Genomic DNA, 41,628 nt, shown 5'->3' on the forward strand with positions numbered 1-41,628 from the left:
CCCCGCCGCCTCCTCCTCCGCCGCCCCCGCCTCCACCACCTCCGCCTCCACCGACCGAAGCCGAATTAGCGGCCCAACGCGCGCGGGCAGAGCTGGCGCAGAACAAGTATCGGGTGTTCTTGAGTCGCGGCGGGCGGGACCAGGCGTTCGTGTCGCGCGGAACCGAGACGTTCACGGTCGGACGCGGCGACCCCTTGGTCGGCGGCGTGGTGCTCAAAGATCTGACTCCGGCGTACATCGTGCTCCACCACACCGACACCCAGCTCGAACTGACCGTTGCCCTGAGCGGCTCGTAAGCGCTCCGCAGTAAATCCCCCCTACCCCCCTTTTTCAAAGGGGGGACAACAACTGACTCCCCCGGTTTCTGATGGTGAATGTTCCTTCCCCTTCCCCCCCTTGCGGGGGAAGGCGGGATGGGGGGTACGCCTGCTGGTGGCCTGTGCCTCTTGGCGGTGCGGGCCGGGCCGCCTTGCCTTGCGCATTTTCGGACCTCTGCTACATTGAACCGCGTTACGCGCAGGAAGCGGCTCACGTTGATGGCACAGCCTCAACAAAAGCGTAAGAAGATCGGCGAAATGCTGATCGCCGAGGGGTTGCTCACGCAGGAGCAGCTTGAAACTGCCCTCGAGGAGCAACGTCGGCACGGCGGTCGCATCGGTGCGATCTTGAAGAGCCTCGGGTTCGTGACCGAGGAAGGCATCATCAAAACTCTGGGACGCCAAACCGGAATTCCGCACCAGGTCCTGTCCACCGTCATCATCGACTCCGACGTGGTCAAGCTCGTCCCGGAATTGATGGCGCGGCGCCACCAGGCGATCCCGCTTTACAAGAAGGGAAGAGTGCTGACCCTCGCAATGGTCGATCCCCTCAACGTGGTCGCCCTGGACGACGTCGGGCGCGCCACGGGGCTGGAGATCCAGCCGGTGGTGGCGACCGAGCAGGACGTGATGCGCGCGATCGAACGCCAATACGGCATGACGTCGACCATCCAGGAGGCGGTCAAGAACTTGGAGCCGCTGGAGGTGGAAGAGCCGTCCACGGCCGAGGCCGAACGGCTGGCCGAGGATACGCCGGTCGTCAAGTTCGTCACCACCGTCATCACACAAGCGGTCCATGAAGGCGCGAGCGACATCCATATCGAGCCCGACGCGGACGTGTTGCGGGTGCGTCACCGCGTGGACGGCGTGCTCGTGGAGGTGACCACGGCGCCCAAGGGCCTGCAGGGCGGGGTGCTCTCGCGCGTCAAGATCATGGCGGATCTGGATATCTCGGAACGACGCGTGCCGCAGGACGGCCGCATCCAAATGAAAGTGGGCGAGCGCGATATCGATCTCCGCGTGTCCACGTTGCCCACGATCTATGGCGAAAAGGTGGTGCTCCGGATCCTGGACAAGCGCCAAGGCATCGTCAAGCTTCCGGATCTGGGCTTCGCCCCGGGTGCGTTCGAAGTCGTGAAGCGCCTGGTGGCCAGACCCTACGGGCTCTTTCTGGTCACTGGCCCCACCGGGAGCGGGAAAACCACCACGCTGTGCGCGGCATTGAACACGATCAACACCATCGCCCGCAACATCGTGACGATCGAAGACCCGGTCGAATACCAGTTGAAGGTTGTGAATCAAGTCCAGGTCAACGCCAAGGCCGGGGTCACGTTTGCCAACGGTCTGCGGTCCATCCTGCGTCAGGACCCGGACGTGATCATGATCGGCGAAATCCGCGACCGCGAGACCGCCACCATCGCGATCCAGGCCGCGCTGACCGGCCACCTCGTCTTCTCCACGTTGCACACGAACGACGCGCCCAGCGCCGTGGCGCGGTTGATCGACATCGGGGTGGAACCCTACTTGATCGCGTCGTCGTTGATCGGCGTGGTGGCCCAACGGTTGGTCCGCAAAATTTGTCCCACCTGCCGCAAGCCCACCGTGGTGCCGGCCGACGCGTTCGCCGGGATCACCCCGGAAAGCGGGACGTTGTCGCCGGCCAAGGGGGCGGGTTGCTCGGGTTGCCGCAACACCGGGTACAGCGGCCGTATCGGCATTTTCGAATTGTTGACCGTGACCGACGCGTTGCGCGATCTGGTCATCAATCGCGCGCCCGCCACGCTACTCAAGAACACGGCGTTGCAAGGAGGGTTCGTGCCGTTGCGGCAGGCTGGATTGGCCAAAGCTGCGGCCGGGATCACCACGCTCGAAGAGGTCTACCGCGTCACGCAGGAAGCGGATGGCGAGTGACAATTTCCGGCAGATCTATGGAGCACACTTCTCAGTCGGCGCGACGTGTGTACACGCTCGATCAAAAACCTCTTTTTCTTCAAATCGATCAGAGGAATCTGGAAGGACGATCCATAGCACGTCCCTTGCAGAGCGCACCCGCCGATGGCTCTATATCGCTACAAAGCCCGTGATAAGTCGGGGAGTATGATGACCGGAGTCCTCGACTCATCGGGCCGCGACGCCGTTGCGACCCACCTCAGCCAGATCGGGTACCTCCCGGTCCGCATCGAAGAGGCGAGGGGGTGGGACTGGCGAGAGGCGATCAAAAATCTCGAAGAATCGCTCACCCAAGTCACGCCACAGGACAAGATCATCCTGACCAGGCAGATGGCCACGCTGATCGACGCGGGTCTGTCGTTCGTGGCGGTGTTCGACGCGCTGATCGAGCAGACGCCCAACCCCCGGCTCAAAAACATCCTCACTCAGGTCCGACGTGATGTGGAAGGCGGCATGCGATTCTCGGACTCACTCGCCAAACACCCCGCGGTGTTCGAAACGCTCTACGTCAGCATGGTGCGGGCGGGGGAAGAATCCGGAACTCTGGATGAGATGCTTAACCGCTTGGCGTCATTGGCCGAACATGATGCCGAAGTCCGCGCACGAATCAAATCCGCAACGCGTTATCCCAAGATCGTGATCCTAGCGCTAGTGATAGCGTTTGGAGTGATTGCAGGGTTTGTCATGCCCCGCTTCACCGCACTTTACTCACAGTTCAACGCGACGTTGCCGCTTCCCACCCGCATCATGATTGGCATCAGCCACACCGTCCAGTCCTACGGGCTCGTAATGCTAGCCGCGATCGTCGCCGTGTCCGTCGGCGTGTTGTATTACGTCCGATCGGAAACCGGCCGTCCGGTGTGGGATGCCTTCAAACTCAAGCTGCCGATCTTTGGGCCGATCTTTCTCAAGTCGGCACTCTCCAAGTTTGCTCGTGTGTTCGGCACGCTCAACCGCTGTGGATTGCCCGCGCTTCAGGCCTTGGAGATCGTGTCGAAAACCGTCAACAACGTGGCCATCGCTCGGGCGATCGACATGATCCAGGATGGCGCCCGGCAGGGAAAGGGTCTCGTCCAGCCGATGAAAGGCGCCAGGCTCTTTCCGGCCGGCGTACTCCAGATGGTGGCTATTGGAGAAGAAACTGGTCAGCTCGAACCAATGTTGATGAAAGTGTCCGAGTACTACGATCGAGAGGTCGACTACTCGCTGCGGACATTGGCCACGTCCATCGAGCCCATTCTGCTGACAGTCATCGGTGGGGTGGTGCTGTTCCTGGCGTTGGCCGTGATGATGCCGTGGTGGAATCTGATCAACGTGTATCGGGGCGGCGGGGGGTGACACATCGACCGATTCTCGGGACGGGTGTTCGATGCGGCGCTGGTGGTTACCCTCGCCGGGCTGCTTGCTGCGGGAATCTTCCTGTATTTCCCGCCGCTGCTGCGAGCGGCCAGGGAGTCGGCGCTTCAGATGACGCTCGCGAATGTGCGCACCGCGGTCACGCTGTTCCGCATCCGGGAGGGTCGTCTTCCCGGAGACGTGCGCGAGTTGCTCGACCGGGGATATGTAGTGGATGGGCCCCAGGGGCCCTTGTATGTCGGGACGTATCTCACCCATGAACAGCGGGACGTGGAGGGGTTCCCGCTCGATCCATTTGGACATCGGTTTGAGTACGACCCGGTCAAGGGTCGGGTGTGGTCCACAACGCACCGGTATCGGGAGTGGTAGCGGAGTCGTCACAGGAGAACGCTTCGCCACCGGAGGGCAATTCACTAATCGGAAAGGAGTGAACGATGCGGTTGATTCGGAGTGAAAGGGGCTTCACGTTGATCGAGTTAGTGATCGTGCTGGTGATTCTGGGCATCTTGGGTGCGGTAGCAATGCTGGGATACGTCGATCTGAGCGCCCAGGCGCGTGACGCGGCCATCGAAGGGACGTTCGGATCACATTCTTCTCAGCTGGCCATTGCCATCGGTTTGTGTCGAAGCCTCCCGGCCCAAGCCAGCGGGACCGGTGCTTGTAATGGCACAACCGACTTTGCGGGCGACTTCGAAACCACCGTCTACAACGCAGTCGGTGTCACCGGCAGCGAAATTGCGAGAAGCGCGTATGGGACCCCTGCTGCGGGACAATTCAATATCTGCTCGGGTTCAACAGGGAACGGGCGGTTTACGACGGTCACATACAACCCCGCAGCGACTCCACAGCTCGTAAGGGCGGCTATCGCGAACTGGGCCGGGGGATTGACCTGCGCAACGGCTTCGTAAGTCGTATCGGTTAGGTAGCGTGACGCGAGGAGGGAGGGGGTACGCCCCTCCCTCCTGCGTCTGGTGAGTCCAGACGAACGAGGAGGAGCTAAGAATGACACGGCGTCGAAATGAAAAGGGATTCACCCTGATTGAGTTGGTCGTTGTGCTGGTGATTCTGGCCATCCTGGGCGCCGTGGCTATGCTTGGCTACGTTGACCTCAGCACACAGTCGCGCGATGCCGCGCTGGAGGGGACTTTTGGTTCCCATGCATCCCAGTTGGCGATCGCGGTCGGGCTCTGTCGGAGTCTACCGGCCCAGGCGAGCGGTGCCGGCTCCTGCGACGGCGTTGCGGATTTCTCAGGTGATTTTGAAACAGCGGTCTACAATGCGGTGGGTGTAACGGGCAGTGAAATCTCAAGGGGCGCGTACGGATCGCCTGCGGCCGGCCAGTTCCAAGTCTGTAGTGGCTCGGCGGGTAACGGGCGCTTTATTACGGCGACCTACAACCCTGTAGCGACCCCGCAGCTCACGAGAACCGCGCCCGCGGCTTGGGCGGCTGGGGCGTGCGGGGCGGCGACCTAGCCGGACTGTCTGCTGACGCACTGAGGCGACGTGGAGAGGTTGTCTCCACGTCGCCTCATGGGCAGCGCCCTCGTATGGTCCGAAGTGCTCGATATCGTCTCCGACACTCGGGCATCGCGACAAGGTCCCGCGCACGGCTGACTGCCGAATGGAACCGTCTCGCAGACTTGGTGGGGAGGCTGCTCTGTTCGAGGCGGCGCGATGGTTTTACGCTCGTCGAACTAATTCTCATCATTCTGATCCTGGTCACTATTGCGGCCGCGGTCATTCCCACAATCGGTGACACCACGGGTATGCGAATGTCGGCTACCGCACGCAAGGTCCAGTCCGACATCGCGTATGCGCAATCTCTCGCCATGACGAGCGGTCAGCGGTATCGGGTGTATTTCAACCTGGCTCCAGCGCCAGCGGCGGGTTACGCCGTGGTTAACAACGCCGACGGAGACGCCAACTGGGGTGAAGCGGGCGAATTCGCCCGCGATCCCAATGGCGGCGATTCTCTATCCGTGACCCTGAATGCGGGCACGTATGCGGGAGTCACCATCTCTGCGGTGGGCTTTTCGGGCTCGTTTGTAGAATTCGATAGTTTGGGGAGGCCGTACGACAATCTCGGACTCCTGGCGGCGGCCAATACCGTCACCCTCGCCGGAGGCTCGGCGACCCAGACCGTTACCGTGACGCCGCAAACCGGGCGAGTGACAGTTCCATGAGCCGGAGAAGGCCCAACGCTCCAGACAGCGGAGTTCGCGGTTTCACGCTGATCGAAGTCACTATCACCATTCTTGTAATTGCGATTATCGGAACCGCTGTTCTCCTGCCGTTTGTCAGCAGTCTGAGCGGTAGTCCGAACCCTGTGGTCATGCAACAGGCGATCGACCTCGCCCAAGGGGAGTTGGAGCAGGTGATCGCCACGAAGCGTGCGAACGGATTCGCGGCCATTGTTTCCGGCTGTAGCGCGTTTCCCATGCCCGCAGGATTTACGTGCACTCGGACAGTCTGTTACGTGCCGGCCGCGAATCTCAATGACACGTCGACCTGCGCCGCGGCGACGGCCTACAAACGGGTAGCTGTCACAGTCAATCATGCTCTGGTGGGCGACGTGTCGGCCGTGTCGTTAGTGACGAACCCGTAGGCGGTGCATGACACTGAGGCATTCAAGGCGACTGGGTACCGTCGGGAAGCTGTTGATCGATTCTCTGTCCAACGCCTCCGTTCGCCGTGGCGAGCGCGGCTTCACCCTGATCGAGCTGATCATGACGATCGTGCTCGTTGGCATTATCGGGGGCATCATCGGGGCGTTGTTGCTGGGTGGGACCCAGGCGTTCGTAGCGGAGGACACCAAGGCTTCCCTAACGACCCAAGGACGCTTGGCCGTAGAGCGGATGGTTCGCGATATCCGTCTGGTGCGTAGCCGAACCGCGGGAGACATTCCCACCATGACCGCGGCCACGCTCAATTTTATCGACACGTCCGGGAACGCGATCGCGTACACCTCCGGGGGTGGGTCGATTACGCGTAACGGGGTTGTGCTCGCGGCTGCACCGACGGCCAACTTGGCCTTCTCGTATTTCCAACAGGACGGCACGCCGGCCGCCTCGGCCGCTCAAGTGTGGGTGATCCAGGTGGACCTCACGTTTGGAGGAACCAACGACAGCCAGGATTTTAGGGTGCGGATTCATCCGAGGAACTTCTAATGACGGGGTTGGTCCACGACGAACGGGGCGCATCGCTCGTGGCCGCGATATTTCTGTTGGTAGTCGTGGCGTTCTTGGGCACGACCGTGGTGTCGCTGATGAGCACTCAGACCATGACGTCGTTCGGGGAGACGCAATCGACGCAAGCCCTGTATGTGGCCGAAGGCGGTAGCGAGTTTACCCAACGGGCGCTGGCGCAAAACCTGAATTGGTACCGCAGCGCAACCGACCCGATCGTCACGCCGGCGACCGCGCTGGGTGCGGGCACGTTTGCCGTGAACACGAATCTGCCGGCCACTCTGTTGAGGCGGCGAGTCACGCCGGCGTCACTCGACATCTCCGTCTTCACCACAGCACGCTTCCCCGGCACTGGCTACATTCAGCTTGGGGACGACATTACGACCAACGCCGAGTTCGTCCGGTATACGGGGACCACCGCCACCACGTTCACGGGACTGACCCGAGACGACACGATAGGAGGGGTCAACGGGGGTGCTGTGGGGACCTTTCTTCGTGGCACGCGCGTCTACCCCGTGACGACTCTCGCGGCGAACCTGGCGCCCGTGGCCGCCGCCTGTACTCCCACACCGTCCGCGGCCACCATCCAGATCAACCCGCACTCGAAGTTTCTTGCCGCCGGAACAATCGTCGTCGAAACAGAAGAGATCACGTATACGGGTTCGAGTACGGCCGGAGGCGTGACTACGCTGACCGGTATCGTGCGGTGTGTCAATTCTCAGTCGAGCGGTACCCCCCACGGTCCCGGATATCCAGTCACCACGCTGCTAGTCGACGGCGTCACGCCGGACTACCAAACGTTTCTCTCGTCAACAGGAGCGGTCGGTGGTGCGCCTTTGGGTTCTGCGACTCGGGTGGTGCAGAAGACGGTTCAGCGGTAGAGGGCGAACATGTGGCGATGGCTGACATCGGGTGGCGTAGTTGTCCTAGTGCTGGGTCTTTGGGGGGGCTGCGCGGAGGCCGCTCGCAACTTCGTCGCAGCGCAGACTCCAGCGCCGAATGCACCGGTGACCATGGGTTCCACGGGAACCCTGACTTACCGCATCACCAACGCGAACACGGGAGGAAACACCGGCGAGCGGATCTACGAAGTCCGATTCCGAGTCGGGGGCGGAGGCAGGCGTGGCGGAGGTGCAAGCAGCACGTTTTCAGCAGCCACTGCTGCGCCCGCGGGGTGGACGCGCACCTCGTTCAGCACCACGTCGGTGACGTTTCGCGCCAACTCGTGGGCCAATGCGATTATCACAGGGTCGTACCTGGATTTCCCGATCGTCTTCAACTTCCGGCAGACCACAGCGGATACCACTGAACGCCTACGGGACATCCGTGCCAGGTATACGAATAGTGTGGGTGGACCGCCGTTTACCAACTTGGGGTCCGATACGGACAGCAACCAGGGCGGCTGGACGCTCAGATCGCTCGAAATCACCTCGCTCCAAATCACGGATACGAGCGGTGTTCCGATCACTGCCCTAAGCGCTGGTAGCAGTTTTCGCCTGGTCATGAGCGTGACGAATCGCTCGACAGCTACGATGACCGCGATCAGGTCAGGCCCGACCGACCCACCAGTAGCTTCAGTTTTGACTGGGACAGCCACGGTCGGGTGGACATCGACCGTAAATAGCCCCAATCCCTTGACCCTGGCTCCAGGGGCCAGTGGCACGATCACGTATACGTACACCACAGGCCTTGCGGATAGCGGGACGATCAACTTTGCCAACATCTACGCCCGCAACAATACCGGGAGCGGCACGTCTGCCCTCGCCACGTCGCCCACCCTTGCTATTGGTCGGTTCACCGCAGCGATCAACGTTTCGTCGGCGTGTCTCTACAGCGGCCAAAGTTTTACGGTCGACATGGTCCTCACCAATCGATATCCCTATGCCATCGATAACGTCACTCCCACACTCACGGTGTCTCTCGCCGGAGCGCCGCTGACCCTGACCTCCGGTCCAAATCCCACTCCGCCGAACGGACCTGTTCCGGCAAGTGGGGCGGCGACATACACGTTCACGTGGGTGTACCTCGTTACATCGGCCGCCAATGGTCAGACCTTCACCTTCGACGGGTCCGCAACCGGCACCGGCGTGGTCCTCGGAAGTCCGGTTCATACCACACCCACGTCCTCGTCGTTAGTAACAAAAGCCGGAGGGTACTCGATCAGCGCCAACCAGACCAACGGCACGAGTACCAACGAGGAGATCAGTTGGGCGTTTCAGAACAACGGCTGCGCCGCGACCAACAACGTGGCCATTGACCTTCCCGCAGGGTGGGTGTGGGCTGGAGGAGGCGAGGACAGCTATGCACTCGTTGACACAGGCGTCGGGACGTCTTCTGAGAACTGGAGCGCTTTGGGTCCCGACCCAGTGACGTTTACCGCCCAGACGGTTGCGGATCGCCTGTACGTGGGGGGACAAGGGGAGTACCGGCTCGCGTTTTCCAGCACACCGACCGCGACCGTTCCCACTGTGTATACGTTTAACGTGACGATCACGGACGCCACCGGGGCTCCGGCCGTTACGGTGCCCGCCTCGGTCACGCTGAATCCATTCAATACCGGTGGACTCAACGATGCCAACGGACTGATCTGGCAAGAACAATTCCGGTGACGTGCCCAAAGTTCCTTTCTTGACAGGTGGTTAGGGGGGGCTAGACTTGGCCGGCGGTGTAGAAAAACGGATTTATCAGTCGAGGGCCTTGTGAAGACCAGCGAACTGCTGAAGCACGTCGATATTCCGCGCCACAAGCTCTACTACCTCGAACAGAAGGGCTACGTGGCGCCCACAAGAATCCCAATGGGGGATTTGGAAGCTCGCGAGTACTCCAAAGCCGATGTGGAGCTGATCGCGGCGATCTGGAAGTACTTGAAAAAGGGCTTCAAGCACAAGATCGCTCACCAGAAAGCGCTCGAGGAACTCGGGCACGCACCGGCGGCACGCCGAGCCGCCTTGCGGGAGGCGGCGTGAAGTTTCTTCGCGGTCGACGCTCCATCGTGGGTTGCGATCTGGGGCGCAGTGCGGTCAAGCTCGTCCAGTTGCAGCGCACCGGCAGCGGGTGGTCCGTGGTGCAGGCGGAGTTACGCGAGTTGACGCCCGAGGCGCACGAGGGGGACCAGTGGCCCAGCCCGCAGGCCGTGCAATCGGCGGTCGAGTGTCGGTGGGCCAATGGGGAAGACGTGGCGGTCTGCCTGCAAAGCCGGCCTGCTATCGTGCGCCATCTTGATTTGCCGGACATTCCCAAACGGGAGCTCCGAGAAGCGCTGCAGTGGGAAGCCAAAAAAGCCGCGTCGCAGGCGGTTGAGGACCTGGTGGTGGACCATCTTCGCGGCCCGTCGGTGAAGTCTGACCAAGGCCGGACCATGCCGGTCACCATGGTGGTGGCCGAGCGCGAAGCGGTGGAGCAAGAGTTCCGCCGGTATCAACAGGCCGGGCTTCGCGTCAAGGTGATGGACATCAACGCATGCGCGTTCTATTACGCTGCGCATCGCCTGGGCCGGGATCAGACCGGAACCGGCTGCGTGGCGTTCGTGGATATCGGCGCCGGACGCATGGACATCAACATCGTCAAACACGGCACGTTGCGTTTCTCGCGGAGCGTGCCGCTCGGCGGCGAGATGTTGACGCAGGCTCTGGTCCGAACGTTCGGGACCGACCCCAATGAAGCAGAGACCATCAAGCGAGAGCAGGGCCTTTCCGGGAAGGCCAAGGCCCTCGAAGTGCTGGGACCCCACGTGGATCGATTGGTTGTCGAGATCCAGCGTTCGATCGACTATTACCGCGCGCAATCGCACGACGGTGCGCTGGAGGCGCTCTGGCTGGGTGGAGGCACGTCGCTGATGCCGGGCTTTGTCGAGTACGTGGCGCGATTTGTCGATACCAAGGTGGACCGGTTCAATCCGTTCGAGGGGATGGACTGTCGCGGCGTGCGCCTCGACCTCGAGGCGCTTGCGCCTCGGTTCATTGCCAGCGTCGGTCTGGCGATCGGAGGGCAGGCGTGACGCGGCGGATCAATCTGGTCGCCGACCTTCTGCTGGCGACCGAACCTCCGCCCTCGCCGTGGACCGTGCTCTCGGTGGCCGGGGCCGCGTTGGTGATCCCGTTGTTGGTGTGGGGCGTCCACGTCCGGGCCGCGACCCGCTTGGACCCGCAAGTAGCTGAGCTCAGGGCGGTGCGGGACCGGTTGACCACCGAAGGGAACCACGCGCGCCAGGTCATCGCGGACCTGGAGGCGCAAAACGCCCGCCGCATCCAAGAGCAGGCGCAGGCCGAGCAGATCAACTGGCTGGAGGCGTTCCGAGAGCTCACGCTGGTGGTTCCGCACGGGATGTGGCTGTCGGATCTGGGCGGGGAAACGGGCGCGCCGCAATCGGCGGGTTCCATACCCCAGGACGGGGACATCCCGATTCGCATCCGTGGTTTGGCGGTCTCGCAGGGCGTGGTGGCCGATCTCTTGGTGAATCTCGAAACGTCCACGCACTTTCGCGATCCCGTGGTGATGTACACGCAGCGGGAACAGGGCCGGGGAATCGCGCGGGTGGGATTTGAAATCCAGTGCGCGTTGCGACGGGCGTCGGTCGACGGGCGCCAGCCGGGCAGGGCCGCATGACGGATGGGTTTCGCCGCATCGTTGCGCTGAGGCTGACCAAGGTGGAACGCGTGGTCGGCGCGACGTCATTGGCCGGGGCCATCATCTTCGGGGGCCTGTTGCTCGACATGCCCACGGTCAAACGCGCCAAGGCCCTTGAGGTCGAACGAGCCGCGCTCAACGTCGAGGTGGCGGGGTTGACCGTGCAGATCGATCAGCTCGCCGCGCAGCGTCGAACAGTGCAGGCCGAAGCCGAGCGCCTTCAGTCGGCGCCGCCCGATCCACGCGCGTCGGCGTTGATGCGCGCGATCACCGCGATCGAGGAGCGGGGCGACGTGCAGTTCCTATCGGTCCGGCCGGTTCCGTCCGTGGGCGAGGGGACGGCGGTGGCGGTCGAGGTCAATGCCCCGCTTCGGATATTGGGAACGTACTTGGATGAATTGGAACGGTCCAGGTGGGCCCTCCGCATCCGGGATCTTCAACTGGCGAGAAACCCCGAGCGGGTGCCGCCGGTCTCCGCGAGGTTCGTCGTGGACACGGCGGTGCGGGTGAACGGATTCGGAAGCGTGGGTGCGCCGGGCAGGGTGGGAGTAGCCCCTGCGGACGCGGACGACGGGGTGCCATGAAGGAACCGCTTCTCCGCACTTTGGTCATGAGCATCGGTCTGGCTGCCTTGACAGGGCTCGCAGCGGAGGTGGTCGGTTCCCGGCCGGTCCTGGCCGCGGACGGGGCGGTGTGGGGCCAAGACCCCTTCGGAGCCCCGCCGGGCGCGGTTGACGAGCCCGGTGGGCAAGCGCACGAGCCCACGGCTCCGGCCGAGTTACAAGGGATCATCGCGGGACCAGGAGGAATGGTGGCGATCATCGATGACCGCATCGTCCGCATCGGAGATCGCGTGGGCGCCGAGCTCGTCGAGGAAATTACCCCGCGCATCGTGGTGTTGCGGCGCGGATTGCACGTCCGTCGGCTGGCGATTTCGGGCTTGCCGACGCACGGGCGCTAAGGAGAACGCATGAAGACAACCGGTCGATGGGTACGCACGTTCGTCTTCGCGGCGGCGGGAGCGGCGATGATCGCGGCGTGGGCCGCCCAAGGCGACGCGCAGGATCGCCGTGACATTCGCGTCGAACGATCCGCGGGGGATCGCTACTCGCTGGAACTTCGGGAGGCGGACATTCGGGACGTGCTCCGAGCCATCAGCCAAGAGCGCGGGATCAACGTGGTGATCGGCGAGGGAGTCACGGGCAAAGTGACGTTGAGTTTTCAGAGCGTGACGCTGTCGGATGCCATGGACGCGATCCTCAAGACCGGGGACTGGGCCAAGGTCGAGGAGGGGGACATTACTCGGATCGTGAAGTCACAGGAGGGCACCGGAGATCTCGTGACCCGAATGCTGCCCGTCCAGTACGCCAACGCCAAGGATCTTCACGAGGGCGTCAAGGACCTCCTCAGCAAAAAGGGAAGCGCCACGGTGGATGAACGAACCAACACCTTGATCGTGCGCGATGTCTCGGCCAGCGTGGAGTGGATCACCACGCTGGTCAGACAGTTGGACTCTCGGACGCCGCAGGTCCTCATTGAGGCGCGCATCGTGGAAGCCAGCACGAATTTCACCCGTGAGATCGGCGTGCAGTGGGGCGGCGCGTACACCACGCAATCCGGAAATCGGATCACCACGCTCCACGGGGGCGCGACCAAACAGTTGTCCACGGACACCTTTGCCGAGCCCCTGACAGGCGGCATCGGGCTCAGCGGGGGGCCGTTTGCGGTCAACCTTCCGGCTGCGGTCGGCCCGGGAAGAGGCGGGGCGCTGGGCATCTCGTTCGGCAACCTGGCGGACACCGTGCGCTTGGACTTGCAGTTGTCGGCGCTGGAGGATTCAGGCAGGGGCCGCATCCTATCCACCCCGCGGGTGTTAACCCTGGATAACAAGGAAGCCAAGATCTCGGCCGGGACCGAGATCCTTATCCCCACCACCACGATCGTAACCGCCGGCACAGACACCGGTGGAGGCGCCGCAGAGGCGCCGACAGGCGTGCAAACCATCGACGCCAAATTGGAGCTGGCTGTCACACCCCATATGACGCCGAACCGGGAAATCGTCATGCACGTCAAGGTCGACAAGAAGGATCCGGACTACACTCGGGAAGTCCAAGATATTCCCCCGCTCAACTCCCGCAGCGCTGAGACGCATCTTCTGGTGAAAAATGGGGAAACCGTGGTCATTGGCGGAATTGTCATCAACAGCACGTCGTTCGCGGAAAACGGGGTGCCCTGGCTGTCGAAGATCCCGATCCTGGGTTGGTTTTTCAAAAAACAGTCGACGGTGGAGAGCCAGAACGAATTGTTGGTCTTTATCACGCCGACAATCTATGAAGGACAGGCCTTGTAAAGGCCTTTCCCGTCCGTGTCGGTTGTGTGGCCTTGATTCCGCGTAGCCGTTTCCCTATCCTCTCGGCGTGGCCGAGCCGTTGCCTCAACCCGTCGCCGTGTTCATGACGTTCCCATCGCTAGAAGACGCCAATCGCGTCGCGACCGCGTTGGTGGACGAGCATTTGGCCGCATGTGTCAACCTCTTGCCCGGAGTGCGCTCGGTGTTCTTTTGGGAAGGTGCCCGAGAGGAAGCGACCGAGGTTCTGGCCGTGGCCAAAACCACCCAGCAGCGCTTCGGCGATCTCGCCGCCCGGGTCAAATCGCTCCATGGTTACTCGGTCCCGGAGGTCATTGCCCTGCCGATTGTCGAGGGGAACGAGTCCTACCTCCGGTGGCTGGCGGAGACCGTCTCGAAGTCCTAAATTTTCAAGTAATTTCAATAGATTATTCCGGTTTTCTTGACAGGCTAGAAACCCTGTGCTAGTCTCTGGCCCGAATTTTCACGGGAAGGCAGGAAGCGAGAAAGGGCACGCATGGACGAAAGGACCAAAGAATCCTACACCGTAATGATCCTGCCCAACCCGACGTCTAAAGCCTACCGGTTTAGCGTCAGCAAAAAACAAGTCAAGGTGGCGCTTTCGATCACCGCGGCGACGGCGATTCTGCTGCTGGTATTCGTGGTGCAGTATTTTTATATGGTCGGCAACATCTGGGAACTCACACTGCTGCGGAAAGAAACCGCGGTGCAGAAGTCGAAAATCGAGGCTTTTGCGCAATCCGTCGATAGTCTGAAGCAGGAAATGGATCGGCTCAAGGAGTTCGACGTCAAGCTGCGCATGATTACCGATTTGAATGTGCCGGCTGACGCTGGCAGGTTCCTCGGCGTCGGGGGGCAACCCGAGGCGGAAGCCGCTTCACTGGGGCCGGCGGTGGTTCAAGAGCCGATTCCGGCTGCGCTGACGTCGCCGCCGATCCAGAACCCTGCTCCGGGCGGCGAGGGCGGTACGGAAGACCCGATCCCGTCGATCGGATTGACCGAGATTCCCCGTGAACCGCATGCGGCAATTATCCGCGGCTTGGAAGAAGACCTCGCCACCTTACAGATCGTTGCCGCCAAGCAGCAACAAAGCTTTGAGGAACTCACCGAGGCGATTCAGCACCGGCGTGCGAAGTGGGCCTCGACCCCGTCGATCTGGCCGGTTCGCGGCTGGGTGACCTCCGGGTTTGGTCGTCGGCTGTCGCCCTTTACCGGCGAACCCGCCATGCACCGCGGGGTGGACATTTCCGTTCCGGAGGGCACGCCCATCGTGGCGCCGGCCAACGGGACCGTCGCCTCGGCGGGCTGGGACGGCGGGTTGGGCAACGCGATCAGAATCAACCACGGCTACGGGTACGAAACCATCTATGGGCACCTGAACAAGGTTCTGGTGCGTAAGGGCCAATGGGTCAAACGCGGTCAGACCATTGGGCTGGTCGGCAATACCGGTTTCAGCACCGGACCGCACCTTCATTACCAGGTGCAGGTCAATCTGGTTGCAACAAATCCGCTTCGCTACATTCTGAACTAACGTCCGCGCCGCAGGTCTCGGTTTGGCGCTGGTCCTGCGTCTCAGGTTGTACCCGCAATTCTCCCGTCTCCGTAATGGTCAAGGGACTCGTTGGAAAATCTTCCCGGGAAAGCGTGGAAATCATCCGAATGGCGGTGCCTTCGGGATCAGGTTCAGGAATTCCGGGTAAACGTTGCCGCATGGAGAACAGTCGGCCTGACAGGAAGGTGCCGTCGCGCGCAACAGTCACTCGTAATAGCGGCATCACGCCTCTGGCCCCTTTGATCGAGATGTTGCCGTACGTCCAGAAGTTTCCCAACGAGTAGGCGATCAGCCGTCCTCGGTAGAGCTCGACCGCTCTGGGAACGTGGGGGCCGTGCCCCAGCACCACGTCCGCACCGGCGTCCACCACCGCGTGGGCGAATTGCAGCACGTTGCCGCGATCCTCACCATAGTATTCTTCGGCCATGTCCGTGACCCGGGAAGCGGTCTCGCCTTCGGACCCTCCGTGAAACGAGACGATCACCACGTCGGCGCTGCGACCGGCCTCGGCCACGATCGAGCGGGCCGTCTCCAGATCCGAGACGTGAAACGATCGCCCCGAGAACCCAAACGGGACCACCGCGACCACGACGTCGCGGACCGCCAGTGCGGTGGGCGTGCGTTTGGGGACGGCGACAAGACCGGCCTGAGCCAACAACCCTTGGGTGAAGGCGTATCCGGGGAGACCGTAGTCGTCCGAATGATTGTTGTCGAGAGACAGGACGGTGAAGCCCGCGGCCTTGAGAAACGACGCCAAAAACGGAGGGAAGCCGAACTCATAACAGCGCCCGGCTTCACGAGACTCCGGGCGACACTTGGCCGGCATCATCCCGTCGACCACAAACGTGCCTTCCAGATTGCCGAACACGAGATCAGCCTCCGGGATCGTGCCGCGAATCCCTTCGGGGATGTCGCGGTCCGCGGGCGTCGGGACGAAGGGAATGGGGGTCATGGAGCCGGGCATGACGTCGCCCACCGCCACGATCGTGATCGGAACCGGGGAGGGGAGAACGGGCGCCGAATCGGGCAGCGTGGGGTTCGGGCCAACCGACGGGCTGGCGGGCGCCATTTCGGCGGGGAGCGGGTGAGGGGGCATGGGTTCCACGGATGGGGCGGCGCTGCACGCGATCACCGTCCACGCGGAGAACCCCACGCCAATCAGCCGAACGATCACTGATTCACTCAGTCGTGACGGGAGCGACACGATCATCTTACAGGAACTGAGGGCGTAGGCAACTATGTTATAATGTCGCCCGCGTCGGCACCAGTCCTCGAGATCTATCCATGTGGAGTATCATTCGAAAACTCGTCGGAAGCAAGAACGACCGTGAACTCAAGCGTATTGCGCCCGTTGTCGACCGCGTCAACGCGTTCGAACCCGCGGTTCGAACGCTGAGCGACGAGGCGCTGAGAGGCAAGACCGTCGAACTTCGCGCCCGCGTGGCGGCGGGAGAATCTCTGGACGCTCTGCTGCCGGAGGCCTTTGCGGTGGTGCGCGAAGCCTCATCCCGCGTGCTCGGGATGCGCCATTTCGACGTGCAGTTGATCGGGGGCATCGTCCTCCACGAGGGAAAGATCGCCGAGATGAAGACCGGCGAGGGGAAGACCCTCGTCGCCACGCTCCCGGTCTACCTCAACGCGCTCGCCGGCAAGGGCGTTCACGTAATCACCGTCAACGATTATTTGGCCAAACGCGACAGCCAGTGGATGGGGGAGATCTATCGCTTCCTCGGTCTCACCGTGGGCGTGATTCAACACGATCTCGACGACGCGGCGCGGCAGGTGGGGTACGCCGCGGACGTGACGTACGGGACCAACAACGAATTTGGGTTCGATTATTTGCGCGACAACATGAAGTTCGACCCCCGTCAGTTCGTCCAGCGTCCCCTCAACTTTGCGATCGTGGATGAGGTCGACAGCATCTTGATCGACGAAGCGAGGACGCCGTTGATCATTTCGGGACCGGCCGAAGATTCGACCGAGTTGTATTACAAGATCAACCGGGTCATCCCGTATCTCAAGGCCGAGGTCGACTTCACGATCGAGGAAAAGACCAAAACCGCGGCCCTGACGGAAGAAGGCAACGCGAAAATCGAGCGGTTCTTGGGCGTCGAGAACCTCTACGACCTCGGCAACATGTCGTTGGTCCACCACGTACATCAAGCGCTCCGCGCCCATTCGCTGTACAAACGCGACGTGGACTACGTCGTCAAAGAGGGCGAGGTCATCATCGTGGACGAGTTCACCGGCCGCTTGATGCCGGGTCGGCGTTGGAGCGACGGTCTGCACCAGGCGGTGGAGGCCAAAGAAGGCGTTAAGATCGCCAACGAGAACCAAACGCTCGCCACGATCACGTTTCAGAACTACTTCCGGATGTACAAGAAACTCAGCGGGATGACGGGAACAGCCGACACCGAGGCCGCCGAGTTCGCCAAGATCTACAACCTGGACGTAATGGTCATTCCGCCGAATCGAGCCATGATTCGGGCCGACTACGCGGATGTCGTCTATCGCACCGAGCGGGAAAAGTTCGCGGCGATCGTGGAAGAGGTCGTGGAGTGTCATCAGCGGGGCCAGCCGGTGTTGGTCGGTACGATTTCGATCGAAAAGTCCGAACGCCTTTCGGCCCTACTGAAAAAGCAGGGGGTCAAACACGCGGTTCTCAACGCCAAGTTCCACGAGAAAGAAGCGGAAATTATCGCGCAGGCGGGGCGAAAAGGGACGGTGACCATCGCCACCAACATGGCCGGCCGGGGCACCGACATCCTGCTCGGCGGAAACGCCGACTTCCTGTTCAAACAGGAGAGCAGCCGCGACGCCGACCTGTCGGCGCCGGAGCGCGAGGCGGAACGGACCCGCCTCCGTGAGCAGTTGCGAGCCGCGTGTGAAGCCGAAAAACAGGAGGTCGTGTCGCTCGGCGGGTTGCACATCATCGGCACCGAGCGACACGAGAGTCGGCGCATCGACAACCAGTTGCGCGGTCGTGCGGGCCGCCAGGGCGACCCGGGGTCCTCGCGGTTCTATCTGTCGCTCGAAGATGATCTCTTGCGGATTTTCGGATCCGAGCGGATCTCCGGCTTGATGCAGCGGCTGGGAATGGAAGAGGGGGTGCCCATCGAGCACCGGATGGTCACCCGCGCCATCGAAACCGCCCAGAAGAAAGTCGAAGCCCACCATTTCGACATTCGCAAACAACTGCTCGAGTACGACGACGTCATGAACAGACAGCGCGAAGTGATCTACGAACAACGCCGCCAGGTGCTGGGCGGGGAGCCGTTCGTGGACGACATCAACGAGATGGTGGACGACTTGGTGGCCGGGACCGTGGCGCAGTATTGTAATGAAGCGAGTTACGAAGAGGCCTGGGACCTCAAAGGACTGGCCGATGCGTTGGGCGCGCAGTTTTCGCTGCCGTTCGATCCGGCGTCGTGGAAGGACTCGGGCGTTGACGGGATCAAAGACGACGTCCTCACGCGGGTGCGGGAGGCCTACCGGCGCAAAGAGCAGGAGTTCGGTCCCACGGTGCTGCGCGAGTTGGAAAAGGCCGTGATGCTCCGGGTGATCGACACGCACTGGAAAGACCATCTTCTGACCATGGACTACCTCAAAGAGGGGATCGGGTTACGAGGGTACGGACAGAAGGATCCCTTGGTGGAGTATAAGCGGGAAGGGTACGATCTGTTTGTCGGACTGATCGAACGCATCAAAGTCGATGCCGTCGGGCACTTGTTTCGGATACAGGCGGTCCACCCCGATGTGGCGGCGGCCCCGCGGTCGCTCCCCCGTCAGGCCCCCACGATCCTGAGCGCGCCGGGTCCGGCGCCGACCAACTCTCCGACTCCCGCCGCCCGCGAACGCGAGCGCGTTGGGCGGAACGATCCCTGCCCCTGCGGAAGCGGCAAGAAATACAAAAAGTGTCACGGCGCCTGACGCGCGTGAAGCCCGCTCGGCCCCAGCTTGCCGCGGAGCTGAAGCGGGAGGTGGCCGTCCTTCGAGCGCGTCTCAAAGACAAGGGCCGGGAGCTGGCCTTCTTCATCAATACCGCCAAAGCGCTGACCTCCACCCTTGACCTCGACAAAGTCCTCGATGTGATTCTGGAGCGAGCCCGCCGACTCATTCCCTGCGAGCGGTGGGCGCTGTTCCTGGTCGACGAAATCGACGGTCGTCGGGAGCTCAGGCCCCACCGCGCGCTGCTTCGGGGCCGGGCTCGGGATGCCCGCGCGGTTCCGTGGGGGGTCGGACCCAGCGGCTGGGTCGCACAACACGCCAGGCCGCTGCTGATCCAAGATCCTCGCGTGGCGCTGCCGACCGGATTGCGAAACTTGAAACGTTCGGGCCCGAGGCTGCGGTCGCTGCTGGCGATTCCGATCGTCAACAAGCGCAAAACGCTCGGGGTGTTGGAGTTGGTCAACCGGTTGGACGGCCGTCCGTTCGACGTGGCCGACCGCGACATGCTGATGCAATTGATGGGTCAAGCCGCGATCGCGATCGAGCGCTCTCAGCTCTATCACCGCAAAGAGGAGTTGTCCATCCGGGACGACCTCACCAAGCTGTTCAACTTCCGGCACCTGGATCAGGTCCTGGACAATGAGATCCGGCGGTGCATCCGCTATGGGTCGGTGCTCTCGGTGATTTTCCTCGATCTGGACTATTTCAAGGTCGTCAACGACCGGTACGGCCACCTCATGGGGAGCCGGGTGTTGGTGGAGGTCGCGGAGCTGCTCATCCGAAATCTCCGCGACGTGGATATCATCTCGCGGTATGGCGGCGACGAGTTCGTGGTGGTGTTGCCCGAAACCGGGTTGCGGACCACCTTCGCGATCACCAAGCGGCTGCACCGCGCGTTCCATCGTCACGAGTTTCTGAGCGCGGAAGGCCTCAACGTCCACCTCACCGCGAGCTTCGGCATTGCGGGGTTTCCGGACCACGCCCGCAACAAGAAGGACCTGATTCGATTGGCGGACCAGGCGATGTACGAGGCCAAATACGGCGGCCGGGACCGCATTTGTGCGGCCACGCGTCGCGCCTCCGCGCTTCGCGCGCCCGGTTCCCTGTCGGGGAAGCGGCGCCCGATCAGAAGGGTTGCCCAGCCGTGAGATAGAAGTGGGGTTGCTGCTCCTCGGCCTTGAGCGCTTCGTCGACATTGACAGGCCAGGCCACGTCGAGCCTCGTGACGAGCGGATACAGGCCCAAGACCTCGTGGGTAAGGCGGAGGCCCAAACCCACATCGTACAGGAACTGGATGAAATTGCGGGGCTCACCCACGGTTCCCGCGTCGGCGAACACGGCGGCCTGAAGGCGGCGCAGCAGCGTCAGGCCCCAGACATTGGTTCCCATGTCGCGTACCAGCGGGTGTCGGTACTCCAGCGAGGCCAGGAGGACCGACTCGCCGGACACGCTGCCCGGTGAGTACCCCCGCATCCCACCCGAACCCGCCAGGTCGAACTGGCGGGCGTCATGAAATCCCCCCGCGGACTGGCCGATCGTCCCGCGCGCCGCGACTTCGTGTAAGGTGGCGAACGACCACTGATGTCGAGCGTCCAACTGGACCTTCAACGCGCTGGGGTACTCACCGCCCGACACGCGTTGGGCGAACGTGGTCGTCAGGGCGGAGTACGGGATCGCTCCGAAGAAAATCTGTTGGATCTCCTCGGAGTATACCAGCGGCGTTTCAGCGTTCGAAATGACGTGGGCGAGTTGAACCGATGTGACCGTTTCGGGCAGATCTCCCGGCGTGATCGGGATCAACCGCCGGCTCGCCTCCACCCCCACAGAAACGGATTGACGCGTCGTGTACGAGAAAACCGGTTGCTCGAAATCGTGGGTCGCCGCGATGCCGCCTTGCGTCTCGATGTCGTCTTTGGAGTAGCGAAGGCGCAGGATATTGTGCTCGTCGTACCGTCGCTGGAAGTACGCGCTGAGGTCGTAGCTGATGTTCTGGGTCTGAAAGTCGTAGCTGATCCCGGGCAATTTTTCGAGGATGAATTTGATGGCCGGTGGCGTCCGATTGTTGAACCGGTTCGGGTCGCTGGTCTTGTGGTCCGGGTCCAGTTCGATCACCTTGACCGGTGAACGGGTCACAAATGTTTCTTGGAACTCGGGTCCGTACGACAACCAGGTGGTGGTGAGCGGAGGGCCCTCGCCCAGCCTTAGGTTTACCGCGACCGGTTCGATGCCTTCTCCGGTCTTGGTCAGCGCCAAGGTCGTATGATGCCCGTCGGCACGGGTTTCGCGCTGGACCGACGCCACCGAGAAGTCGGTGGTGGGATTGGTCGTCAACCACTGGGAATAGAACCAGTCGAGGTCTCGGCCGGTCTCCTCTTGGGCCACCTCACGAAACGGGCGGGGGGCGCCGCCCACCACGCGTTCGGTGTACCGTTCCAGCACGGTATTCACCGCCTCGGTCCCGATCAGCGCCGACAGCTTGAAGAAGACGCTGGACCCGTCGGGTCGCCGATTGTTGAACACCGCGAAATCCTCTCGGGGCAAAATCGGGGTCGTTTCTTTGAAGTACACCTGACGGAGGGGGAGGCGGTTGGAGTACAGGATCTGGTCAACGATCGGAATGAACGCGACAGGCTTGAGCAGCCCCAGCAGGTTCGGCGGCCGCCGGAAGCGCTCCCGCAGGTAGGCCTGAGTGGTGGCATCGGCCAGGCCCTCGAGCACCCACGCTTCTTCGTCGGGAAGTCGGGCGCGCCAGAGCGCGAAATAGAGCCCCTTGGCCACTTCGGCCTCGTGGTACTTCTTCAGAGGGGCGAACACTTTGTAGGTGCGCGTCGCCAAGAAGATCACACCGGGGTCCGGTGACACCACTTCTTGATGAAGGTAGACCTCCGCCACGCGGATCTCATTGAGCGCGAGGTTGCCGAATTGCTCGCGAAAGAAGGTCAGGCCTCGACGGAGCGCCGCGAGTACGGGCGGGGTGTAGGCCCGATCGTGGGGAAGAAACGCGTAACGGATGCGGGTCGAGTCGTGTTGCTCCACCCGTTCCTGGTAGTAGGGGCTGAGGGCCAACGCCACGTTCACCGCGCGCGGCAGGTGGAGCCGCCAGCGGCGGTGCGGCGCGCCCGCATCGTCGTCGGCCATGTCCGCGCCCACCACCATGACGTCGCGCGGAGCCAGGATCTGCACGGAGTACTCCGCGGGGTCCGGCAATGTGTCGAGCGCCCAGTTCCCTTCGCGGAACGCGGGCACGTACGGGTACCAGCCGCCTTTCAGCGCGGTCACATTGTGGAAGTAGCCGAACACCCCGTATTTCTCAGGGATGAAGGTAATGAACGTGAGCTGGAGCTCGATGGAGCCGTTCGGCGGCACGGGGTGCGGGAGGATCGCGTGCGCCACAGTCTGGGGCGGATGGGCCGGCGGCGCGCCGATTTCGAACGCCACGGCGTCGCCGGTGTCGGCCTGGATGGCGGTCACGGCCATTGAGCCGGGATTAAACGCCCGCGGATAGATCCGTTCGAGAGCGTCTTTGTCCAGATCGCGGTTCGGTTCGCGGTAGATGTTGGGGTACAGCAAGAACGGGACGTCGCGCAGCGGGTTCTCGGACCGGTTCGTGATCAGGACCCGTGCGGTGCCGGAGAGGACATGGTCGGTGGGAGAAAAGCGCGCGCTGATGTCGTACCGGACCTGCAGCGACGCGGCGGGGAGGGGGCTGGCGACCCCGAGCAGCAGGACGGTCGCCACGGCGGCCGGCCCCCACGCGATCCAAACCATGCCGGGAGTATAGCAGGAGCCCAGCGAGCGGTCGATCCCCTAGGGGAATCGGGTGCGAAACTATGCAATGGGCGACGCTGCGCCTTGCGCGGCGTCAAAGCCTTCTGTTAGAGTGGTCGCCGAGATTCGCGATGACATCGTACGGAGCCGGAGTTTCCCTTCAAAGCGACGCGGCCGCAGCGGCCAAAGAAGCCTGCGCCCAGACGTCGCCTGATCCGGATGTTCCGGTGGATCTCGCCCTGGTGTTCGTCTCGCCGCACCACGCCGAGCGCTTCGGCGATGCGGCGTCGGTGGTTGCGGAGCACCTGAGGCCGCGAGTCCTGCTGGGGTGTACCGGAGAGGGCATCATCGGCGATGATCGGGAAATCGAGCGTCAGCCTGCGCTCGTGGTGTGGGCCGCGCGGCTTCCCGGCGTGACCCTGTCACCCTTTCATGCCACCTTCCATCAAACCGACGAGGGGATCGGGGTGTCCGGCTGGCCGGCCGACATGCCCAACGATCCGTCCACCGTGGTCGTGCTGTTGGCCGATCCGTTTTCGACCCCCGGCACCGAGTTCCTCGCCTTTCTCGACCAGCAATGCCCGGGCGCCCGAGCTGTTGGCGGGATGAGCAGCGGCGGCGGTGCGCCGGGCGAGAATCGATTGCTTCTGGGAGAGGCCGTGGTCTCCGAGGGAGTCGTGGGTGTGGCGCTCACCGGTGACGTGCCGATCGTGACCGTGGTGTCCCAGGGGTGTCGACCGGTGGGCGGGCGATTTCTGATCACCCGCTCAGAGGGCAACATTATCTATGAACTCGGGGGGCGGCCGGCGTTTGTCTGCCTGCAGGAGATGTACGCGTCGCTTCCGCCGGCCGAGCAGGAGATGGCTCGGCGGGGCTTACACATCGGCGTGACCATCAATGAAGCCAAATCGCAGTTCGACCGGGGAGACTTTCTGGTCCGCGGTTTGGTGGGCGCTGACCAACAGGAAGGCAGCTTGGCGATCGGGGACCTGGTCCACGAGGGCCAGACCGTGCAGTTTCACATCCGGGATCGCGAGACCGCGAGCGAAGACCTCAGCGCGCTGCTCGAAACGCAAGCGCACGCCCCGCAGCGGCTGATGCCCGAGGCTGCTCTGCTCTTCAGCTGCAACGGGCGGGGCCGCCGGTTGTTCGGACGGCCACACCACGACATCACCATGGTGCGCTCCCACCTCGGGGACGTCTCGATCGCGGGGTTCTTTGCCCAAGGCGAGGTGGGGCCAGTGGGCGGAAACAATTTCCTGCACGGATTTACCGCCAGCGTCGCGATCTTCGGTCGCCCGGTGGGCGGCTGACCTGACCCGCACGCCAGGCTCCCTCCTCCTCTCTACCACCGATACACGGTCGCGTATTTGTCTTCCAGGTAGTTCAGGAAATGATCGGGGTTGAGAGGTTCGCCGGTCACTCGCACCAAGAACTCTTCAGAAGAGTACATTCGGCCCCACCGGTGGAGGCGGTCGCGCAGCCACTCGCGGAGCGGATCGAGCCGCCCCTGTTCGATCAGGGTGGGCAGGTCCGCGATGTCCCGCAGGGCCTGTTGCCACAACTGGGCGGCGTAGAGATTGCCCAACGTGTAGGTGGGAAAGTACCCGAACGCACCGTGTGCCCAGTGGATGTCCTGGAGCACGCCTTCGCCGTCGTGGGTGGGGCTGACCCCCAGCGTGGCTTGCATGGCCGCGTTCCACGCCTCGGGGAGGTTGCGAGGCAGCAGGGTCCCGGCGATCAACGCCAGCTCCAACTCGAAACGCACGATGATGTGAAAGTTGTACGTCAATTCGTCCGCTTCGGTCCGGATCAACGACGGCCGGACCACGTTGATCGCGGCGTGGAACGCGTCCAGCGACACGGCCGACAGGGCGTCGGGAAACGTTTCCTTCAACAGTGGGAAGAAGTACCGCCAGAATTCCGGTGATCGCCCCACGCAGTTTTCCCACAGGCGCGACTGGCTTTCGTGAACCCCGAGCGACACCGCCTCTCCGAGCGGCGTGCCCCAGTACGTCGGGTCGAGCCCCTGGTCGTACAACCCGTGTCCGCCCTCGTGAAGACAACTGAAGAGACACGTGGCGAGATCGTCGGCCGCGACGCGGGTGGTGACGCGCACGTCGGTGGGATGAAAGCCGGTGGTGAAGGGGTGGGCCGATTGATCCAACCGGCCGCGGGTGAAGTCGTATCCCATCGCGTCGAGGACCACACGTCCGAACCGGATCTGGCGGGCCAGATCGTACGGCCCGGGCGGGAGCGGGGCGATGCGTACCGAGGCGCCTTCTACGCGACGGAGCAACGGTAAGAGCCGGGCCTTGAGGTCGGTGAACAGGGCGGCCACGCGCGCGGTTGTCATGCCCGGTTCGAACGCATCCAACAACGCGTCGTAAGGCGTGTCGGGATACCCGAGGAGCGCGGCTTCCTCGCGTTTGAGCGTGACGATCTGCTCCAGCAACGGGAGAAATCGGCTGAACCGCCGCGTCTCCCGCGCCTCCTGCCACGCGTCTTGCGCGAGCGCACAGGTCTTCTCGAGCAACGACACGAACGCGGTGGGGAGGCGCTTGGCCCGTCGATAATCGCGGAAGACCTCGCGCAACAGGGCCCGGGCCGCGGGCTCCGGCTCCGGGTCGAAGATCGCCCCGGTGTCCAGGTCCATCCAACGCGCGAGCAGGTCCTCGGTCGTCGATGAGACGAAGCGCTCGTGCGCCGCGCCCTGCAGCGCGGCCAGCGTGTCGGCTCGCGTCGCGGCGCCGCCGCGCGGCATATACGTTTCCTGGTCCCACGACAGCACCGCGGCGGCGCTGTGCACATGCGCGATTTCGATCAGATGCGCGGTGAGCGGTCGGAGGTCGGCCAGGGTCAGCACGAAGGTTTCGGCGTCAGCGGGTGAGCAGGGGGCGGAGAATCGGCCAGATGTGGTCCACGATGACCTGATACCCCTCGGCATTGGGGTGAATGCCGTCGCTCTGGTTGAGCGCGGAATTCGCGGCGACACCCTCGAGAAAAAACGGGATCAGCGACAGGCCGTAGCGGCGGGCGAGGTCGGGAAAGATCATCGCGAACGCGCCCGCGTAGTCGTCGCCGTAATTCGGAGGCATCCGCATGCCGGCCAGGACCACCGTCACTCCGGCCGCCTGAAGCCGTTCGATGATCTGGGCGAGATTCTCGCGGGTCCGCTCGAGCGAGAGGCCCCGCAGCCCGTCGTTGGCACCCAACGCCAGAATCACGATGCGGGGCTGCGCTTTCAGGACCCAATCGACGCGCCGGAGTCCGCCGGCCGTGGTGTCGCCGCTGACTCCGGCGTTGACCACCCGGTAGTCGAATCCCTGCTCGCGAAGGCGGCGCTCCAACCGGGCCGGGTACGCGTCGCTGACCGGCACCCCCAATCCTGCGGTCAGGCTGTCGCCGAACGCCACGAGCGTGGGGGGCGCGCCCACCCGTTCATCGGCCCGGGCTGTTCCCGCCGTGGCGTACAGCAGCGCCCCCAAGACCGCGGCGGCGCCCAACGCCGCGCGGTGGGCCGGAGAGTGATCGCGCAACCCGCGCATCGGCCCAGTGTATAATGGCCGGCGATGGGCTGCAACCCGCTTCGTTCCTCCGGATGATCACCCTCCGGGACGTGACGGTCCGTCTCCGTGCCGCCGGACGATCCGTGACCGTGTTGGACGAGGTCTCGATCGAGATTCCCGCCAACCAGGCTCTTGCCATCGTGGGGCCTTCGGGGAGCGGGAAGAGCACGCTCTTGGCCGTGATCGCGGGATTGGAGCGGCCGACGTCGGGGTTGGTCTCGGTCCGCGGCGTGGATCTCACGGCGCTCGACGAAACCGCGCTGGCGCACTTTCGGCTGAGTCAGGTCGGATTCGTTTTTCAGTCGTTCCACCTCATCCCCACCTTGACCGCGCAGGAGAACGTGGCCGTGCCCTTGGAACTGGCGGGTGATCCCGCCGCCCCGGACCGAGCCAGGGCGTTGCTCGACGCGGTCGGGTTGGCGGAGCGGGCGGATCACTACCCGGCCCAGCTGTCCGGCGGTGAGCAACAGCGCGTGGCGTTGGCCCGAGCGTGCGCGCGGCGTCCGCCGATCCTGCTGGCCGACGAGCCCACTGGAAATCTCGATGCCGAGAGCGGATCGCAGGTCATGGCGCTGCTTCGCGCGCTGCACCAGGAGCAAGGGGGGACGCTCGTCCTGGTCACCCACGATGCCGACCTGGCCGCGATCGCGGATCGGACCGTCACGCTCCGCAGCGGCCGGGTGACCGCGGACTCCGCCGGCCCGGACCGCGTATCGACCTGACCGTGGTCCCGCGCACGTTTGCGATCACCATGGCCCGCCGCAACCTGCGCGCGGGGTCTCGCCAGCACGCCCCGATCGTGGCGGCGATCGCGCTGGGCGTGGGCGCGGTGGTGGCGGTCGCGACGGCCACCGACCACGCCCGCCGCGCGATTGCGCGGGACGCCAAAAGCCTGCTGGCCGCCGACGTGGAAGTTCGTTCCACCCGCCTTCCGTCGGCAACCACTCAAGCCGCGGTCGACCGGCTGACCAGCGGGGGCGCCCGAGTCACCCGCGTCGCCGAGTTGATCGCGATGGCAGCCGCCTCGGGCCGGAGCGTGCTGGTAGAGTTGCGGGCGGTCGAAGACGCCTATCCCTTTTACGGCGAGGTGGAGACAGATCCCCCCCGTCCGCTGAGAGACTCGCTGGCCGGAGGGCCGGTGTTCGGCGCCGTGGTCCAGGAGGCCCTGCTGATCCGTCTCGGGTTGTCGCTGGGCGATCGGTTTCAGCTGGGCGACGCGGAGTTCGCGGTGGCCGCCACGTTGCGGGCCGCTCCGGACCACGCGGTCGGCGCGTTCAGCCTGGGGCCGCGGGTCCTCATCACCCGAGACGCCTTGGACCACACCGCGCTCGTGCGGCCGGGGAGCCGGGTGCGGTATCGCACCTTGGTGGCGCTCCAGCCCGAGGGTCCGTCCGCCGAGTCGGTGCGGGACGCCCTGCGCACCGAACTGGCCGGTGAGCCGGTGCAGGTCAGCGCGTTCACCGACGGCCAACCCCAACTGCGTCGCACGCTGGAGCGACTCAGCGTGTATTTGGGCCTGGTGGGCGTGACCGCCCTGCTGCTCGGCGGCATCGGCGTTGCGGGAAGCGCGCGTGCCCTGATCGTCGAGCGCTGGCGCACGCTCGCGCTGTTGAAGTGCGTGGGGGCCGACTCACGCACCATCGTGTGGACCACGCTGAGTGAATTGGCCGTGCTCGGCTTGGCCGGCGGACTGCTCGGCGCGGCGTTGGGCGCGATCGGCCAGCACGTGTTGACGGCCGCTGCGGGCTCCTTCTCCGCGGTGTCCTTGAAGGCTTCGGTACAGCCCTGGCCGTACGTGCAGGGGGTTGCGGTGGGCTCGCTGGCCGGCGTGGCGTTTTCGCTGTGGCCGTTGGCGGCCGCGGCCGGCGCTCCCGCCGCCGCGGTGCTCAGACACGAGGCCGCCCCGCTTCGCGTAAGACCGCGCGCGGCGTGGGGGATGGCTGCGGCGGGAGCCACGGGTGCGGCGGGACTGGCCTGGTGGCAGTCGGACTCTCCGGCCGCGGCCGCGCTCTACGTTGGCGGGTTGGCGGTGGCCGCGGCCGCGTTGACCGCGTCGGGGTGGGTGGTCGCGCGAGCGGCTCGGGCCGCGCCCGCGCCCCGGTCGTTTGCGTGGCGACGCGGATTACGGGCGCTCGCGCGTCCAGGGGCGCACACGGCTGCGGCCGTGTTGTCCATCGGACTGGGCGTGACCGCGGTACTGACCGTGGGGCTGGTGGAGCGGGGGGTTCGTGCGGAGCTGACGGAACAGATTCCGCGAGACGCGCCGAGCCTCTTCTTCATCGACATCCAGCCCGATCAGCGCGACGCCTTCGTTGCGCTCGCTGCGGAGCGCGCGGTGCCGCTCGACCTGGCGCCGGTGGCGCGATCGCGCCTGCTCGCGCTCGATGGCCGGCCGGTCGGCTCCGAAGGGCCGCCGGGCACGGATCCCGAACATCGGTGGTATTTCACCCGCGAATACGTGGTCACCGCCGGATCCGACCTCCCGCGCGGGAACGAGATAGTGGAGGGCCATTGGTGGGATGCGACCCCGGCAGCATCCGGCCCCGGCGCGATGGTGTCGGTGGAACAAGAGGCGGCTCAACGGTTGGGCATTGGGATCGGATCGACGATGGTATTCGACATCGCCGGGGTACCGCTCGAAGCGCGGGTGGCCAGCCTGCGCTCGGTCGATTGGGACACCCGGGCCTTGAACTTCTACGTGATATTCTCGCCCGCTGCGCTCGACGGGGCTCCCATCACGTATCTTGGCGCTGCGCAGGCTTCCCGGTCCGAGGAGATCGCATTGCAACAGGCGGTCGTCAACGCGTTCCCGAACGTGACCGCGATTCCGGTCAGCGACGTGCTGGCGTCGGCCGAGCGCGTGGTCCGTCGCGCGGCGTCCGCGGCGCGCGGCGTGGCGCTCTTGGTCGCGGTGGTGGGGTTCGTGGTGCTCGGCGGCGCGCTGGCCGCATCACGGGAGGCGCGCTTGCGGGAAGCCATGCTCCTGAAGACGGTCGGCGCGAGCCGCGGCGCGGTCGCGCGCGCGCTGGCGGTCGAGTTCGGTCTGTTGGGCGGAGCCGCCGGTCTGATCGGCGGGGTGCTGGCGTCCATGTTGGCGTGGGCGATCACCCGGTGGCTGCTCGACCTCCCGTGGAGCTGGGCTCCCGGCCTTGTGCTCGCCACCGCAACGCTGACCGCGGTCGGAACGATCGGCGTGGGGCTCGCGAGCACGTACCGCCTCCTGGGTCGGCGGCCGTTCCCCGTGTTACGCGGCGAGTAACGGGCCGGCCTGTCGGGGGAGTTGCGAGATCAGAGGCGTTTCCCGCCGGAGGCCGTGCTCAACACCGCGACCAGCGGCAGGTGGTCCGAGCCTTGGGCGGACCAGGGCGTGACCGCCACGTGGGAGGCAATGGGCGTGAGGCGGGAGCCCACGTAGATATAGTCGAACCGCACCCCCGGGAGCCGCGCGTGAAACGTCGCGGCGCGGCCGGTACCCACCGCCGCGAACCCGGCGGTAAAGCGGCTCCGAAGTTGGCCCGAGACGCGGCTCCGCGGCACGGTGTTGAAATCGCCCATCAGGAGGATGGGTTCGTGGACTTCTTCGGCCGCGATGATCTCCTCGGTCAGCCGCGTGACCTGGACCATGCGTTCCTGGGGCAACAGCCCCAAGTGCGTGACGTAACAGCGGAGCGTGCCTTTCGGGGTGGTGAGGTGAACCTCCAGACAGGCCCGTCCCGGCTGCGGCCACACCGTGAGGTTATGGTTCATCACAAAGGTCGCGGGCCAGCGGGTGAGCAGCGCGTTGCCGTAACGGCCTTGACGGCGAGTCCCGCCGACGATGGCGTGCATCTTGAGCTGAGCCGCGAGCCACTGGGCCTGGTTGACGTACCCGGTTCGCCGCAGCCCGAAGTCCACTTCCTGCAGCGCGACCACGTCCACGCGCTCGTGTTCGATCGCGGCGCCGATGGCGTGCAGGTCGTAGCCGTTCTGTCCGAAGCCGCTGTGGATGTTGTAGGTCATGGCGCGGAGGTGCATGATGAGTTACCCGGCGGCGAGGCGTGATCCGAAGGCGATGCGCATTGCGTCAGTCGGGGGGGTGATCCCCGCGGCCTGTTGTCTCGGCCTCATCCGCCAGTTGCGCCACGTGAGCCACGCGCACGGTGCCGGGGAGCCCGGCGCGCAGCCGAATCATGCAACCCGGGCAGCTCGTGGCCACCAGTTCGGCGCCTGAGTCCTCGACCGCGCGCTGTTTGCGCGCAAAAATCCGATTCGAGAGGTCGGGGTCTTTCACCAGGAACGTTCCGGCACCTCCTGCGCAGCGGTCCGCATCGGCCATCTCAACGAAACGCATGCCGGGCAGCCGTTGCAACACCTCGCGCGGCGCCGTGCTCACACCCGCGGCCCGCAGGTGGCAGGAGGAGTGGTAGGTGACGGTGAGGCCCGAACCCGCGACGGGGCGAGGGGGAGAGGGGGCGAGTGAATCGTGGGCCAGGACTTCGGAGATGTGCTTCACTTTGCCGGCGAGGGCTTCGGCGCGACGCTGTTCGTCACCGGAGAACAAGGTCGGGTAGTCCTTGAGCATCAATGTGCACGAGGCGCAACCGGTCACGACCGTCTCGAAAGGAGCCAGGTGCTCCAAATTGAAGCGCGCGGCCTGCAACAATGGCTTGGTCTGGCCGTAGGTCTGAATCGGCGTCCCGGAGCAGCGTTGGGCCGGGAGAACCGGTCCCATGCCGCGGCGGCGCAATAACCGGATCACCGCGTCTCCCACGCCGTCGTCGAAGTAGTTGGCCGCGCAGCCGTGGAAATACGCGGTCGGGCCGGTGGCGCCTGCTTCGGCGGTCAGCGCCCGGTGGCGCTCACGGAGGGTGGTGCGGGCCAGGCGAGGGAGAAGCAGCTCGCGGGGGAGCCTGGCGGCCGGAGCGAGCCGGCGGAAAAACGGCCGCGTGAGGGTCTCGATGATCCGTCGCGGGAGCGGGCGGTCCCACAGCGGCTGCGTGGCGGCGAGAGCCTTGACCGCGGGCTCGAACAGCCGCGGCCTGAGCAACGCCCGCGCGACCAAGCCCGCGGCGGGGTTGGGTCGCTCCGCGCGTCGCGCGAGCGCGTGGCGCGACACGTCGATCCCTGCGGGGCACACCACGGCGCAGGACCGACAGTTCAAGCAGGCCTCCACCACCCGGCCGTCCCGTTCGTACGAATAGTCCGTTGCGGTCAACACGTGGTACCAGCCGCGCGCCCCGTTGGATTCTTCGCGGGCCACGTCGTAGGCCGGGCACACGGTGTTGCACTTGCCGCAGGTGGCGCAGGGTTTGGCGAGGCGCTCGACATCGACCCGCTCGGTGAACGGAACGGACGAGAGTTTGACGCCGGGGTTCAGCAGGTTTTCCGGGTCGAGCAGTTGCTTGGTCTCGACGAACAGCTCGTATAATTCCGGCCCGTACATGGCCGGGAGAAACTCCGCGCGCACCCGGCCGTCGCCGTGCTCGCCGCAGAGCGAGCCCCCGAACCGCTCGATCACCACGGCGTGAATCGTTCGCGAGAGGCGATCCATCCGCGCAAAGTCCGCGGGATCCCGTAGGTTCAGGAGGGGATTGATGTGCGCGTTGCCGTCGCCGATGTGCCCGTAGATCGCGACGGTCACGCCCTCGGCTTTGAATAGCGATTCCAAATAGGCGACCAGTTCCGCGAGCCGCTCGGCCGGCACGACCACGTCGTCCACGAAATTCACGGGGTGACGCAGCGCGTCGTAGCGGTACAAGGTCGGATAGATCGCCTTCCGGACGGCCCAGAGCGCGGCCTGTTGGTCCTGATCCACCGCGAGCGCGGGCGGAGCCGCCTGAGCGAGGCCGCGGCACGCGGCGTCGGCCTGCGTAAGGCGCTGAGCCGCCGGCGCTTCGTCGAATTCCACGATCAACACGGCCGCGGCGCGCTCCGGAATGCTGAATCGCGATCGTCCAATCAGGTCCAACGTGTGACCGTCGATCAGCTCCAGCGCGCTCGGTCCCAGCGGCCGCAGCGCGCTCACGGCGCGCGTCACCTCGGTCAGTTGGTCGAAGAAGAACAGTCCGGCGGCGGTTTCCTGCGGCAGGGGGACGAGCTTGAGCGTCGCCGCGGTGACGAGTCCGAGCGTGCCTTCGCTGCCCACGAACAGCCGGGGCAAGTCGAGCACCCCGCGCTCCAGACCCTCGGCCAACGCGAACAAGTTGTAGCCGCTCGAATTCTTGCTCACGGCCGGCCGCTTGGCCAAAATGTCGTCGCGGTGGCTGCGAACGAGCCGCTCCAGCTCACGGATCGCGGGAACCGACGCGAACAGGTGCTCGCACTCGGGAGAGCCCACGCGATAGGGTTTGGCCTCCAGTTTGGTGCCGTCCGCCAACCACACGTCCAGCCCCAGCACGTTGTCCTTGACCGCGCCGTATTTGAGCGAGCGCGGACCCGCGGCGTTGTTGCCCAGCATCCCGCCGAGCTTGCACATTTCTCCGCTGGACGGATCAGGGGCGAATTTCAGGCCGTGGCGTGCCAACGCGGCGTTCAAATCCGCGTAGACGATCCCCGGTTCAACCCGGGCCCAGCGGGCCTGCACGTCGATCGCCCGGATACTCCGTAGGCGCGAGCAGTCCGCCACGATCCCTTCGCCGACGGCGTTGCCGGTGAGGTTGGTGCCGCCGCTTCGAAACGTGAGCGGGATTCGGCGCTGCCGCGCGAAGGCCAGGATCTTCGCGGCGTCGGTTTCAGACTCGATGAGCACGACCGCGCGCGGCGGGATCCGGTAGATGCCCGCGTCGATGGCGTAGGCGGTGAGGGCGGGGTGGTCGCCCAGGACCTGGTTGGGTCCGACCAGGCGGGCAAGGTCGTCGATCAGCGCACGGGTTGGGACTGCAAGATCCGACACGCGCGAATTATAGCAAGTGGCCAGAGGTGGCTCAAACACGCGCGGTGCGACGAGGTCCCGTAGGCCGAGCCGTTGCGTCAGGTCCTCGCCCGGAGGCTGTTTCACCCGGAGGATCGTCGCCAGATGCCGCGGCTCCCGCCCCACTCCGCAAATCCCACGGCGGGTTCGGGAAGAGATTCGGTCGAGCCGATGACAAGCGCTCCTTGGGTGACCAGACGAGCCGTGATCGTCGCGAGGACGTTGCGCTGCATGGCCTCGTCGAAGTACGTGAAAGCGAGGTTTCGACAGAGGATCAGGTGGAACGGGCCCTCCGGGGTCACCGACCGGATGTCCTGGCGTAGGAAGACGACGGGCCGGCGGTATTCTTCCGGCAAGCAGTAGAGCCCGTTTGACCGGGTGAATGCCGCTGCGAGCCAATCTGGCGGCAACTCCTTGACGCTACTCGCGGGGTAACAGCCGATCCTGGCCCTGACGAGCAACTCGTCATCGATGTCGGTCGCCATGATTCGGAGATCGCAAGGCACGGGGTCCTTGAGCCCGAGCCTCCAGATGATGGAGAGGGTGTACGGCTCTTCTCCCGAGGCGCACCCGATGCTCCAGCACCGCAGCGCAGGTTCTCCCCGGCCGACCACGAGTTGAACCAAGGCGGGAAGCACGTCCTGCTGAAGGGCCGCAAAGGCCTGACGGTCCCGATAGAACCTTGAGATCGTGATCGTGCACAACGTGTCGAGCACGCGCCACTCCTCCGCATGGGCTTCGAGGTAGGCTCGATACGCGGCGTGGTCCGGCACCCCAAGCTCGCGGAAGCGGCGCTCAAGCCGTTTGCAGACCGTTCGGCGGACTTTGCGGAAACCCGGCCAGCGAAAGCGAAGCCGGGGCAAGGCCCATTGAAGGAACTGGACGCACTCGGGATCTGTCATCTCCGATCGGGTCCGTCGTGGAACGCGCTCCGCAGCCACGTCAAAAGTCTGGCCCCAGCCCGTCGCATCATAGCAAGGGCCACCGGGCCGCTCAAACCCTGGTGCCTGACGGCCCGCGCTCCTCACTCATAATCTCGTGAGGACTAGCCCGTTCGGGGGATATCCCGAACAGGGGCTGATTGGCGATACTGGGAGCGGTCGTTACAGGTGAAGCGATGCAGCGCGAATCATTGGCTTGGCTGGGCTTGGCTTGGCTGAACTGCGGAGACGGACAAGAGGAGGGCTGTCATATGTGGAGACACACAAGGTGGGCGGCGATGGGGCTGGCGATCATCGGATTCGGCATCGCGCCTGATGGCGTGTCGGTGGCCGAGGCCGGGGAACACTATCGGATCGTTTCGTATGAGGCGTTCGAATACGGTTTCCGCGGAGCGGACCGAGTGGAACCCGGTTTGGCGAATCTACAGGTGGTGAACACCGGCAAAGAGCAGCACCAGATGCAACTCGTCAAGCTGGAAACCGGACATTCGGCTGCGGACTTCGCTGCTGCGGCCAAGGCCAATCCGCGACGTCTGCCGAATTGGAGCCGGCTGGTGGGAGGTCCCAACGGCATCGTGGCCGGAGAGCGCACGAGCACGCTGCAGTTCCTCGCCCCCGGCGATTACGTGTTGGTGTGTTGGATGCCGGCTGCCGATGGAACGCCCCATTTCACCTTGGGCATGACCAAATCCATCACCGTGACCGCAGGTGAGGTGAAGCCCGAGCCGGAGATCGTGCCCGACATCACGATCACCCTCGCGGATTTCTCCTATAGACCGTCCAAGCCCATCACCGCCGGTCGTCATACCATCAAGGTCGTCAATCAGGGCCAACAAGTGCACGAAACCCTGGTGGTCCAACTTCCCGCCAAAGGGACCGCCAAGGCGTTCGGCGCGGCGCTGACTCCCGGCAAACCGATTTCCAGCTCGCCGCCCGGCAAGCCCATGGGCGGCGTGGTGGGGCTGGCGCCCGGCGATTCCGCGGTGTTTGAAATGGACTTCAAGCCCGGGCGCTACGGGTTGCTCTGTCTCTTTCCTGATCACGACACGGGCCAGCCGCACTTTGAAAAGGGCATGGCGATGGAGTTCGACGTCAAGTAGCCGGTCACTCCTTACGCGAAGCGCGCGAGCAGGAAGACACCGATCATTCCGAACCCCAGGGCGAGTTTGGCGGCTGCGCCCAACGCCAGTCCAATCGACGCCCCCAGCCCGGCTCGTCCTGCGGCCTTGAGGTCGCGTTGCGCCGACAGCTCTCCAGCCACGGCTCCCACGAACGGACCGAGCAGCAACCCGGGCAAGCCAAAGATCACTCCAACCAGTCCGCCGAGCACTGCACCCCAGATCGCGCGATTGGACGCTCCGACTCGCTTGGCGCCGAGCGCCGTGGCCGCAAAGTCCACCCCGTAGGTCAGCAGCGCCACCACGCCCAGCACGATCAGCGTCTGCGCTCCCACGTAGGCGAAGTCGTCCGCCCAGGCCCCGAGCAGGAGCCCGGCGAACAAGATGGGAGCACCGGGCAGAACCGGAAGGACAAGGCCCAGCAGGCCGATCGCGACCAACAGAGTGGCAAAGATCCACAAGAGGGTCGGGGTCACGTGCCGATGGCGCCCTTGCGCTCGATCACGATCTCTTTGATCACGGTATACGCGGAGAGGTGCAGCAGCCCTACCACCAGCTTGCCGATGTCTTCCGGCGGAATCATTTCCTCTTGAGGAACCGGCGCACCCTGGACCATGGGGGTGGCCACGTAGCCCGGGCAGATGGCGGTGGCCCTGATATTGTGTATGATGGCTTCTTCCAGCAGGCTCTCGGTCAAGCCCACCACCCCGAATTTCGACGCACTGTAGGCGGCCGCGCCACCGAAGCCGGTCTTTCCAGCTAGGGATGCTATGTTGACGACGTAGCCGGATCGTTGCCGTTTCATGATGGGCAGAACGGCCTTGGTGCAAAGAAAAGTCCCCTTCAAATTGATGGCCTGTATCCGGTCCCATTCGGCTTCCGTGGATTCGGCAATGGATTTCAACCGGCCGACACCCGCGTTGTTGACTAGAACGTCGATCCTGCCGAACGCGTTCTTGACGTGTTTGATGAGGGTTGCGACCTGATCGGCCGCGGACACATCCGCCGGAATTGCTAGGACCTTCCCATCGCTCGCCTCGAGAGTCTTTGCCGCTTGCCGGAGTTTCTTTTCATCGCGAGCGCAAATCCCCACACGCATGCCCTCAGCCACGAGTGATGAGGCGATGGCGAGCCCGATCCCGCTGCTCCCGCCCGTGATCACGGCAACCTGATCTCTAAGATGCGACATGGTTGACCTCACAGGCCGTGTATTTTCCCTCGAATCCAGTTGGTGAGCTGGGCGCTGCTCAGGGCGCCGGATTGGCGGGCGACTTCGCGGCCTCCCTTGAAAAGGATCAGGGTGGGGATGCTTTGGATGCCGAAGCGTGCGGCCAATTGCTGCTCCCGGTCGGTGTTGACCTTGGCGAAGCGGACCGTGGGTTCGAGCTGTTTGGCAGCGGCTTCGTACGCCGGAGCCATCATGTGGCACGGTCCGCACCACGGCGCCCAGAAATCGACCACCATCGGGATGTCGTTGCGCTCCACGTGTTGGGTGAATGCGCTCGCGGTCAGCTCGATTGGATGGCCGACAAAGAGTGCGTTGCCGCACTTGCCGCATTTGCCCGCGGCCAGCTTGTTCTGTCGCACGCGGTTGGTGGTCTGACAATTCGGGCAAACGATATGCAGAAGCTGATCCATGCGGCGATTATACCGTGGCCGGAGCGGTGACGTACGCGGTATGATCACGGCGGTCGCGGAGTGGGGCATGCCGCCCAGAATCATCGCGCATCTGGACATGGACGCGTTTTTCGCCGCGGTGGAGGAGCGCGAGCGTCCGGAGCTCAAGGGTTTGCCCATTGTCGTGGGGGCTGATCCGCTGGAGGGCAAGGGGCGCGGCGTGGTGTCTACCGCCAACTATGCGGCGCGTGTCTACGGGATCCATTCGGCCATGCCGATTACGCAGGCCTGGCGTCGGTCGGAGTGGGCGCGCCGCCAGGGCAAAGCCGCGGTGGTGTTCCTGCGGCCGAACTTCGCGCAGTACACCGAGACGTCGGGCCGTATCCGTGCCATCGTGGAACGGCACGCATCCACCATCGAACAGGCCGGCATCGACGAGATGTACGTGGATCTGAGCGCAACCGGCGGGTACGAGCAGGCTCGGGAGGTCGCGTTGGCCATCAAGCGCGACATCGCGGCGCAGGAACACCTGACCGCGTCCATCGGGCTGGGCCCCAACAAGCTGATCGCCAAGATCGCGTCGGACGCGCACAAGCCGGACGGGCTCACAATCGTTGCGGAGCAGGATGCCGAGGCCTTTCTCGCGCTGCTCTCGGTCAGGAAGATCCCCGGGATCGGGCCCAAGACCGAGGCCACGCTCCGGCAGCACGATATCGCGGTGGTGCAGGACCTCAGACGGTTCTCGGAAGCGGATTTGGTCGAGCGGTTCGGCAAGTGGGGGCGGGTGTTGTATGAACGCGTGCGCGGGCGGGATGACGACCCGGTTCAGGAGAGCGACGAGGTCAAGTCCATCGGCGAGCAGGAGACGTTCCTCCGCGACACGCTCGATTCCCAGACCCTGGTCGAGCACGTGAAAGGGATGGGCCGGGACGTGCTGAGCCGTCTGGAACGATCCGGCTATTCGACCTTTCGCACCGTGGTGGTCACGGTTCGTTTTGCGGACTTTGAAACCAAGGCCCGGTCGCACACGTTGCCGCAGCCCACGGCCTCATTGAAAGACTTGGAAGTGGAGGCCATGAAACTGTTCCTGCCGTTTTTGGATCGGCGCGAGAATCCGCGGCTCAAATTGATCCGCCTAATCGGGGTGCGGGTCGAAAAGCTGGGAAGACCGGCGACCGCCCAACCCTGACCCTCGATGTCGGCGCTTGCCTGAACCAGCACATAGGAAGTATGCTGCTGACACGAGGAGCTCGTCCGTGACGGATCCCCGACCTTGAAGAGAGCCCACGACTCGTTCTTCAACCTCTACACCCACAACTTCGTCCGGGTTGCGGTGGCCATCCCCGAGGTCCGCGTGGCGGACCCCGCATTCAACGCGGAGCAGACCATGGCGTTGATGCAGCGGGCCGCTGACCAGCACGCCATGCTCGCGGTGTTCCCGGAATTGGGGCTGTCCGCGTATTCGTGCGAAGACCTGTTTCAACAGCAGGCGCTGCTTGACGGGTGCCGCGCGGCACTGGCCGACATCGTGGCCGCGTCCCTGAAGCTCCCGGTGGTCATCGTCGTGGGGGTGCCGTTACACATCGATTCGCTGCTCTTCAACTGCGCGGCGGTAGTGCATCGCGGGCGCATCTTGGGCGTCGTGCCCAAGACCTATCTGCCCAACTACCGCGAGTTCTATGAAATGCGCCAGTTCGCGCCGGGGGATACGGCCGTCCGGGAGACCATCGCGCTGCTCGGTCAACGCGACATTCCGTTCGGCAACCGGTTGCTGTTCCAGGCCGACAACCATCCGCTGCTCGCCTTCCACGTCGAAATCTGCGAAGACCTGTGGGTGCCGATCCCGCCGTCGTCCTACGCCGCGCTGGCCGGAGCTTTGATTTTGATCAACCTCTCGGCGTCCAACAGCACCATCGGCAAGGCAGATTACCGACGGCAACTCGTGGCGAGCCAGTCCAGTCGCGGCCTGGCTGCATACCTCTACAGCGCGGCCGGATGCGGAGAGTCGACCACGGACCTGGCCTGGGACGGCCACGGCATGATTTACGAGAACGGCACCCCGCTGGCCGAGACCACTCGATTCGCCGAAGGGCCGCAGCTCATCACCGGCGACGTGGACCTGGACCGTCTCGCCCAGGACCGCATGCGCCAGACCAGCTTCGGGCAAGCGGTCCTTCGCCACCGCGAAGCGTTAGGGGCATTCCGCCCGATCCGGTTTGCAGCGGATTTGCCGCGCGAGGGACGCCTCCCGCTGGTGCGCCGGTACGAGCGCTTCCCGTACGTGCCGAGCGATCCGATGCAACGCGACGAGCGGTGTCGCGAGGTGTATGAAATCCAAGTGCAGGGGCTGGTGACCAGGCTGCGTGCCATCGGACCGGAGGTCAAGATCGTGATCGGCGTGTCGGGGGGGCTGGATTCGACTCAGGCCCTGCTGGTCTGCGCCCAGGCCATGGACCGGTTGAACCGCCCGCGAAGCCATATCCTGGCCTACACCATGCCGGGATTCGCGACCTCCAGTCGGACGTTGAACCAGGCGTGGCGGCTCATCAAGGCCGTGGGCTGCGCGGGCCAGGAGATCGACATCAAACCCAGTTGCCTCCGGATGTTCCAGGACATCGGCCATCCGTACGCCCAAGGCAAGCCCGTCTACGACGTCACCTTCGAGAACGTGCAGGCCGGGGAGCGGACCAGCCACCTGTTCCGTCTCGCGAACCAGTACGGCGGTCTGGTGGTGGGAACCAGCGACCTGAGCGAGCTGGCGCTCGGTTGGTGCACCTACGGGGTCGGCGACCACATGGCGCACTACGACGTGAATGCGAGCGTGCCCAAGACCTTGATCCAATACCTGATCCGCTGGGTCGCCAAGACCCACCAGCTTGGGACCGACGTCAGTTCGGTGTTGGAGGAGGTGCTGGCCACCGAGATCAGTCCGGAGTTGGTGCCCGGCGCGCGGTCCGAACCGCAGCCCACCCAGCGTTCGGAGGATGTGATCGGGCCGTACGCGCTGCAGGACTTTCATCTGTATTACACGTTGCGGTTCGGCTACCCGCCGCCCAAGGTGGCGTTTCTCGCCTGGTCCGCGTGGCATGCGCCGAAAGAAGGCGTGTGGCCGGACATTCCCGAGGGCGAGCAACGAGCCTACGGCATCGACGAGATCAAGCGCTGGCTGCGCGTGTTCGTCGAGCGATTCTTCGCGTCCAGCCAGTTCAAGCGGAGTTGTCTGCCCAACGCGCCGAAGGTGGGCTCCGGCGGGTCCCTCTCCCCGCGCAGCGATTACCGCGCGCCGAGCGACAGCGCCGCCACGGTCTGGCTGTCCCAGATCGAGAAGATTCCGGAGTCGGATTCGGAGTAGTCCGCGTGACTACCGGGCAGGCCGAGTCCTAACGCCCCTCTTCCAGATCCAAGAGATCCACCCAGGTCGTGACATCGGCACCCGTCACGCAGCAGAGCCCTTTTTCTGTTCCGGCGTCCGCACGGTCAGCACCGGGCAGGGCGCGGTGCGCACCACTCGCTCGGCCACGCTGCCCATGAAGGCGTGGCTGACGCCCCGTCGACCGTGCGTCCCCATGACGATGAGATCCGCGCCGGCCTTCTTGGCTTGAACCCCGATTTCCTCATACGCCGTGCCCTGCACGAGAACGCGTGACGCGGAGACGTGTTCTTTTTGGAGGTCCTGGACCATCTCGTCCAAGACCGGTTCGACCGCCGTCTTGATCAAGTTGTACACGTTCACTACCTGGAGCGACTCGGTCATGGTGTAGGTAAACGTCTCGATCACGTGGAGTAGCACGATCTTCGCCCCGAAAACTGCGGCGAGCGCCGTCGCGTGGTCGAGGGCGGTCTGCGCGCCGTCTGAGAAGTCGGTGGGAACCAGGATGGTCTTGACGTCGAACCGGGTGGTCTGTTCGGTCGGCATACGCGTCCTTTCTGAGGGAGGGAAGCCCGTGTCACGGTGCCGTTACATTGTACGGATCACCGACGCGGTTCCACAAGCTCGGTGCGGTTTTCGGCGCATCGCTCGCTGCTCCGGTGCGGCCGCTCCTCGACACGGACATTCGGATCAACGGCGCACGATCCAAAAGTGTCGCGGTTTGCCTGACAAAGTTGTTTCGAAGATGAGCGATCTCCCGCCACGGCGGAAGCTCTCCGCGCGCTCGCCGCGAATAGCGCGGTTTTCCGCGCCGCGGTGACGATGCGCGTTCCGGCATGCTATTCGCAATACCAGACGATCGAGGCGTCGAGAAGCTCAGAAACCGGATACATCGCGCGGACCCGTGTGGTGCGCGGCCATGGACGCTCGGGCATTGAGGCGCTGAAACGGATCTCGAAGCGCCGGAAGACGTAGCCATTCCCGCGAACGACGCTGGCCGTGTCCGCCCACCCCCACGGCCCAGCAGCGGGTCGGGCCCCCCCCCGGGGGGGGG

Annotated in this window: 38 protein-coding genes; 27 read left to right on the forward strand and 11 right to left on the reverse strand. The window is 64.4% G+C overall.

Going from position 1 to position 41,628, the window contains the following annotated elements:
* The 19 genes from AB1451_14335 to AB1451_14425 all read left to right on the forward strand — a co-directional run.
* A partial coding sequence (locus tag AB1451_14335; GenBank protein ID MEW6684073.1) for a hypothetical protein occupies positions 1-296 on the forward strand: 296 nt, incomplete at its 5' end.
* A 240-nt stretch (positions 297-536) separates the two neighbouring features.
* The gene (locus AB1451_14340) at positions 537-2,228 is read left to right on the forward strand and encodes an ATPase, T2SS/T4P/T4SS family (GenBank protein ID MEW6684074.1); all 1,692 of its coding nucleotides are present in this window, start codon (positions 537-539) and stop codon (positions 2,226-2,228) included.
* Positions 2,229-2,417: 189 nt separating this feature from the next.
* Positions 2,418-3,605 carry a type II secretion system F family protein gene (locus AB1451_14345; GenBank protein ID MEW6684075.1) on the forward strand — a complete coding sequence of 396 codons (1,188 nt, stop codon included), beginning with the start codon at positions 2,418-2,420 and terminating at the stop codon, positions 3,603-3,605.
* Between the two features lie 24 nt (positions 3,606-3,629).
* Positions 3,630-3,992, forward strand: coding sequence for a hypothetical protein (locus tag AB1451_14350; protein MEW6684076.1), 363 nt, complete (start codon positions 3,630-3,632; stop codon positions 3,990-3,992).
* A 65-nt stretch (positions 3,993-4,057) separates the two neighbouring features.
* Positions 4,058-4,531 carry a type II secretion system protein gene (locus AB1451_14355; GenBank protein MEW6684077.1) on the forward strand — a complete coding sequence of 158 codons (474 nt, stop codon included), beginning with the start codon at positions 4,058-4,060 and terminating at the stop codon, positions 4,529-4,531.
* A 94-nt stretch (positions 4,532-4,625) separates the two neighbouring features.
* The gene (locus AB1451_14360; protein MEW6684078.1) at positions 4,626-5,096 is read left to right on the forward strand and encodes a type II secretion system protein; all 471 of its coding nucleotides are present in this window, start codon (positions 4,626-4,628) and stop codon (positions 5,094-5,096) included.
* A gap of 170 nt (positions 5,097-5,266) precedes the next feature.
* Complete coding sequence (locus tag AB1451_14365) at positions 5,267-5,806, forward strand: GspH/FimT family pseudopilin (protein MEW6684079.1); 540 nt, start codon at positions 5,267-5,269, stop codon at positions 5,804-5,806.
* Positions 5,803-6,228 (forward strand): type II secretion system protein, encoded by a 426-nt coding sequence (locus tag AB1451_14370; protein ID MEW6684080.1) that lies wholly within the window; start codon positions 5,803-5,805, stop codon positions 6,226-6,228. The genes AB1451_14365 and AB1451_14370 overlap by 4 nt, the downstream gene beginning before the upstream one ends.
* A gap of 7 nt (positions 6,229-6,235) precedes the next feature.
* The gene (locus tag AB1451_14375) at positions 6,236-6,790 is read left to right on the forward strand and encodes a prepilin-type N-terminal cleavage/methylation domain-containing protein (GenBank protein MEW6684081.1); all 555 of its coding nucleotides are present in this window, start codon (positions 6,236-6,238) and stop codon (positions 6,788-6,790) included.
* Positions 6,790-7,689, forward strand: a complete 900-nt coding sequence (locus AB1451_14380; GenBank protein MEW6684082.1) for a hypothetical protein — start codon at positions 6,790-6,792, stop codon at positions 7,687-7,689. Before AB1451_14375 ends, AB1451_14380 begins: the two co-directional genes overlap by 1 nt.
* A 126-nt stretch (positions 7,690-7,815) precedes the next feature.
* Positions 7,816-9,417, forward strand: a complete 1,602-nt coding sequence (locus AB1451_14385) for a hypothetical protein (protein MEW6684083.1) — start codon at positions 7,816-7,818, stop codon at positions 9,415-9,417.
* A 90-nt stretch (positions 9,418-9,507) separates the two neighbouring features.
* Positions 9,508-9,774: a MerR family transcriptional regulator gene (locus AB1451_14390; protein ID MEW6684084.1), complete on the forward strand. Its 267-nt coding sequence runs from the start codon at positions 9,508-9,510 to the stop codon at positions 9,772-9,774.
* Positions 9,771-10,805: a type IV pilus assembly protein PilM gene (gene pilM / locus AB1451_14395; GenBank protein ID MEW6684085.1), complete on the forward strand. Its 1,035-nt coding sequence runs from the start codon at positions 9,771-9,773 to the stop codon at positions 10,803-10,805. Before AB1451_14390 ends, pilM begins: the two co-directional genes overlap by 4 nt.
* Positions 10,802-11,413, forward strand: coding sequence for a PilN domain-containing protein (locus AB1451_14400; GenBank protein ID MEW6684086.1), 612 nt, complete (start codon positions 10,802-10,804; stop codon positions 11,411-11,413). Before pilM ends, AB1451_14400 begins: the two co-directional genes overlap by 4 nt.
* Complete coding sequence (locus tag AB1451_14405) at positions 11,410-12,018, forward strand: hypothetical protein (GenBank protein MEW6684087.1); 609 nt, start codon at positions 11,410-11,412, stop codon at positions 12,016-12,018. Before AB1451_14400 ends, AB1451_14405 begins: the two co-directional genes overlap by 4 nt.
* Positions 12,015-12,395, forward strand: a complete 381-nt coding sequence (locus AB1451_14410) for a hypothetical protein (protein MEW6684088.1) — start codon at positions 12,015-12,017, stop codon at positions 12,393-12,395. Before AB1451_14405 ends, AB1451_14410 begins: the two co-directional genes overlap by 4 nt.
* Positions 12,396-12,404: 9 nt before the next feature.
* Entirely contained in the window at positions 12,405-13,784 is a 1,380-nt protein-coding gene (pilQ, locus tag AB1451_14415; protein MEW6684089.1) for a type IV pilus secretin PilQ, read from the forward strand.
* Between the two features lie 79 nt (positions 13,785-13,863).
* Entirely contained in the window at positions 13,864-14,187 is a 324-nt protein-coding gene (gene cutA, locus AB1451_14420; GenBank protein ID MEW6684090.1) for a divalent-cation tolerance protein CutA, read from the forward strand.
* Positions 14,188-14,298: 111 nt separating this feature from the next.
* Entirely contained in the window at positions 14,299-15,333 is a 1,035-nt protein-coding gene (locus tag AB1451_14425; protein MEW6684091.1) for a M23 family metallopeptidase, read from the forward strand.
* On the opposite strand, the gene AB1451_14430 is transcribed toward AB1451_14425, so the two are convergent.
* Positions 15,290-16,528, reverse strand: a complete 1,239-nt coding sequence (locus AB1451_14430; GenBank protein ID MEW6684092.1) for a CapA family protein — start codon at positions 16,526-16,528, stop codon at positions 15,290-15,292. The genes AB1451_14425 and AB1451_14430 overlap by 44 nt on opposite strands.
* Positions 16,529-16,638: 110 nt before the next feature.
* Here AB1451_14430 and secA point away from each other — a divergent pair, with 110 nt between their 5' ends.
* Together secA and AB1451_14440 are read left to right on the forward strand one after the other, a co-directional pair.
* Positions 16,639-19,284, forward strand: a complete 2,646-nt coding sequence (gene secA, locus AB1451_14435; GenBank protein ID MEW6684093.1) for a preprotein translocase subunit SecA — start codon at positions 16,639-16,641, stop codon at positions 19,282-19,284.
* Positions 19,285-19,289: 5 nt separating this feature from the next.
* Positions 19,290-20,450 carry a sensor domain-containing diguanylate cyclase gene (locus AB1451_14440; GenBank protein MEW6684094.1) on the forward strand — a complete coding sequence of 387 codons (1,161 nt, stop codon included), beginning with the start codon at positions 19,290-19,292 and terminating at the stop codon, positions 20,448-20,450.
* Here AB1451_14440 and AB1451_14445 read toward each other — a convergent pair.
* A complete protein-coding gene (locus tag AB1451_14445) occupies positions 20,428-23,070 on the reverse strand; it encodes a BamA/TamA family outer membrane protein (protein ID MEW6684095.1) in 2,643 nt (880 codons plus the stop codon). The genes AB1451_14440 and AB1451_14445 overlap by 23 nt on opposite strands.
* A gap of 131 nt (positions 23,071-23,201) precedes the next feature.
* Between AB1451_14445 and AB1451_14450 the strand changes: the two genes are divergently transcribed.
* Entirely contained in the window at positions 23,202-24,383 is a 1,182-nt protein-coding gene (locus AB1451_14450) for an FIST N-terminal domain-containing protein (GenBank protein MEW6684096.1), read from the forward strand.
* A gap of 32 nt (positions 24,384-24,415) precedes the next feature.
* On the opposite strand, the gene AB1451_14455 is transcribed toward AB1451_14450, so the two are convergent.
* A complete protein-coding gene (locus AB1451_14455; protein ID MEW6684097.1) occupies positions 24,416-25,936 on the reverse strand; it encodes a carboxypeptidase M32 in 1,521 nt (506 codons plus the stop codon).
* 13 nt (positions 25,937-25,949) lie between these two features.
* Positions 25,950-26,618, reverse strand: a complete 669-nt coding sequence (locus AB1451_14460; GenBank protein MEW6684098.1) for an arylesterase — start codon at positions 26,616-26,618, stop codon at positions 25,950-25,952.
* Positions 26,619-26,671: 53 nt separating this feature from the next.
* On the opposite strand from AB1451_14460, the gene AB1451_14465 reads away from it, so the two are divergent.
* Together AB1451_14465 and AB1451_14470 are read left to right on the forward strand one after the other, a co-directional pair.
* Entirely contained in the window at positions 26,672-27,361 is a 690-nt protein-coding gene (locus tag AB1451_14465; protein MEW6684099.1) for an ABC transporter ATP-binding protein, read from the forward strand.
* Between the two features lie 2 nt (positions 27,362-27,363).
* Entirely contained in the window at positions 27,364-29,898 is a 2,535-nt protein-coding gene (locus AB1451_14470) for an FtsX-like permease family protein (GenBank protein ID MEW6684100.1), read from the forward strand.
* A 29-nt stretch (positions 29,899-29,927) separates the two neighbouring features.
* Here AB1451_14470 and AB1451_14475 read toward each other — a convergent pair whose 3' ends face one another.
* The 3 genes from AB1451_14475 to AB1451_14485 form a co-directional block, all read right to left on the reverse strand.
* Positions 29,928-30,638, reverse strand: coding sequence for an endonuclease/exonuclease/phosphatase family protein (locus AB1451_14475; GenBank protein ID MEW6684101.1), 711 nt, complete (start codon positions 30,636-30,638; stop codon positions 29,928-29,930).
* A 64-nt stretch (positions 30,639-30,702) separates the two neighbouring features.
* Positions 30,703-33,615, reverse strand: coding sequence for an FAD-binding and (Fe-S)-binding domain-containing protein (locus AB1451_14480; GenBank protein MEW6684102.1), 2,913 nt, complete (start codon positions 33,613-33,615; stop codon positions 30,703-30,705).
* Positions 33,612-34,430, reverse strand: a complete 819-nt coding sequence (locus tag AB1451_14485; protein MEW6684103.1) for a CheR family methyltransferase — start codon at positions 34,428-34,430, stop codon at positions 33,612-33,614. The genes AB1451_14480 and AB1451_14485 overlap by 4 nt, the downstream gene beginning before the upstream one ends.
* A 290-nt stretch (positions 34,431-34,720) precedes the next feature.
* Here AB1451_14485 and AB1451_14490 point away from each other — a divergent pair, with 290 nt between their 5' ends.
* Positions 34,721-35,569 carry a hypothetical protein gene (locus AB1451_14490; GenBank protein ID MEW6684104.1) on the forward strand — a complete coding sequence of 283 codons (849 nt, stop codon included), beginning with the start codon at positions 34,721-34,723 and terminating at the stop codon, positions 35,567-35,569.
* An 11-nt stretch (positions 35,570-35,580) separates the two neighbouring features.
* On the opposite strand, the gene AB1451_14495 is transcribed toward AB1451_14490, so the two are convergent.
* From AB1451_14495 to trxC, 3 genes are read right to left on the reverse strand one after another with little or no spacing between them, the layout of a single operon-like run.
* The gene (locus tag AB1451_14495; protein MEW6684105.1) at positions 35,581-36,063 is read right to left on the reverse strand and encodes a DUF456 domain-containing protein; all 483 of its coding nucleotides are present in this window, start codon (positions 36,061-36,063) and stop codon (positions 35,581-35,583) included.
* A complete protein-coding gene (locus AB1451_14500) occupies positions 36,060-36,776 on the reverse strand; it encodes an SDR family NAD(P)-dependent oxidoreductase (GenBank protein ID MEW6684106.1) in 717 nt (238 codons plus the stop codon). Before AB1451_14500 ends, AB1451_14495 begins: the two co-directional genes overlap by 4 nt.
* 8 nt (positions 36,777-36,784) lie before the next feature.
* Entirely contained in the window at positions 36,785-37,225 is a 441-nt protein-coding gene (gene trxC / locus AB1451_14505) for a thioredoxin TrxC (GenBank protein ID MEW6684107.1), read from the reverse strand.
* Positions 37,226-37,292: 67 nt separating this feature from the next.
* On the opposite strand from trxC, the gene dinB reads away from it, so the two are divergent.
* Together dinB and AB1451_14515 are read left to right on the forward strand one after the other, a co-directional pair.
* Complete coding sequence (gene dinB, locus AB1451_14510) at positions 37,293-38,393, forward strand: DNA polymerase IV (protein ID MEW6684108.1); 1,101 nt, start codon at positions 37,293-37,295, stop codon at positions 38,391-38,393.
* An 84-nt stretch (positions 38,394-38,477) separates the two neighbouring features.
* Positions 38,478-40,556 carry an NAD(+) synthase gene (locus AB1451_14515; GenBank protein ID MEW6684109.1) on the forward strand — a complete coding sequence of 693 codons (2,079 nt, stop codon included), beginning with the start codon at positions 38,478-38,480 and terminating at the stop codon, positions 40,554-40,556.
* Between the two features lie 84 nt (positions 40,557-40,640).
* Here AB1451_14515 and AB1451_14520 read toward each other — a convergent pair whose 3' ends face one another.
* Positions 40,641-41,120 carry a universal stress protein gene (locus AB1451_14520; GenBank protein MEW6684110.1) on the reverse strand — a complete coding sequence of 160 codons (480 nt, stop codon included), beginning with the start codon at positions 41,118-41,120 and terminating at the stop codon, positions 40,641-40,643.
* Between the last annotated feature and the right edge of the window lie 508 nt (positions 41,121-41,628).

It is taken from the genome of Nitrospirota bacterium (assembly GCA_040757335.1).
Lineage (GTDB): Bacteria > Nitrospirota > Nitrospiria > 2-01-FULL-66-17 > 2-01-FULL-66-17 > JBFLXB01.

What these genes read in the sequence shown, in the direction of transcription:
- AB1451_14340 (MEW6684074.1), top strand. Translation starts at nt 537, where the DNA reads ATGGCACAGCCTCAACAAAAGCGTAAGAAGATCGGCGAAATGCTGATC.
- AB1451_14345 (MEW6684075.1), top strand. Translation starts at nt 2,418, where the DNA reads ATGACCGGAGTCCTCGACTCATCGGGCCGCGACGCCGTTGCGACCCAC.
- AB1451_14355 (MEW6684077.1), top strand. Translation starts at nt 4,058, where the DNA reads ATGCGGTTGATTCGGAGTGAAAGGGGCTTCACGTTGATCGAGTTAGTG.
- AB1451_14360 (MEW6684078.1), top strand. Translation starts at nt 4,626, where the DNA reads ATGACACGGCGTCGAAATGAAAAGGGATTCACCCTGATTGAGTTGGTC.
- AB1451_14370 (MEW6684080.1), top strand. Translation starts at nt 5,803, where the DNA reads ATGAGCCGGAGAAGGCCCAACGCTCCAGACAGCGGAGTTCGCGGTTTC.
- AB1451_14375 (MEW6684081.1), top strand. Translation starts at nt 6,236, where the DNA reads ATGACACTGAGGCATTCAAGGCGACTGGGTACCGTCGGGAAGCTGTTG.
- AB1451_14380 (MEW6684082.1), top strand. Translation starts at nt 6,790, where the DNA reads ATGACGGGGTTGGTCCACGACGAACGGGGCGCATCGCTCGTGGCCGCG.
- AB1451_14405 (MEW6684087.1), top strand. Translation starts at nt 11,410, where the DNA reads ATGACGGATGGGTTTCGCCGCATCGTTGCGCTGAGGCTGACCAAGGTG.
- AB1451_14410 (MEW6684088.1), top strand. Translation starts at nt 12,015, where the DNA reads ATGAAGGAACCGCTTCTCCGCACTTTGGTCATGAGCATCGGTCTGGCT.
- pilQ (MEW6684089.1), top strand. Translation starts at nt 12,405, where the DNA reads ATGAAGACAACCGGTCGATGGGTACGCACGTTCGTCTTCGCGGCGGCG.
- AB1451_14425 (MEW6684091.1), top strand. Translation starts at nt 14,299, where the DNA reads ATGGACGAAAGGACCAAAGAATCCTACACCGTAATGATCCTGCCCAAC.
- secA (MEW6684093.1), top strand. Translation starts at nt 16,639, where the DNA reads ATGTGGAGTATCATTCGAAAACTCGTCGGAAGCAAGAACGACCGTGAA.
- AB1451_14445 (MEW6684095.1), bottom strand. Translation starts at nt 23,070, where the DNA reads ATGGTTTGGATCGCGTGGGGGCCGGCCGCCGTGGCGACCGTCCTGCTG.
- AB1451_14450 (MEW6684096.1), top strand. Translation starts at nt 23,202, where the DNA reads ATGACATCGTACGGAGCCGGAGTTTCCCTTCAAAGCGACGCGGCCGCA.
- AB1451_14460 (MEW6684098.1), bottom strand. Translation starts at nt 26,618, where the DNA reads ATGCGCGGGTTGCGCGATCACTCTCCGGCCCACCGCGCGGCGTTGGGC.
- AB1451_14465 (MEW6684099.1), top strand. Translation starts at nt 26,672, where the DNA reads ATGATCACCCTCCGGGACGTGACGGTCCGTCTCCGTGCCGCCGGACGA.
- AB1451_14475 (MEW6684101.1), bottom strand. Translation starts at nt 30,638, where the DNA reads ATGACCTACAACATCCACAGCGGCTTCGGACAGAACGGCTACGACCTG.
- AB1451_14485 (MEW6684103.1), bottom strand. Translation starts at nt 34,430, where the DNA reads ATGACAGATCCCGAGTGCGTCCAGTTCCTTCAATGGGCCTTGCCCCGG.
- AB1451_14490 (MEW6684104.1), top strand. Translation starts at nt 34,721, where the DNA reads ATGTGGAGACACACAAGGTGGGCGGCGATGGGGCTGGCGATCATCGGA.
- AB1451_14500 (MEW6684106.1), bottom strand. Translation starts at nt 36,776, where the DNA reads ATGTCGCATCTTAGAGATCAGGTTGCCGTGATCACGGGCGGGAGCAGC.
- trxC (MEW6684107.1), bottom strand. Translation starts at nt 37,225, where the DNA reads ATGGATCAGCTTCTGCATATCGTTTGCCCGAATTGTCAGACCACCAAC.
- dinB (MEW6684108.1), top strand. Translation starts at nt 37,293, where the DNA reads ATGCCGCCCAGAATCATCGCGCATCTGGACATGGACGCGTTTTTCGCC.
- AB1451_14520 (MEW6684110.1), bottom strand. Translation starts at nt 41,120, where the DNA reads ATGCCGACCGAACAGACCACCCGGTTCGACGTCAAGACCATCCTGGTT.